The 57,439-nt window shown below is 60.3% G+C and carries 53 protein-coding genes, 3 tRNA genes and 1 pseudogene (2 of these 57 running past the window's edge); 8 read left to right on the forward strand and 49 right to left on the reverse strand.

Annotated elements, in window-relative coordinates; genetic code table 11:
* From BMY73_RS10420 to BMY73_RS10430, 3 genes are all read left to right on the forward strand, one after another.
* On the forward strand, positions 1 to 104 hold the final stretch of the coding sequence (locus BMY73_RS10420; RefSeq protein WP_092406920.1) for an aspartate aminotransferase family protein. Its footprint begins 1,273 nt before the window's first position; the window shows 104 of its 1,377 coding nt (coding positions 1,274-1,377); its start codon lies off the left edge, out of view; the stop codon is at positions 102 to 104.
* A gap of 27 nt (positions 105 to 131) precedes the next feature.
* Positions 132 to 1,586, forward strand: coding sequence for an aldehyde dehydrogenase family protein (locus tag BMY73_RS10425; RefSeq protein ID WP_092406922.1), 1,455 nt, complete (start codon positions 132 to 134; stop codon positions 1,584 to 1,586).
* Positions 1,587 to 1,668: 82 nt separating this feature from the next.
* Positions 1,669 to 2,232 carry a cytochrome b gene (locus BMY73_RS10430; protein ID WP_092406924.1) on the forward strand — a complete coding sequence of 188 codons (564 nt, stop codon included), beginning with the start codon at positions 1,669 to 1,671 and terminating at the stop codon, positions 2,230 to 2,232.
* A 333-nt stretch (positions 2,233 to 2,565) separates the two neighbouring features.
* Here the strand turns inward: BMY73_RS10430 and BMY73_RS10435 are convergent.
* The 17 genes and pseudogenes from BMY73_RS10435 to BMY73_RS10515 form a co-directional block, all read right to left on the reverse strand.
* Positions 2,566 to 2,642, reverse strand: a tRNA-Asp gene (locus BMY73_RS10435).
* Positions 2,643 to 2,769: 127 nt separating this feature from the next.
* Positions 2,770 to 2,846, reverse strand: a tRNA-Asp gene (locus tag BMY73_RS10440).
* An 88-nt stretch (positions 2,847 to 2,934) separates the two neighbouring features.
* Positions 2,935 to 3,010 (reverse strand) — tRNA-Val (locus BMY73_RS10445).
* A gap of 186 nt (positions 3,011 to 3,196) precedes the next feature.
* The gene (locus tag BMY73_RS10450) at positions 3,197 to 3,976 is read right to left on the reverse strand and encodes an SDR family oxidoreductase (protein ID WP_062380550.1); all 780 of its coding nucleotides are present in this window, start codon (positions 3,974 to 3,976) and stop codon (positions 3,197 to 3,199) included.
* Positions 3,973 to 5,184 (reverse strand): O-succinylhomoserine sulfhydrylase, encoded by a 1,212-nt coding sequence (locus BMY73_RS10455; RefSeq protein ID WP_092406926.1) that lies wholly within the window; start codon positions 5,182 to 5,184, stop codon positions 3,973 to 3,975. Before BMY73_RS10455 ends, BMY73_RS10450 begins: the two co-directional genes overlap by 4 nt.
* Positions 5,185 to 5,205: 21 nt before the next feature.
* Positions 5,206 to 6,714, reverse strand: a complete 1,509-nt coding sequence (gene purF, locus BMY73_RS10460; protein WP_062380547.1) for an amidophosphoribosyltransferase — start codon at positions 6,712 to 6,714, stop codon at positions 5,206 to 5,208.
* Positions 6,715 to 6,726: 12 nt separating this feature from the next.
* Complete coding sequence (locus tag BMY73_RS10465; RefSeq protein ID WP_062380545.1) at positions 6,727 to 7,314, reverse strand: CvpA family protein; 588 nt, start codon at positions 7,312 to 7,314, stop codon at positions 6,727 to 6,729.
* Between the two features lie 209 nt (positions 7,315 to 7,523).
* Positions 7,524 to 8,198: an SPOR domain-containing protein gene (locus tag BMY73_RS10470; RefSeq protein ID WP_092406928.1), complete on the reverse strand. Its 675-nt coding sequence runs from the start codon at positions 8,196 to 8,198 to the stop codon at positions 7,524 to 7,526.
* Positions 8,182 to 9,488, reverse strand: a pseudogene (folC, locus tag BMY73_RS10475) (bifunctional tetrahydrofolate synthase/dihydrofolate synthase). Before folC ends, BMY73_RS10470 begins: the two are co-directional and overlap by 17 nt.
* Positions 9,485 to 10,405: an acetyl-CoA carboxylase, carboxyltransferase subunit beta gene (gene accD, locus BMY73_RS10480; RefSeq protein WP_092407060.1), complete on the reverse strand. Its 921-nt coding sequence runs from the start codon at positions 10,403 to 10,405 to the stop codon at positions 9,485 to 9,487. The pseudogene folC and the gene accD overlap by 4 nt, the downstream one beginning before the upstream one ends.
* A 289-nt stretch (positions 10,406 to 10,694) precedes the next feature.
* The gene (locus BMY73_RS10485) at positions 10,695 to 11,315 is read right to left on the reverse strand and encodes a phosphoribosylanthranilate isomerase (RefSeq protein ID WP_092406930.1); all 621 of its coding nucleotides are present in this window, start codon (positions 11,313 to 11,315) and stop codon (positions 10,695 to 10,697) included.
* 59 nt (positions 11,316 to 11,374) lie between these two features.
* A complete protein-coding gene (gene truA / locus BMY73_RS10490) occupies positions 11,375 to 12,199 on the reverse strand; it encodes a tRNA pseudouridine(38-40) synthase TruA (RefSeq protein ID WP_092407062.1) in 825 nt (274 codons plus the stop codon).
* Positions 12,200 to 12,401: 202 nt separating this feature from the next.
* Positions 12,402 to 15,188 (reverse strand): motility hub landmark protein FimV, encoded by a 2,787-nt coding sequence (locus BMY73_RS10495; protein ID WP_092406932.1) that lies wholly within the window; start codon positions 15,186 to 15,188, stop codon positions 12,402 to 12,404.
* 116 nt (positions 15,189 to 15,304) lie between these two features.
* Positions 15,305 to 16,315, reverse strand: coding sequence for an aspartate-semialdehyde dehydrogenase (locus BMY73_RS10500; protein ID WP_092406934.1), 1,011 nt, complete (start codon positions 16,313 to 16,315; stop codon positions 15,305 to 15,307).
* Between the two features lie 96 nt (positions 16,316 to 16,411).
* The gene (locus BMY73_RS10505) at positions 16,412 to 16,975 is read right to left on the reverse strand and encodes a DUF1285 domain-containing protein (protein WP_062380533.1); all 564 of its coding nucleotides are present in this window, start codon (positions 16,973 to 16,975) and stop codon (positions 16,412 to 16,414) included.
* Positions 16,976 to 16,985: 10 nt separating this feature from the next.
* Positions 16,986 to 17,591 carry a DUF4823 domain-containing protein gene (locus tag BMY73_RS10510; RefSeq protein ID WP_092406936.1) on the reverse strand — a complete coding sequence of 202 codons (606 nt, stop codon included), beginning with the start codon at positions 17,589 to 17,591 and terminating at the stop codon, positions 16,986 to 16,988.
* A gap of 180 nt (positions 17,592 to 17,771) precedes the next feature.
* On the reverse strand, positions 17,772 to 18,434 hold the full coding sequence (locus BMY73_RS10515) for a TetR/AcrR family transcriptional regulator (protein WP_062380529.1): 663 nt from the start codon (positions 18,432 to 18,434) through the stop codon (positions 17,772 to 17,774).
* A 76-nt stretch (positions 18,435 to 18,510) separates the two neighbouring features.
* Here BMY73_RS10515 and BMY73_RS10520 point away from each other — a divergent pair, with 76 nt between their 5' ends.
* Positions 18,511 to 19,644, forward strand: coding sequence for an aminotransferase class V-fold PLP-dependent enzyme (locus BMY73_RS10520; protein WP_092406938.1), 1,134 nt, complete (start codon positions 18,511 to 18,513; stop codon positions 19,642 to 19,644).
* Between the two features lie 271 nt (positions 19,645 to 19,915).
* Here the strand turns inward: BMY73_RS10520 and BMY73_RS10525 are convergent, their stop codons facing one another.
* The 13 genes from BMY73_RS10525 to BMY73_RS10585 all read right to left on the reverse strand — a co-directional run bounded on the left by BMY73_RS10525 (position 19,916) and on the right by BMY73_RS10585 (position 30,156).
* Positions 19,916 to 20,707, reverse strand: coding sequence for a TatD family hydrolase (locus BMY73_RS10525; protein WP_092406940.1), 792 nt, complete (start codon positions 20,705 to 20,707; stop codon positions 19,916 to 19,918).
* A gap of 14 nt (positions 20,708 to 20,721) precedes the next feature.
* A complete protein-coding gene (locus BMY73_RS10530; protein ID WP_062380523.1) occupies positions 20,722 to 21,078 on the reverse strand; it encodes a PilZ domain-containing protein in 357 nt (118 codons plus the stop codon).
* Between the two features lie 43 nt (positions 21,079 to 21,121).
* Positions 21,122 to 22,108, reverse strand: coding sequence for a DNA polymerase III subunit delta' (locus BMY73_RS10535; protein WP_092406942.1), 987 nt, complete (start codon positions 22,106 to 22,108; stop codon positions 21,122 to 21,124).
* Entirely contained in the window at positions 22,101 to 22,745 is a 645-nt protein-coding gene (gene tmk, locus BMY73_RS10540) for a dTMP kinase (RefSeq protein WP_092406944.1), read from the reverse strand. The genes BMY73_RS10535 and tmk overlap by 8 nt, the downstream gene beginning before the upstream one ends.
* A 19-nt stretch (positions 22,746 to 22,764) precedes the next feature.
* Positions 22,765 to 24,006: an endolytic transglycosylase MltG gene (gene mltG / locus BMY73_RS10545; protein ID WP_092406946.1), complete on the reverse strand. Its 1,242-nt coding sequence runs from the start codon at positions 24,004 to 24,006 to the stop codon at positions 22,765 to 22,767.
* Positions 24,007 to 24,009: 3 nt separating this feature from the next.
* Positions 24,010 to 24,828 (reverse strand): aminodeoxychorismate lyase, encoded by an 819-nt coding sequence (gene pabC, locus BMY73_RS10550; RefSeq protein WP_092406948.1) that lies wholly within the window; start codon positions 24,826 to 24,828, stop codon positions 24,010 to 24,012.
* A complete protein-coding gene (fabF, locus tag BMY73_RS10555; protein WP_062380515.1) occupies positions 24,825 to 26,069 on the reverse strand; it encodes a beta-ketoacyl-ACP synthase II in 1,245 nt (414 codons plus the stop codon). The genes pabC and fabF overlap by 4 nt, the downstream gene beginning before the upstream one ends.
* 107 nt (positions 26,070 to 26,176) lie before the next feature.
* Positions 26,177 to 26,413: an acyl carrier protein gene (gene acpP / locus BMY73_RS10560; RefSeq protein ID WP_007253394.1), complete on the reverse strand. Its 237-nt coding sequence runs from the start codon at positions 26,411 to 26,413 to the stop codon at positions 26,177 to 26,179.
* Between the two features lie 186 nt (positions 26,414 to 26,599).
* Complete coding sequence (gene fabG, locus BMY73_RS10565; protein WP_092406950.1) at positions 26,600 to 27,337, reverse strand: 3-oxoacyl-ACP reductase FabG; 738 nt, start codon at positions 27,335 to 27,337, stop codon at positions 26,600 to 26,602.
* 14 nt (positions 27,338 to 27,351) lie between these two features.
* A complete protein-coding gene (fabD, locus tag BMY73_RS10570; protein WP_092406952.1) occupies positions 27,352 to 28,290 on the reverse strand; it encodes an ACP S-malonyltransferase in 939 nt (312 codons plus the stop codon).
* 130 nt (positions 28,291 to 28,420) lie between these two features.
* On the reverse strand, positions 28,421 to 29,428 hold the full coding sequence (plsX, locus tag BMY73_RS10575) for a phosphate acyltransferase PlsX (RefSeq protein ID WP_092406954.1): 1,008 nt from the start codon (positions 29,426 to 29,428) through the stop codon (positions 28,421 to 28,423).
* Positions 29,429 to 29,432: 4 nt separating this feature from the next.
* Positions 29,433 to 29,615: a 50S ribosomal protein L32 gene (rpmF, locus tag BMY73_RS10580; RefSeq protein ID WP_003179396.1), complete on the reverse strand. Its 183-nt coding sequence runs from the start codon at positions 29,613 to 29,615 to the stop codon at positions 29,433 to 29,435.
* A gap of 13 nt (positions 29,616 to 29,628) precedes the next feature.
* Positions 29,629 to 30,156, reverse strand: coding sequence for a YceD family protein (locus BMY73_RS10585; RefSeq protein WP_062380508.1), 528 nt, complete (start codon positions 30,154 to 30,156; stop codon positions 29,629 to 29,631).
* A gap of 106 nt (positions 30,157 to 30,262) precedes the next feature.
* Here BMY73_RS10585 and BMY73_RS10590 point away from each other — a divergent pair, with 106 nt between their 5' ends.
* Positions 30,263 to 30,841, forward strand: a complete 579-nt coding sequence (locus BMY73_RS10590; protein ID WP_175500168.1) for a Maf family protein — start codon at positions 30,263 to 30,265, stop codon at positions 30,839 to 30,841.
* A gap of 64 nt (positions 30,842 to 30,905) precedes the next feature.
* Here the strand turns inward: BMY73_RS10590 and BMY73_RS10595 are convergent, their stop codons facing one another.
* Genes BMY73_RS10595 through rluC form a run of 3 tightly spaced genes read right to left on the reverse strand, consistent with a single transcriptional unit; the run spans position 30,906 to position 33,535 of the window.
* Positions 30,906 to 31,901, reverse strand: coding sequence for a S49 family peptidase (locus BMY73_RS10595; protein WP_092406958.1), 996 nt, complete (start codon positions 31,899 to 31,901; stop codon positions 30,906 to 30,908).
* A gap of 7 nt (positions 31,902 to 31,908) precedes the next feature.
* Positions 31,909 to 32,589, reverse strand: a complete 681-nt coding sequence (locus BMY73_RS10600) for an HAD-IA family hydrolase (protein WP_092406960.1) — start codon at positions 32,587 to 32,589, stop codon at positions 31,909 to 31,911.
* Positions 32,579 to 33,535 carry a 23S rRNA pseudouridine(955/2504/2580) synthase RluC gene (rluC, locus tag BMY73_RS10605; RefSeq protein WP_062380500.1) on the reverse strand — a complete coding sequence of 319 codons (957 nt, stop codon included), beginning with the start codon at positions 33,533 to 33,535 and terminating at the stop codon, positions 32,579 to 32,581. Before rluC ends, BMY73_RS10600 begins: the two co-directional genes overlap by 11 nt.
* A 717-nt stretch (positions 33,536 to 34,252) precedes the next feature.
* Here rluC and rne point away from each other — a divergent pair.
* Complete coding sequence (gene rne, locus BMY73_RS10610; RefSeq protein WP_218190151.1) at positions 34,253 to 37,528, forward strand: ribonuclease E; 3,276 nt, start codon at positions 34,253 to 34,255, stop codon at positions 37,526 to 37,528.
* A 102-nt stretch (positions 37,529 to 37,630) separates the two neighbouring features.
* On the opposite strand, the gene BMY73_RS10615 is transcribed toward rne, so the two are convergent.
* The 8 genes from BMY73_RS10615 to BMY73_RS10650 form a co-directional block, all read right to left on the reverse strand.
* A complete protein-coding gene (locus BMY73_RS10615) occupies positions 37,631 to 38,224 on the reverse strand; it encodes a nucleotidyltransferase family protein (RefSeq protein ID WP_092407064.1) in 594 nt (197 codons plus the stop codon).
* Between the two features lie 122 nt (positions 38,225 to 38,346).
* Complete coding sequence (gene murB / locus BMY73_RS10620; RefSeq protein WP_092406964.1) at positions 38,347 to 39,366, reverse strand: UDP-N-acetylmuramate dehydrogenase; 1,020 nt, start codon at positions 39,364 to 39,366, stop codon at positions 38,347 to 38,349.
* A gap of 46 nt (positions 39,367 to 39,412) precedes the next feature.
* On the reverse strand, positions 39,413 to 40,177 hold the full coding sequence (gene kdsB / locus BMY73_RS10625) for a 3-deoxy-manno-octulosonate cytidylyltransferase (protein WP_092406966.1): 765 nt from the start codon (positions 40,175 to 40,177) through the stop codon (positions 39,413 to 39,415).
* Positions 40,174 to 40,359, reverse strand: a complete 186-nt coding sequence (locus tag BMY73_RS10630) for a Trm112 family protein (RefSeq protein WP_003174668.1) — start codon at positions 40,357 to 40,359, stop codon at positions 40,174 to 40,176. Before BMY73_RS10630 ends, kdsB begins: the two co-directional genes overlap by 4 nt.
* A gap of 17 nt (positions 40,360 to 40,376) precedes the next feature.
* Positions 40,377 to 41,372, reverse strand: a complete 996-nt coding sequence (lpxK, locus tag BMY73_RS10635) for a tetraacyldisaccharide 4'-kinase (protein ID WP_092406968.1) — start codon at positions 41,370 to 41,372, stop codon at positions 40,377 to 40,379.
* Positions 41,372 to 41,803 (reverse strand): ExbD/TolR family protein, encoded by a 432-nt coding sequence (locus BMY73_RS10640; protein WP_092406970.1) that lies wholly within the window; start codon positions 41,801 to 41,803, stop codon positions 41,372 to 41,374. Before BMY73_RS10640 ends, lpxK begins: the two co-directional genes overlap by 1 nt.
* Positions 41,800 to 42,474: a MotA/TolQ/ExbB proton channel family protein gene (locus BMY73_RS10645; protein ID WP_062380486.1), complete on the reverse strand. Its 675-nt coding sequence runs from the start codon at positions 42,472 to 42,474 to the stop codon at positions 41,800 to 41,802. The genes BMY73_RS10640 and BMY73_RS10645 overlap by 4 nt, the downstream gene beginning before the upstream one ends.
* Before the next feature lie 83 nt (positions 42,475 to 42,557).
* Positions 42,558 to 44,774 carry a DNA internalization-related competence protein ComEC/Rec2 gene (locus BMY73_RS10650; RefSeq protein WP_092406972.1) on the reverse strand — a complete coding sequence of 739 codons (2,217 nt, stop codon included), beginning with the start codon at positions 44,772 to 44,774 and terminating at the stop codon, positions 42,558 to 42,560.
* A gap of 154 nt (positions 44,775 to 44,928) precedes the next feature.
* On the opposite strand from BMY73_RS10650, the gene BMY73_RS10655 reads away from it, so the two are divergent.
* Positions 44,929 to 45,444, forward strand: a complete 516-nt coding sequence (locus BMY73_RS10655) for a DUF2062 domain-containing protein (protein ID WP_062380482.1) — start codon at positions 44,929 to 44,931, stop codon at positions 45,442 to 45,444.
* Positions 45,445 to 46,247: 803 nt separating this feature from the next.
* On the opposite strand, the gene BMY73_RS10665 is transcribed toward BMY73_RS10655, so the two are convergent.
* The 5 genes from BMY73_RS10665 to BMY73_RS10685 all read right to left on the reverse strand — a co-directional run bounded on the left by BMY73_RS10665 (position 46,248) and on the right by BMY73_RS10685 (position 50,641).
* Positions 46,248 to 47,210 (reverse strand): hypothetical protein, encoded by a 963-nt coding sequence (locus BMY73_RS10665; protein WP_092406974.1) that lies wholly within the window; start codon positions 47,208 to 47,210, stop codon positions 46,248 to 46,250.
* 10 nt (positions 47,211 to 47,220) lie between these two features.
* Entirely contained in the window at positions 47,221 to 47,709 is a 489-nt protein-coding gene (locus tag BMY73_RS10670; RefSeq protein ID WP_062380476.1) for an Hcp family type VI secretion system effector, read from the reverse strand.
* Between the two features lie 395 nt (positions 47,710 to 48,104).
* Positions 48,105 to 48,884 (reverse strand): ABC transporter permease, encoded by a 780-nt coding sequence (locus BMY73_RS10675; RefSeq protein WP_062380474.1) that lies wholly within the window; start codon positions 48,882 to 48,884, stop codon positions 48,105 to 48,107.
* A complete protein-coding gene (locus tag BMY73_RS10680) occupies positions 48,881 to 49,813 on the reverse strand; it encodes an ABC transporter ATP-binding protein (RefSeq protein ID WP_062380472.1) in 933 nt (310 codons plus the stop codon). The genes BMY73_RS10675 and BMY73_RS10680 overlap by 4 nt, the downstream gene beginning before the upstream one ends.
* A gap of 204 nt (positions 49,814 to 50,017) precedes the next feature.
* On the reverse strand, positions 50,018 to 50,641 hold the full coding sequence (locus BMY73_RS10685) for a glutathione S-transferase family protein (protein WP_092406976.1): 624 nt from the start codon (positions 50,639 to 50,641) through the stop codon (positions 50,018 to 50,020).
* A 238-nt stretch (positions 50,642 to 50,879) separates the two neighbouring features.
* Between BMY73_RS10685 and BMY73_RS10690 the strand changes: the two genes are divergently transcribed.
* Positions 50,880 to 53,324, forward strand: coding sequence for an acyl-CoA dehydrogenase (locus BMY73_RS10690; RefSeq protein WP_092406978.1), 2,445 nt, complete (start codon positions 50,880 to 50,882; stop codon positions 53,322 to 53,324).
* Between the two features lie 136 nt (positions 53,325 to 53,460).
* Here BMY73_RS10690 and BMY73_RS28305 read toward each other — a convergent pair whose 3' ends face one another.
* The 3 genes in view from BMY73_RS28305 to BMY73_RS10705 are tightly spaced (at most 21 nt apart) and all read right to left on the reverse strand, a layout consistent with a single transcriptional unit that may run on beyond the window.
* Positions 53,461 to 54,651, reverse strand: a complete 1,191-nt coding sequence (locus BMY73_RS28305) for a DUF6708 domain-containing protein (RefSeq protein ID WP_256571167.1) — start codon at positions 54,649 to 54,651, stop codon at positions 53,461 to 53,463.
* A gap of 21 nt (positions 54,652 to 54,672) precedes the next feature.
* On the reverse strand, positions 54,673 to 55,869 hold the full coding sequence (locus BMY73_RS10700) for a DUF6708 domain-containing protein (RefSeq protein ID WP_256571168.1): 1,197 nt from the start codon (positions 55,867 to 55,869) through the stop codon (positions 54,673 to 54,675).
* Positions 55,859 to 57,439, reverse strand: the 3' portion of a protein-coding gene (locus BMY73_RS10705; protein ID WP_092406980.1) for a toxin VasX. 1,860 nt of this gene lie beyond the right edge of the window; the window shows 1,581 of its 3,441 coding nt (coding positions 1,861-3,441); its start codon lies off the right edge, out of view — the gene reads right to left on this strand; it ends in the stop codon at positions 55,859 to 55,861. The genes BMY73_RS10700 and BMY73_RS10705 overlap by 11 nt, the downstream gene beginning before the upstream one ends.

Raw genomic sequence — 57,439 nt, forward strand, 5'->3', positions numbered from 1 at the left:
ACAGCAACGTGATGCGCGTCATGCCCTCACTGACGATCTCGCGCGAGCTGTTCTTCAAGGCACTGGACATCTTTGGCGACGCCCTGGCTTCGCTCAAAGCATGATCTTGCCCATTACTGGAGGACCGCAAAATGACTGAGCACTTGAATCTTTTCATCGAAGGTGCGTCCTGCGAAGCCTTCGACCGTCGTCGTATAGACCTGGTCAACCCCGTGACTGAACAGGTCTACGGCAGCTCCGCGCGGGGCACTCGCGAGGACGTGGACCGTGCCGTGGCAGCTGCACGCCGGCAACTTGAAGGCGGCGACTGGAGCCAGCTCGACGGCGCCGGACGGGGCCGACTGCTGTCGAAGCTGGCCGACCTGGTCGAACGCGACAGCGAACTGCTGGCCGATATGGATGCCGACGCCATCGGACGCTCGCCGATCGAACCGCGTCGAATGGACCTGCCCAATGTGCTGGCCAACCTGCGCGCCGCCGCCGGCTGGGCCAACCAGCTCGAAGGTCGGACCATTCCGAGCGGCGGTTACTTCGGTACCCGAACCCTGTCGTATACGGTGCGCGAGCCCGTGGGCGTGGTCGGTGCCATCGTGCCCTGGAACTCGCCGCTGATGATCACCGTGTGGAAGCTCGCCGCCCTGCTGGCCGCAGGCTGTACCGTGGTGGTCAAGCCTTCTGAAGAAACCCCGCAATCGGCCCTGCACCTGGCGCGGCTGGCCCAGGAGGCCGGCTTCCCGGACGGTGTGATCAACGTGGTCACCGGCTACGGCAATGAAGTGGGTCGCGCCCTGTGCGAACACCCGGACATTGCCAAGATCAGCTTCACCGGCAGCCCCGAGGCAGGCCGCGAGATCCAGCGCACCGCCGGTGTGTTGTTCAAGCGTGTGGCCCTGGAACTGGGCGGCAAGAGCCCGCAGATTGTGTTCGACGATGCTTCTTTCGAGGACGCCCTGCGCGGCTGTACGCTCGGACTGTTCGCCAACCAGGGCCAGGTGTGTGCGGCCGGTTCGCGAATCCTGGTGCAACGCAGCCTCGCCGAACGGTTCGGCGCCGCGCTGGCCGAGGCGGCACAGGCGGTGAGCGTGGGCAATCCTCGCGAGCCCGGCGTACAGATGGGCCCGGTGGCCAAGAAGGCGCAATTCGATCGCGTCAACCGCTACATCCAGCTGGGCATCGACCAGGGCGCCACCCTGTTGGCCGGCGGCGTCTCGGCGCCCAAGCAGGGCTGGTTCGTGCGTCCGACGATCTTCGCCAACGCCCGCAACGACATGGAAATCGCCCGGGACGAGATCTTCGGTCCCGTCGGCACGCTGATCACGTTCGACAGCGAAGAAGAAGCGATTGCCCTGGCCAACGACAGCAGCTACGGCCTGGCGGCCACGGTCTGGACCCGCGACCTGGTCAGGGCGCACCGTGTCGCGGCGGCGGTGAAAGCCGGCGCCGTGGGTATCAACTGCTGGAGCCCGTTGGACGCCAACCTGCCGTGGGGTGGCGTCAAGACCAGCGGGATCGGGCGTGAAGGTGGGTTCAGTGGCGCACTGGCCTACACCGAGGAGAAAGTCATCACCGTGCTGCTGCCGGTCTGAGCACAGCCCCTGTCCTGACGGCGCCATCCTCCAGCGTGGAGGGTGGCCATTGATCCGTGCATCGCTTCGTGGAGAGCCTGATATGAACCCAATAGATCAACCGACAATCGATCGGTACCCGACCTCCCTGCGCGTGTTGCACTGGGTGCGTGCCGTGCTCGTCCTGGGCCTGCTGTGGGTCGGCTGGCACATGACCGGAATGAATGATGAAGTGGCGAGCAAATACGAACTCTATTACCCGTGGCACAAGTCCTTCGGGATACTGACGTTCCTGGTGGTCCTGACTCAGCTTGCCGTGCGCTTTCGTACCCCCAGGCTGCCGCAGCCGCTGGAAACCCTGGCGGGGTATGAAAGGTTCCTGTCACGCCTGACGCAGCGCGTCATGTATGTGCTGCTGGTGATCGTGCCATTGATGGGCTACTCCATGTCGAGCACCTACACCATGAGCGACGGGGTGTTCTTTTTTGGGGTTAACCTGCCCGAGCTGTTGCCAAAGAATGACGACTGGTTCGCCGTGTTCCAATGGCTGCACAAAGTCCTCGCCTATAGCTTGCTGGTCCTGATCGTGCTGCATGTGGCGGGCGCCCTCAAGCATCGCTTCTACGACCGCGACCCGCGTAACGATGTGTTGCGCCGCATGCTCTGAATGGATGAGGCGTTGACGCAAAACGTCAACGCCTGCCAAGACCCGCCACAACCCTCAATGACGACTCAGCACGTCATCCAGACAATGAACTGCATACATGCGTTGGTCGACGCACCGCCACTCGGCACGACGAGTGATCGGGGATCGATATGGTTGGCCACCAGCGCACGTGCAGCCTCTCTCCGGTGACGAGCTTCCTTGAGAATCACGTCGGAATAAACGCAGAACGCGTGGCGATACGGCGGCTGTACACTTTTTCGCAGGCACAAAAAAAGCGACCTAAGGTCGCTTTCTTTGTCGCTTCAAGGCGTTCAAGGGCCTTGAAACTGTGTATGGCGCAGCGGACGGGACTCGAACCCGCGACCCCCGGCGTGACAGGCCGGTATTCTAACCGACTGAACTACCGCTGCGTGTCGCACAGACTTGCATCTGTTTAACTCTGTTGAAACTGGCTTAAGTAAGCCTGCTTCGTATAACACTGATTGATTGCATTAGCTTTCAATCTCAAACCTGACTCAAGGTCAGATCTGGAAAATATGGCGCAGCGGACGGGACTCGAACCCGCGACCCCCGGCGTGACAGGCCGGTATTCTAACCGACTGAACTACCGCTGCGCAGTGGTGGACTTGCGTCCTGCTGAATCTCAGTAACCTTCAGCGTGTCTTTCAAACGTCGTAGCGTTAGCTACTCAGTGCTCAACGATGGTGGGTGATGACGGGATCGAACCGCCGACATTCTGCTTGTAAGGCAGACGCTCTCCCGGCTGAGCTAATCACCCTTTGCTTCGCTGAGGCCGCGAAATTTACGCAGGTACCGAACCTAAGTCAATAGCCTGCTTGAAGTTTTTTTTCAAAGAGCCGTTTTTCGCTAAAAGCTTCAGGCGGTGAGCCAGGAACGAAAAAGCGAGCACAAGGCTCGCTTTTGATTTCACTTGCAACTCAACGCTTGAAACTTACCGCTGCGCCTAATCCACATAAATCATTTTCTTGCTCATGCCGCCATCGACCACGAACTCCTGCCCGGTGACGAACCCTGCGTTCTTCGACAACAGCCAGGCGACGGTCGCCGCAACATCCTCCACCGTCCCTACCCTGCCCGCCGGATGCTGGGCGTGATCGGCCTCGGACAAGGGTTGCGCACGGCGCTGCGAAGGATCACGGGCATCGATCCAGCCCGGACTGACAGCATTGACCCGCACCTGAGGCGCCAGACTCATTGCCAGCGCGTGCGTGAGGGCCAAAAGCCCGCCCTTGCTCGCCGCGTAAGCCTCGGTGTCAGGCTCGGACTGCCGCGCACGTGTCGAGCTCAGGTTGACGATGCTGCCACCATGCGCCCGCAGATAAGGCGCGCAGTGTTTGGCCAGGAGCATGGGGCCCGTCAGATTGACGGCCAGCACACGGTTCCAGTGCGCCAGATCCAGGCTTTCCAGAACCGTATTGCGAGGATCGGCCACCGCTGCGTTGCACACCAGCGCGTCCAGACGACCGAACATGCCCAGCACTTCGGCCACACCTGCGGCCACCTGCTCTTCGCTGGAAACGTCCATGGCAATGAAAGAGGCATTGTCGCCCAACACACCGGCGACAGCTTGCCCGCGCAGACGATCGACATCGGTCAACACGACCTGCCAGCCTTCGGTAATCAGCCAGGCAGCGATGCCCAATCCGATACCGCGCGCAGCGCCCGTCACCAAGGCGACACGGCCATTGTGCATGCCGGCGGCTTCAACCACTAACTCACTCACAGCGCAGCCAGACCACGCGCCAGATCGGCCTTGAGGTCGGCAACGTCTTCCAGGCCCACGGCAACGCGAATCAGGCTGTCGCGAATCCCGGCCGCCTCACGCTCCTGCGGCGACAGACGACCGTGGGACGTGGTGCCTGGGTGAGTGATGGTGGTTTTGGTATCGCCCAGGTTGGCCGTGATCGAAATCAGACGGGTCGCATCGATGAAGCGCCAGGCGCCGTCTTTGCCGCCCTTGACTTCAAAACTGACGACCGCACCGAATGCTTTCTGCTGACGTTTGGCGAGGTCGTGCTGCGGGTGGCTTTCAAGGCCGGCGTAATGCACTTTTTCGATGCCGTCCTGCTGCTCCAGCCATTGCGCCACTTCCATTGCGCTCTTGCAGTGCGCACGCATACGGATGTTCAGGGTTTCGAGGCCCTTGAGGAACAGCCAGGCGTTGAACGGGCTCAGGCTTGGCCCGGCCGTACGCAGGAAGCCAACGACTTCTTTCATCTGCTCGCTACGCCCCACCACGACGCCACCCATGGCGCGACCCTGACCGTCGATGAACTTGGTCGCGGAGTGGACGACCACATCCGCGCCCATGCGCAACGGTTGCTGCAGCGCCGGGGTGCAGAAGCAGTTGTCGACGACCAGCATCGCACCCTTGGCGTGAGCGATCTCGGCCAGCTTCGCGATGTCCACCAGTTCGGCCAGCGGGTTGGACGGCGACTCGACGAACAGCAACTTGGTGTTGGGTTTGATGGCCGCGTCCCAACCGGACAATTCGGCCAGCGGCACGTAATCGACCTGCACGCCGAAGCGCTTGAAGTACTTCTCGAACAGGCTGATGGTCGAACCAAAGACACTTTTGGACACCAGCACGTGATCGCCTGCGCTGCACAGGCTCATCACCGTGGCCAGGATCGCTGACATGCCCGTGGAGGTCGCGACTGCCTGCTCGCCGCCTTCCAGCGCGGCGATGCGCTCCTCGAAAGCGTGCACCGTCGGGTTGGTGTAGCGCGAATAGACGTTACCCGGCATGTCACCGGCGAACGTGGCGGCCGCATCGGCTGCCGTGCGGAACACGTAGCTCGACGTGAAGAACAATGGATCGCTGTGTTCGCTCTCCGGCGTACGGTGCTGACCAGCGCGAACCGCGAGGGTGTCGAAACCCACGCCTTCCAGATCGCTGTCCAGTCGACCGGCATCCCATTGCTGAGTCATGCCGCCTACTCCTTGTCTGAATTAATTGTTGTACAGATCGATGATCGCACTGACTGCCTGAGTCTTGGCCTTGGAAGCGTCGTTACGCGCCTGCTCGATCCTGTTCAGGTAGTGTTCGTCGATATCACCGGTCACGTACTTGCCGTCGAAGACCGAGCAATCGAAGTTATCGATCTTGATCTTCTTGCTGCCGCTCACCGCTTCGATCAGGTCACTGAGGTCCTGATAGATCAACCAGTCGGCACCGATGAGGTCGGCCACGTCCTGAGTCGAACGGTTGTGAGCAATCAGCTCGTGAGCACTCGGCATGTCGATGCCGTAGACGTTAGGGAAGCGGACCGCAGGCGCTGCGGAGCAGAAATACACGTTCTTGGCGCCGGCTTCGCGGGCCATCTGGATGATCTGCTTGCAGGTGGTGCCGCGCACGATGGAGTCGTCCACCAGCATCACGTTCTTGCCGCGGAACTCAAGCTCGATGGCGTTGAGCTTCTGGCGCACCGACTTCTTGCGTGCTGCCTGCCCCGGCATGATGAAGGTCCGGCCGATGTAACGGTTCTTGACGAAGCCTTCGCGAAACTTGACGCCCAGGTGGTTGGCCAGCTCAAGAGCGGCGGTGCGGCTGGTGTCCGGAATCGGGATGACCACGTCGATGTCGTGGTCGGGACGCTCGCGCAGGATCTTGTCGGCCAGCTTCTCGCCCATGCGCAGACGTGCCTTGTAGACCGAGATGCCGTCGATGATCGAATCCGGGCGCGCCAGATAGACGTGCTCGAAGATGCACGGGGCGTATTTCGGATTTTTCGCGCACTGACGGGTGTGCAGCTTGCCGTCTTCGGTGATGTAAACCGCTTCACCCGGTGCCAGGTCACGGATCAGCGTAAAGCCCAGCACATCGAGCGCGACGCTTTCGGAGGCGATCATGTATTCGACGCCTTCGTCGGTATGACGCTGACCGAACACGATCGGGCGAATGGCATCCGGGTCACGGAAGCCGACGATGCCGTAACCGGTGATCATCGCCACGACGGCGTAGCCACCCCGGCAGCGGTTATGCACGTCGGTCACGGCCGCGAAAATGTCTTCCTCGGTCGGCTGCAGCTTGCCACGCACGGCCAGTTCGTGAGCGAAGACGTTGAGCAACACTTCCGAATCGGAGTTGGTGTTCACATGGCGCAGGTCTGATTCAAAGATCTCCTTGGCCAGTTGCTCGACGTTGGTCAGGTTGCCGTTGTGCGCCAGCGTGATGCCGTATGGCGAGTTGACGTAGAACGGCTGGGCTTCGGCCGAAGTCGAGCTGCCTGCCGTTGGATAGCGTACGTGACCAATGCCCATGTGGCCGACCAGACGCTGCATATGGCGTTGGTGAAACACATCACGGACCAGACCGTTGTCCTTGCGCAGGAACAACCGGCCGTCATGGCTGGTCACGATACCGGCAGCGTCCTGGCCGCGGTGCTGGAGGACGGTGAGCGCGTCATACAGCGCCTGATTGACGTTCGACTTGCCGACGATACCGACGATGCCACACATGCGACACAACCCCTACTTAGTGGAACTGGATTTACCGAGCACTTCCTGCGGCGGTGTAGGCGGCAGGAGGTGATCCTTGAACGGGATATCAACAGGTACGCTGACTCCGCTGGCTAGCCACTTGCTGGACATCCCGAGAATCAGGTTTTTCGACCAGTCAGCGACCGTGACAAATTGTGGAAGCAGCCTGGACTGCTGCCACCATTGATCCTGTTGCACCGGGCCCAGGCTCAACAGCCCGGCCGCGATGACGACCAGCAGGCCTCCGCGCGCCGCGCCGAAGACCATGCCCAGAAAACGATCGGTCCCGGAAAGGCCGGTGACGCGAATCAGTTCCCCGATCAGAAAATTGACCATGGCGCCGACCAGCAGGGTGGCGACGAAAAGAATAGTGCAGCCGGCAATCACGCGGGCCGAGGGTGTTTCGATGTAATTGACCAGATACTGCGAGAGCGATCCGCCGAACATCCAGGCCACCGCACCTGCAATGATCCAGGTCAGCAAGGACAGCGCCTCTTTTACGAAGCCGCGCTTGAGACTGATCAGAGCGGAGATGGCGACAATCGCGATGATCGCCCAGTCAACCGGAGTAAATGCCACGTTGAAGCCTGCAGACCGATAAGGCGGCGCATTTTAGCAGAGCGCTGGCCCGGCGGTAAGCAGGGATTACGGATGGTCGCCAATTAACGCGAACTATTGGACTTTGGCAGGCACCCAGCCAGGAAATCCCGCGTCCCGTCGCCGGGCAAGCCCACCCATCCCGCTGTGGGCGGGCTTGCTCGCGAAGAGGACCTGCAACCGACTGAGGATTACTTCCGCTCAGGCACGAAACGAACGACGATGCCTTTGAGCTTCTGTTGCTTGTCGAGCTGGTCACGCAAGCGATCCGCTTCCGCGCGCTCGATGAGCGGGCCGACAAACACCCGGTTCACGCCGTCAGACGTACGGATGTAGGCGTTGTAGCCCTGAGTGCGCAGGGTCTTCTGCAGGTTGTCGGCATTGGCCCGATTGGACAGGCTGGCGACTTGAACCGCCCAGGTGATCGACAGACCGTTGGCATCGACCCGATTCGGCTCAGCGGCAGGCGCTGCGGTGGCCGGTGCTTGCGCTGGCGCCGATGCCTGTTTTGCCGGAGCCGGCGAAGGTGCCGCCTTCGCGGCCGGCGCAGACGCAACAGGTTTGGCTGGCGCGGGCGCGATGGGCATCGATGGCGGTTGCTGATTGACCGTCGGCTGGCTGGGATGCGCCAGCTCTTCATCGGTCGGCACCGGCTCCTGGGGCAGTGGCTGCTGCTCCGGAACCGGCACCGGCTCAACCTTGACCTGAGAAACGGCAGGGGCTTGCGGGGCCGCCGGGGCGTCCACCTGCACATGGCGTGCTTCATCCTGACGCGAAAACAGCATCGGCAGGAAAATCACCGCGATGGCAATCAGTACCAGCGCGCCCACCATGCGTTGTTTGTACGCCTTATCCAGCAAAGCCATGTGTCACTTCCTCCGTGACGCGCCAGCAAGCCATTCCAGGGCCTCGGCTACGCAATAAAAAGACCCGAACAGGACAATTTCGTCGTCCGCCGTCGCGAGCGCACACTGTGCCTCGAGCGCCTGCGCGACACTGGGGTAGGACGTCACGGTCGCGCCAAGGTTCTGTAACGCCTGAGCAATTTCCTGCTCCGAGCGACTGCGCGCGGTCGGCAACGGCGCCACCGCCCAATGGCTGAAGCAATGCGTCAGCTCGGTCAGCACACCGTTCAGATCCTTGTCATTGAGCAGGCCGAACACCGCCAGGCGCTTGCCCGCGACAGGCCGCTGATCCAGACGCTGCGCCAGAAAGACAGCCGCATGCGGGTTATGCCCGACATCCAGCAACACCTGCAAGCGCTTGCCCTGCCATTCGAACGTCCGACGATCCAGCCGTCCGGTCACACGCGTATCCAGCAAGGCCGCACGTATAGAGGCTTCATTCCACGGCAGCCCCATCAACAGACAGGCCTGCAACGCCAGCGCGGCGTTCTGCATCGGCAGGTCGAGCAACGGAAGGTCACGCAGCTCGACACGTTGCCCCACGGCGTCGGTACCGAACCAAGTCCAGGACGCCGACTCGACGGACAGATCGAAATCGGTGCCGCGCAAGGACAGCGGGCAATTCAGCGCTTGCGCGCGATCCAGCAACGGTTGCGGTGGATCAAGATCGCCACACACCACCGGACGACCTTCACGGAAAATACCGGCCTTTTCGAACGCCACCGACTCGCGGGTGTTGCCCAGCCATTCGGCGTGATCGACCCCGATACTGGTCACCAGCGCCAGGTCGGCATCAATGAGGTTGACCGCATCCAGACGCCCGCCCAGACCGACTTCCAGCACCACCGCATCCAGCGCCGCCTGCTCGAACAGCCAGAAGGCCGCCAGCGTGCCCATTTCGAAGTAGGTCAGGGAAATGTCGCCGCGCGCCTGCTCGATGACCTCAAAGGCCTCGCACAGTTGCTCATCGGTGGCTTCTACGCCCTGCACCTGCACCCGCTCGTTGTAGCGCACCAGATGCGGCGAGCTGTAGACGCCAACCTTCAAGCCCTGCGCTCGCAGTAACGAAGCGACAAAGGCGCAGGTTGAGCCTTTACCGTTGGTACCGGTGACGGTAATGACGCGAGGCGCGGGGCGGCTCAGACCGATGTTCTGCGCTACCTGTTGCGACCGGTCCAGCCCCATGTCAATGGCAGACGGGTGCAGTTGCTCCAGGTAGCTGAGCCAGTCGCTCAGAGAGCGTGCGGTCATATGTTCGCCGGCGCAGGAGGAACCACGATCGGCTCAAGTTTCGGGGCGACGAATTTGGGGGTCGGCAGGCCCATCATCTGCGCGAGCAGATTGCCCAGACGCTGACGCAGGTCCTGACGGTGAACGATCATGTCGATCGCGCCGTGATCCAGCAGGAACTCACTGCGCTGGAAGCCTTCCGGCAGTTTTTCGCGCACAGTCTGTTCAATCACGCGAGGACCGGCAAAGCCGATCAGGGCCTTTGGCTCGGCGACAATCACATCACCCAGCATCGCCAGACTCGCCGAAACACCCCCGTAGACCGGGTCGGTCAGTACGGAAATGAATGGAATACCTTCTTCACGCAGGCGCGCCAGCACCGCCGAGGTCTTGGCCATCTGCATCAGGGAAATCAGTGCTTCCTGCATGCGCGCGCCACCGGACGCGGCGAAGCAGATCATCGGGCAACGATTTTCCAGCGCGTAGTTGGCGGCCTGAACGAAACGCTCACCCACGATCGCCCCCATCGAACCGCCCATGAACGAGAATTCAAAGGCACTGCACACCACGGGCATGCCCAGCAGCGTACCGCTCATGGAAATCAGTGCATCTTTCTCACCGGTCTGTTTCTGCGCAGCGGTCAGGCGATCCTTGTATTTCTTGCTGTCGCGGAATTTCAGGCGATCGACAGGCTCCAGATCAGCACCGATCTCTTGACGACCATCGGTGTCGAGGAAAATGTTCAGACGCGCGCGGGCGTCGATGCGCATGTGGTGGTTGCACTTGGGGCAAACGTCCAGGGTCTTTTCCAGCTCTGGCCGGTAAAGCACCGCCTCACAGGACGGGCACTTGTGCCAAAGACCTTCAGGTACCGAGCTTTTCTTGACCTCGGAACGCATGATCGAAGGGATCAGTTTGTCTACCAACCAGTTGCTCATGCTTTCTTTCTCCAGTACCGGTGGCCGAAACGCGACGGCGATCAATGCCACGCGCATGCCTAATCAAATTTCGTCTGCGGTCTGGCAAACCGTCGCGCAACGATCGGCGCCCTGGCCTGACCTGCTGCAACGACACATTCGTCCATGACCGCGTTCAACTGCTTACTGCGAGACGCCCGGGCGTCTTCGCCTGTTCAATCTGGTCGCCCACAATCCGTGGTCGCAGGCTAGTGGACGGCGACCGTTGGTCTTCCGTCACATCAACGGGCCGCACCGTCGGAAAAAACGCTCATGCGCCGTGTACGGCACTCATGAAAGCGCGGATCTTGTCGTGATCCTTGATGCCTTTGACCTTTTCCACACCGCCGCTGACGTCCACCGCATAAGGCCGGACCTGCGCAATGGCTTGAGAGACATTAGCCGACGTCAGGCCACCGGCCAGAATGATCGGCTTGCTCAGTTGTTTTGGAATCAATGCCCAATCGAAAGTTTCGCCCGTGCCGCCGGGTACACCTGCGACGTAGGTGTCCAGCAGAATGCCGCTCGCCTTCTCATACAACGCGCAACTGGCCGCGATGTCGTCACCGGCCTGCACACGCAACGCCTTGATGTAAGGGCGATGGTAGCCGTCGCATTGCGCCGGGGTTTCATCGCCGTGAAACTGGATCAGGTCCAGTGGCACCTCGTTCAGCAACGCCTTCAGCGCTTCCCGCTCGGCGTTGACGAACAACCCGACGGTGCTCACGAACGGTGGCAGTTGGGCAATGATCGCCTGAGCCTGCTCGACGGTAACGGCACGCGGGCTCTTGGGATAAAACACGAAGCCGATGGCGTCCGCCCCCGCTTCGACAGCGGCCAACGCATCTTCTATGCGGGTAATCCCGCAGATCTTGCTGCGAACGGCAGACATGTAGTGAAGACCTCAAGCCTTGCGAAAGTCCCGGATGGTAGCAAATGCTGTTCCGGGCGTCAGCCTTCCAGTTCGGTGAAGCCGGTAAGGAAGTGCGGACCGACATAACGCTCCGGCAACGGGAACTCGTCCCGGTATTCGACCTGAACCAGATAAAGGCCAAAAGGATGCGCAGTCACGCCGCCTGTACGCCGCACGCGACTTTCAAGCACTTCACCGGCCCACTCGATCGGTCGCTCCCCTGCCCCGATGGTCATCAGCACACCGGCGATGTTGCGCACCATGTGGTGGAGGAAGGCGTTGGCGCGAATATCGATGACGATCATCTTGCCGTGCCGGGTGACACGCAGGTGATGAATCTGCTTGATGGGCGATTTGGCCTGGCATTGCCCGGCACGGAACGCACTGAAGTCGTGAGTCCCCACCAGACAGTCAGCCGCCAGCGCCATGCGTTCGACGTCCAGCGGGCGGTGATTCCAGGTGATTTCCTGCCCCAGATGCGCCGGACGGATCTGGTCGTTATAGATGACATAACGATAGCGACGGGCAATCGCCTTGAAGCGCGCATGAAAATGCGCCGGCATCTCTTTCGCCCAGGTCACGCTGATGTCATGAGGCAGGTTGATGTTGGCGCCCATGGTCCACGCCTTCATCGTGCGCACGGCCTGGGTATCGAAATGCACGACCTGCCCACAGGCATGCACGCCCGCATCGGTGCGACCGGCGCACATCAGCGAGACGGGCGAATCGGCCACTCTGGACAAGGCGTTTTCCAGCGTTTCCTGAACCGTCAGCACGCCAGTCGATTGCCGCTGCCAGCCGCTGTAACGCGAGCCTTTGTATTCCACACCCAGTGCGATTCTGGAAAAACCTTCGGCGGCCATTTCGGTTGCCGCGGTTTCTGCCTCTGTGTCTGTCGTTGCCAAGAGCTTGAAGCCTTTCGAGATGCGCAAGGGCGGCCATTATACGGATGCCGGGAAAAGACGCCATTGGCAATGGTCGCCCCACCGGATGACTGCCACCGTTTCGTGCCCCAAACAAAAACGACCGCCGAGGCGGTCGTTTTCGATGAGAGACATGTCCGGATCAGGCGAGTCGCGACAACATCTCGCGGGCCTCGGTTTTCTGCCCGTCATCCCCTTCCGCCACAACCTCATCAAGAATGTCACGAGCGCCGTCGGCGTCGCCCATTTCGATGTACGCACGGGCCAGATCCAGCTTGGTCGCCGCTTCATCGGTGCCCGAGAGGAAATCAAACTCAGGCTCGTCATCGGCCAGCAGCGCGTCGTCTTCCGTGAAGGTCGGCGTATTGTCGAACGGCTTGGCGATGGCAGGCTGCTCCAGGCTCTGCGACAAACGCTCAAGCTCGGCATTCACATCATCGATCTCGGATGCAAACGCTTGCGAAGCCTGTTCGCTCTCCATTTCGTCGGCCAACGACAGATCGAAATCGGCCGGCAATTCAAGGTCGTCTTCGGAGGCAGGTTTGCTGGCACCCAGATCCGCCGTTTCGTCGAATGCCGGCAGACCGTGTAAATCATCTTCTCTACCCAGCAGGTAATCATCCTCGGCCTTCAGACCAGGCTGATCTTCCGACAGGTCCAGGTCGAAGTCCGCCAGATCGGCCGGCTCGGCATTTTTCGCTTCCGTCTGTTCCCGCAGGATCGAATCGAAATCCAGGTCGTCCGCAGTCGACCCGCCGAACGGTGCATCCAGGTCCAGATCATCGTGCGTGCTATCGGCGACGTGTTCAGACTGATCTTTAGCCGCGGCAGGCGAAGTGGGCTCCAGGTCGTCCAGGCTCAAATCGAACGCGGTGTCGAAATCATCGGACGTTTGCGCGACAGGCTGGGGCGCCGGGTCAGTGTCCACGACCGGCGCAGGCTCGTCCTTGTCGCTCAGCAGATCTTCTACGTACTTCGCATCCATTTCAGCCGCCAAAGCCGCCGCTGCCGCAACACCCGCCGCCGCTGCAGCAGCAGCTGCCATGGCGGGATAACGGGTTTTGAGCTGTTCGACTTCAGCGTGGTTCTTTCCCGTGGCAATCAGTTGCCGCTCCTGGGCAACAAATCCTGCCTGGTTATTCTGCTCGGCGTAGATCTCCATGAGCTTGAGGCGCAGATCGCTACGCAGAGGCTCTTCTTTGATGGCTTCCTCCAGCAAGGCAACGGCCTGATTGACGCGGCCATAAGCGATGTGAATTTCGGCTTGCACCAATACATCAGCGGGGCGTTCGCGGGTCGGCTCGACGATCACGGCCGCCAGCGGTGCCATCTTTACATTGGGCGGAGGTACCTCCAGGCCCTCGAAACTGCTTTCAGGCATGTCCAGGTCAGACGCGAAGTCAGACTCTTCCGACAAGGCACGAGCCATTTGTCGATGTTTCTCAGCCTCGATCAACGCATTGCGACGGCGGGCCAACAGCAACAGAAGCAACAGCAGCACCAGCAACGCGCCACCTCCGATCAGCCCCATGAGCATCGGACTGGCCAGAATCTTGTCGAGGGCGCTCTGGTTGTCAGCATCGGTCGCGGCAGGGGTCTGCGGTGCAACCGATGGCTGATCAGGTGTGGCGCCGGTAACCGTGGCGCCCTCGACCGGCAGCGCGTCTTCCGGCGCAATTTCATTCGGTGGCTTGCCTGCGGCATCCGGCGCTGCAGGCGGGGGAACGATTTGCGCAGGCATTGCCGGGTTGGCGGCGTTGTTAGGGTTGGTCACGCTGTTGGGGCTGACGGTGCTGTTCGCGTCGGCGGCAGGCGGCGGAACCGCCGCGCCAGCGGCCTGCATCTTGGCCAACTGATCATTTTTGAGCTGGATCAGGCGGTTCAGCTTGTCCACCTGGCTTTGCAAGTCGCTCATGCGGCTTTTCAGCTCGGCATTGTCGCGACGGGTGCTGTCCAGGCTTTCCTGGGTCACCGCCAGTTTGTTGCTGAGCTCGGCGGCATCGCCGGCCGCCCCTTTTGCACCCGGTTTGGCATTGGCCGCCACCAGGCTCAGGTTGTCCTTGGCTTCAATCTGGGCAGGTGTCGCGTCGGTACGATCGCGACGGGTCGCGTCGACCTGGCGCGCGCCGGTCGGCATGCGGCGGCCTTCACGCCACGCGCGATTCTGCTCGGCAACTTCAGCGATGGCTCGCGGCTGCGGTGTCGCGCTGACCTCCTGCGGCGAAGGCAGGCGCAACACCTGGCCTTTCTTCAGACGGTTGATGTTGCCCGCGATGAACGCGTCCGGATTGAGTGCCTGAATCGCAAGCATGGTTTGCTGAACGGTCCCGCCGTTTCGCACACGCTCGGCAATTTCCCACAACGTGTCGTTGTTGGCCGTGGTGTATTCGCTGTATTTCGGCGATGCCGGTGCAGCCGGTGGCTGAGCAGGCGCCTCCACCGGTGCTTGTGCGGTCGGTGCCTGCGCCGGCGCAGTGCCAGGCGCAATCGAAGGCAACTGCGCAGCGGCAGCCGGCGCCTGAGGCGATAACTTCGGCGGATCGAGCAACAGGCTGTATTCGCGGAGCACACGGCCATTGGGCCAGAGCACTTGCACGAGGAATTTCACATAGGGGTCGCGGACCGGTTTGGTTGAGGTAATCCGCAGCACGCTCTTGCCGCCGGGATTGACCACCGGGGTAAAGGTCAGATCATCGAGGATCGGCGTACGGCCAACGCCCGCTTGCGCGAACTCGGCAGAGGTGGCCAGACTCGGCACGACTTGCGCCGCGTTGAGGTCCTGGACCTGTGTGAGTTCGATTTCGGCCACCAGCGGCTGATTCAGGGTCGACTTGACGGTCAGACCGCCGAGGCCGAGCGCCTGGGCCGTACCGGATGACAGCGCCGAAGCCGCAGCGATTGCTAAAACCAGTTTACGAACCTGAACCATAGCCCATCCCTTGTTTAGAATTTCCCCGGCGACCGAGAAGATAAAGCCTGCTAGGGCGTAGGGCGTTTCGACACGCCGCAGCTAGAATGATTCTTTGAATTGTTGGCAAGTATCTTTTACACAACGTCTTTTATCAACAATTCGGCCACCTGCACAGCGTTCAGCGACGCGCCTTTGCGCACATTGTCCGACGTGACCCAGAAATTGAGTTCACAAGGATCGTCGATACCACCGCGCAGGCGTCCTACATAGACAGCATCCTGGCCAACGGCATCGCCGACCGGCGTCGGATAATCCCCCGCGTCGACCAGGTCAATTCCTTCTGCCACATCGAGCGCCGCAGCGACCGCTGCCATGTCCACGGGCGCCGAGGTCTGCACCGACACGCTCAGGCTATCGCCAAAAAACACCGGCACTTGAATGCAGGTCACACCGACCTTGATTAAAGGCAGCGACAGCAACTCTCGCAACTCGGCGACCAAACGTTTTTCCAGCGGAACATGACCTTGCGCGTCAGGCGTACCGACTTGCGCCAATACGTTGAACGCCATCTGCCGGTCGAACACCTTGGGTTCCAGCGGTCGCACATTCAGCAACTCAGCAGTTTGCCGCGCGAGTTCGGTCACACCCTCGCGCCCCAAGATCGACACCGCCATGCACGCGGTGACGCTGATTCGCTGGACGTCGACGAGTGCGCGCAGTGGCGCCAGAACGACCGACAAGGCCGCTGCCGCAGGGCTCGGGCAGGCGATCTGATAAGGCTTCGCCAGACGGGTAAGCAACGCGGCATTGACCTCAGGCACAACGTTTGGCGCCTGCTCGACCGGCAAACCGCCAGACAAATCGATCACTGCACAACCTGCTGCCGTCGCACGCGCGGCGTAACTGCGGGTCACGGCAGGACCGGCGGCGAAGAAAGCGACTTTCACTTTGTTGAAGTCGAACCCGTCGACCTCACGCACGCGCAGGTTCTTGCCACGGTACGCGACCGAGCTGCCCGCCGATTCAGCACTGGCCAGGACGTGCAACTCGCCCACCGGGAAATCGCGCTCCTCAAGGATCTGGACGATGGCTTCGCCGACAGTACCGGTGGCGCCGATCACGGCGAGATCAATGGACTGGCTCATGCAAACACCTCAGAGAAATCGGGGGGCGGCACTTTAACCGCGCCAGAGGTGCCAGGCAAATGACCTGGCAGAACAGGCTGCAGCACGGTCGATCCGTCAGGGCTCAAGCCCGATCCGGAAGAACTCGCCCTGACTCCAGACGCCCATCCAGCGTTGACCGTCGATCTCGCGGGTGACCGCCAGATCAACCAGTTGATAGAAGACATTCCGATGAATCAACGCCTCAAGATTGCTGCGCACGTGAAGATAAGGCGCAGGTTCCTGGGTGGCCGGGTCGAGCGCAACGCGCAACGGGTGCTCGGCGCCCGCTTCTACGACGTCCTCAACGTTGGTGGTGAAACGCAACACCTGCGATTCGCCCTCGCCCTGCACGTCCAGCAGCACGGCAACGAAGGGTGCATCATCGACCGTGATCCCGACCTTCTCGACCGGCGTGATCAGGAAATAGTCGTCGCCGTCACGACGAATGATGGTGGAAAAGAGGCGGACCATGGGTTTGCGACCAATCGGCGTTCCCAGATAAAACCAGGTCCCGTCACGGGCGATCCGCATGTCGATATCGCCACAGAAATCCGGATTCCACAGGTGTACCGGTGGCAAGCCTTTGCCGCTCTTGGGGATCTGCGCCAGCAAGTCGTTGGCCTTGCCCGGATCGCTCATACGCTACTCCTCAGCGGGCTTCGACGCCCAACAGACTGCGAGCGTAATCCTCCATCGGGGGACCTAGCAAATCTTCGGGCTTGGTGTCGTGCAACGTCAGCAAGCCGCCACGGCTGTGAATACGCGCCGAATCGATGAGATAGCGGGTGTTGGTTTCGATCAGCATCAGCTGAATTACACCGCTGTCGATGCCCAGACGGTCCAGCGCTTCCTGGTCGGACCATTCGTCGAAATTGCCAATACGGTCGTCCGCTCTGGCGAAACGGGTGTAGAGCAGATAATGCGCGCCAGCGGCACGCGCTTCGTTCATCGCCTCATCCAGACCTTCCGGTGCGCGCGCTCGGCGAACCATGGGGAAATATTCGATAAAACCGTTGAAGGCTTCTTCGGCCACCACGTTAGGACGCGGATAAGCGCCACCCGGCGGCGCGAATGCGCCCTGAGCGATATAAATGAAGGAGTCCGGCTGCAGGCGGAAATTATTGATTCGACGCGTTGAGCTATGGTCCAGCAGCCCCGCATCGCTGAGCTCGTCGTGGGCGCCTTGTGCCAGATCGCTGACGTGCATGCAGCCACTCAATGCCAAGAACGTCAGCAGTAAAATCAGGCTCCGCATTATTTCCTCCAAAGTCCGGCGACAGAAAACCGGCGAATGGCCGGATAATGCAGCTTTTGCGCCATGTCTGGACGAGATGAAGCGAACCGTTGAGATTTTTCCTGGCAACCGCGACGCCTGGCGCGCAGCAGGGAACGGCATCGGCAGGCCAGTTGAGCGGACCTGCTGATGCCGCTTGGATCAGCTCCCGGAGATTTCCGGCTTGAGGTCATGACCGGTTTCGGGGTCGCGCTTGCGCTTGTTCCCCATGCGCACCCCGATGTCCATCAGGAACTGAAAGAAACCTTCCTGATCTTCCAGGACATTGCTCCAGAACGGCGAGTGGTACAGCGCCACCGCACCGTGCACCAACGCCCATGCTGCGCAATAGTGGAAGTAAGGCGGCACGTCTTCGAGCTTGCCTTCGGAGATCCGGCCTTTGATGAGCAACGTCAGGTGCTCGAAGTTGGAGGCACGGATCTTGTGCAACTGCTCGACCATCTCCGGGACCTGGTTGCCCTTGACCACCTTCTCTTCCAGACGGTCGAACAGGCGGTACCGCTGCGGATCTCGCATGCGGAATTCAAAGTAGGCGCGCGAGAGCGCCTCCTTGTCCTTGTCGACATCGGCCGAGTGAAGCAACTCGTTCAAATCGCGCTCGTAGTCGAGCATAAGGCGCAGATAGATCTCCGCCTTGGACTTGAAATGCTTATAGATGGTGCCTTTGCCAATACCCACGGCATCAGCAATCATCTCGACAGTGACACTGTCTTCACCCTGTTCGAGAAACAGCTTGAGCGCGGTATCGAGAATTTCTTGCTCACGGCGCCGAAACTCACGGACCTTACGAGGTTCTTTCTGCATAGGAAGAGGCTGTGGGTTCAAAATCGAAGCCGCACATTATGCCTAACTTGCAGCAAATTGCACGGATCATCCGACCATGTCGACGTTTCATGACGAATTCGCCCAAGCCCCCGATTTGCGATATCTCAACCACGCGGCGGTCGGCCCCTGGCCAAAACGCACGGCCGCCGCAGTCCATCGATTCGCGCAAGAGAACGTTTTACTGGGCGCGCGCGACTATCCGGACTGGATGAAGGTCGAACGTCGCCTTCGTGAACGACTCGCCAGGTTGCTGAACGCACCGTCGACCGAAGACATCGCCTTGGTCAAAAACACCTCGGAAGCCCTGTCTTTTGTCGCTTTTGGCCTTGACTGGAAGGCGGGCGACAACGTGGTCATCAGCGACGAAGAATTCCCGTCCAACCGTGTCGTCTGGGAAGCCCTCAAACCGCAGGGCGTCGACGTGGTTTACGTCAGTTTGAAAGGCCGGGATCCCGAAGGGGCATTACTGGCGGCGTGCGGGCCGCGGACACGCCTGCTTTCCATCAGCTCAGTGCAATTCGCGACGGGAACGCGCCTGAATCTCGAACGCCTGGGCCACGGCCTGAAGCAACGCGGCGTGCTGTTCTGCATCGACGCCATTCAACAGATCGGTGCCCTGCCGTTCGATGTCCAGGCCAGCCAGTGTGATTTTGCAATGGCGGACGGTCACAAATGGATGTGCAGCCCGGAAGGACTCGGCGTCTTCTACTGTAGCGCCGCGCTAAGGCCCCAATTGAAGCTGCATGAGTTCGGCTGGCACATGCTCGAACACTCGGGCGACTATGGGCGTGAAGAATGGCAGCCCGCCGCCAGCGCTCAGCGCTTCGAGTGCGGCAGCCCGAATACACTCGGCGCCATGGCGCTGGACGCGAGCCTGTCATTGCTTGAAGAAATCGGAATGGAACAGGTCGGGCACGCCGTTCTGGAACGCGTGAAATGGCTTGAAGAAGGACTGAGCGCGGTCAGCAGTGTGGTGCTGCATTCATCCCGCGACGCCGAGCGCCGCTCCGGCATCCTCACGTTCAGCATGGATGGCCTGCAGGCAAATACCGTCTGGCAGCAGTTGATGCATAACCAGGTGGTGTGCCTGCCCAGAGGACCTGGCATCCGGTTTTCGCCGCATTTCTATACCCAATCACGGGTGATCGAGGAGACATTGGCCATTGTGCGCCGTATCGCCTCGCAATGAGGTATCAGCAGCGGTCTGATATTCCAAAACTGTTTAAAAAACGTACAGCCTGGCGCTGGACGCCACGGGATTATGACCAATACTTACATTCGCTGATGCGACATCTCCCCCAAGTGTCGGCATCGGTAAAGGCACCGACGGATAGCGTGTCTTTGTTTTACTCCTAATGGTCTTAACCCGGATTCACCCCCCAGAACCCGGGTTTTTTTTGCCTGCGATTCAGCACGCCAGCGCTTGGCGTGTCAGCAGCTGCAGCCCGGAACCAGGCGCCTTAGGCGGCCTGCCTGACCCGAGCCTGCGCGAACAGGCGCTTGAAGTTATCAGTGGTCTGTTCGGCAAAACGCTCGTAGCTGACGCCTCGCAGCATCGCCAGAAACTCTGCCACTTCACGTACGTACTGCGGCAGGTTCGGCTTTCCACGGTAGGGAATCGGCGCGAGATAAGGCGAGTCGGTCTCGACCAGCAAACGGTCGGCAGGCACCTTGCTCGCCACGTCGCGCAGGGCGTCGGCATTGCGGAAGGTAACGATGCCGGAGAGCGAGATGTAAAACCCCAGGTCCAATGCGGCTTTGGCCATGTCCCAGTCTTCCGTGAAGCAGTGCAGCACGCCCGCCTGGGGCAAGGCGGCGTCACGCAGCAGGGTCAGCGTGTCCTCGCGAGCGCCCCGGGTATGCACGATCACTGGCTTGCCTGTGACGCTGGCCGCCTGTAAATGCAACCGGAACGACGCCTGCTGCAGTTCGGCGGCTTCTGGTTCGTAGTGATAATCCAGCCCCGTCTCACCGATGGCCACCACACGCGGATGGTTGAGTTCGTTGAGCAACCACTCCATTGCAGGCGTCTCGCCCGGCTTGAGGTCCAGCGGATGAATGCCGACCGAGCAATCGACGTCATCGTAGCGCTCTGCCAGCGCCTTGACCGCGCCGGCATTGTCGGCGCTGACGCCGATGCACAGGAAATGACCGACGCCACGGCCACGCGCTGCCTCGAGGGCGTTATCCAGTGAGCCGGCATGTTGAGTGAGATCGAGACGATCCAGGTGGCAATGGGAATCTACAAGCATGGGATCGCAGCTACTTACATCGTATGGGTCGGACGGTCGGACTTCAGAGCCCCGGCCAGGTAGGTTTCAATCATGTTGCGCGCGGTGTTGTCGCCGTCATTGAACTGCACGCCGACACCCGCGGCGCGGTTGCCCTGGGCGCCTTTTGGTGTGATCCAGGTCACTTTGCCCGCGACCGGAATTTTCTCCGGCTCGTCCATCAGGTTGAGCAGCATGAACACCTCATCGCCCAGTTTGTAGCTCTTGCTGGTCGGAATGAACAGTCCGCCGTTTTTGATGAAGGGCATGTAGGCCGCGTACAGGACCGACTTGTCCTTGATCGTCAGGGACAGGATGCCGTTACGTGGACCCGGGCTCAGTGGCACGTTCATCTCAACTTCCTCGAACAATACTGATGTGATGCAGACGGCCAGTCTAACCCTGTCCGGTCAAGGATGCCCACTGCACCAATAAGGCTTCGAGCAACAAAACGCGATTCAAGTTCGCTTTCGACAACACCTTTTGACGCTGCAACAGCACCCAGTCCTGCATGGCCAGCACGCTGGACTGACGCGACTTTTGCGCCAGGTACTGCAGCACCTTGCGCATATCAGCCAACCCAAGGCCGCTTTCGTCCTCGGTCAACTGGTACCGCAGCACCAGATTCGACCAGTCGCAGAACCAGTCGAACAGCAACAACAGCGGGATGTCTTTCCAGCCTTCGGCGAGTTGCGTCGGTGATTGCTGACCTTTCAGCAGTTTCTTCACCCCGTCCACCACTTGGGCGCGCTGCTCTCGCACGCCTTGTGCCTGAAGACTGACCGCCGCCAGTGGAGAACCGGCGGCGAGGGTCAGCAGCTCGACGCGCTCCTCCTCGGTGCATTCCGGCAAGGCCTCCGCCAGCCACGCCACACTCGTGGCTTCGCTGGGCAGCGGACAGGCCTGCTGCACGCAACGGCTTTTGATGGTGGGCAACAGACGGCTGGGCTGGTGACTGACGAGCAGGAGCACGGTGTCCCCGGACGGCTCTTCGAGACTTTTCAGCAGGGCGTTGGCGGCGTTGATGTTCATCGACTCCACCGGCTCGATGAGCACCACCTTGCGCCCGCCCATCTGCGCGGTCTGAACCACGAAACTGACGAGATCACGCACCTGGTCGACCTTGATCGCCTTGTCCGCTTCTTCCGGTTCCAGCACGTAATTGTCGGGATGACTGCCTGCGGCCAGCAACGAACAGGACTTGCAGTGACCGCAGGCTTCCAGCCCTTGGGGCTGCTGGCACAACAACAAATGCATCAAACGCTCGGCGAGCGCCCGCTTGCCGATGCCCGCCGGGCCGTGCAGCAAGTAGGCATGCGCGTGCTGGCGACGGCCGGCCAGTTGCTGCCAGAGCGCGTGTTGCCAAGGGTAGGCCTCAGCCATGTCGGCGTGCCGCCAGCAGGTTCAGCAGATCGGGCAGCAGCGCATCAAGGGATGCTTGCACCTGATCCAGCGGCAGCGCGGCATCTACTCGCCGGTAACGCTCAGGCGCAGCTGCAGCACGATTCAGGTAAGTCGTGCGCACGGCCTCGAAGAACGCGCGGCCTTCCTGTTCAAAGCGATCCAGACGACCCCGCGCCGCCGCACGCGACAGGCCGATTTCCACTGGCAGATCGAACACCAGCGTCAGATCCGGCCGCAGATCGCCCTGAACGAAGTCTTCCAGTGCGGCGATACGCTCGACCGACAGGCCTCGGCCGCCACCTTGATATGCGTAGGTCGCGTCGGTGAAACGATCGCAAAGTACCACCGCACCGCGCGCCAAGGCCGGCCGAATCACGCCCGCCAGGTGCTGTGCACGGGCCGCGAACACCAGCAGCAGTTCGGTGTCGGCGTCCATCGTTTCGTCGCTGGGCGCCAGCAGCAGTTCGCGAATGCGTTCGGCCAACGGCGTGCCTCCGGGTTCACGGGTCAGCACGACATCGACGCCGTGGCTGCGCAGGCGCTCGGCCAGGTACTCGCGGTTGGTGCTCTTGCCCGCACCTTCGGGACCTTCCAGCGTAATAAACAAACCGGTCACAGGCAGTCCTTAATCAGATTCATTGCGGGCTCTGCTCGCCCTTCTTCTCAATCTTGTCACTTGAGTCGGTCGGTGCATTGGCGGGTTCGGCCGCTTCAGGCTCCGGCGCCTTCTGTTCAACCGGTGGCATCTCAGACGACTGTGGCTCAGCCGACTCAGGCACTGGCGCCGTGTCGGTCGCAGGCTTCTCGGTCGCCGGTGCAGCCTCGACGGCAGGCGTCGGCGCAACAGGCGCAGGGCTGGAGCGGTAGTCGGCGCGACGCTTGAGCTGAAATGCCTTCACCGCCGCATTGTGGGCGTCCAGATCGTCCGAGAACACGTGGCTGCCGTCACCTCGCGCAACAAAGTACAGACTGCTGCCTGCCACGGGGTGCATGGCCGCATGAATGGCTTCACGGCCGACCATGGCGATGGGTGTCGGTGGCAGACCGGAGATGACATACGTGTTGTAAGGCGTGGCTTCCTTCAGAAAAGCACGGGTGATCTTGCCGTTATAGCGCTCGCCGAGTCCGTAGATGACGGTTGGATCGGTCTGCAACAACATGCCCTTCTGCAGCCGTCGCACGAAAACCCCCGCGATCTCCCCGCGCTCCTGCGGCACGCCCGTCTCTTTCTCCACCAGCGACGCCATGATCAACGCCTGATAGGGATCGGCATAAGGCACATCCGCCGCTCGCTTGTCCCATTCTTCCTGAAGCACCGCATCGAGTCGGTTATACGCCTGCTTGAGCAATTCGGCATCGGTCATGCCGCGAACGTAGCGATAAGTGTCCGGGAAGAAGCGACCTTCGGGGAAAACGTTGGGGTGACCCAGTTTGGCCATCACCTCACTGTCACTGAGGTTGCTGAGGGTCTGTTCGAGCTTTGGCTGCTTGCCGAGTGCCGCGCGAACCTGACGGAACGTCCAGCCTTCCACCAGCGTCAGGCTGTACTGCACGACCTCGCCCTTTTCCCACAGCGTCAGCAACGACTTCGCCGTCATGCCCGGCGTCATGCGGTATTCACCGCTGTGCAGCGGCTGACCGGACAGATTGAAGCGCCAATATAGGCGCAACAGGAATGCATCCTTGATGACGCCGTCGGCCTCCAGGCGGTTGAGCACGCCTGTCGGGGACGAACCTAAGGGCACATCGAGCAATTGCTCTTGTGTCAGTTTCAAGGGTTGCTGCAGCGCGCTGTTCTGCTGCCAGAAAGCCAGACCCAGTAACAGCCCCGCCAGAATCACACCGGTTTCCAGCAAGACAAATAATTTTCGGATCACGAATCAGATATCCAGAAGCCCGCGAACGAGGTTTTGCAGTTTACGGGTGACCGTTCCAACCGGCCAGTTCAGTTGCTCGAACGCGCGGACAGGCCAGATACCGTAGACGCTGTTACAGACAAAAACCTCATCGGCCTTCTGCAGGTCGGACATGTGCAGATCAAGCGCGCGAGCCGGCATGTTTTCCTGCTCGGCCAGGGTCAGCAATTCGGCCCGCATCACGCCCGCGACCCCGCATCGCGTCAGGTCCGGTGTCAGCAGCACGCCACCCTTGACCATGAACAGGTTGCTGTAGACCCCTTCGACAACCCGGCCCGCGGTATCACGCATCAGGCCCTCGGCATGCTCTGCGTCGCTCCATTCTGCGCGCGCAATGACTTGCTCCAGGCGATTGAGGTGCTTGAGCCCTGCCAGCAGTGGCTGTTCGGCCAGTCGGGTTTTGCAGGGAAAAAGACGAACACCCTGTTCGGCATTCGCCTGGGGGTAGAGAGCCAGCGGGCTGCTCTGCAGGATGCGCCGAGGCTGGGCGTCGACAGCGGGCGCATAACCGCGCACGCCATCGCCCCGGGTGACGATCAACTTCATCACGCCTTCGTTCATCTGCACCGCAAATGCCCGACACTCTTGCTCTATCAGCGCCAGATCGAGGTTAAGCGCCAGACGCCGCCCGCCCAGCGCCAGACGCTGCAGGTGACGTTCGAACAGCAATGGCTGGCCCGCCCTGACCAGCAGGGTCTCGAACAGGCCATCGCCGTAGGCCAACCCCCGGTCCTTTACGGGCAGAGCGTCGGCTGGCGCGCCATCGATCCAGCACGCGGTCATTCGGCGTACCGGCGAAACACCAGCGAGCCATTCGTGCCGCCAAACCCGAACGAGTTGGAGACGACAACGTCGATGGGCATGTTGCGCGGTTCATGGGGCACAAAATCCAGATCGCAGCCTTCGCCCGGCTCATCGAGGTTGATGGTCGGTGGCGCCACCTGGCCATTGATTGCCAGCACACTGAAGATCGCTTCGATGGCGCCTGCCGCTCCCAGCAAGTGCCCGGTCATGGACTTGGTGGAACTGACCGCCAGCTTGTAGGCGTGATCGCCGAAGACCGACTTGATCGCGTTAACCTCTGCCAGATCGCCCGCTGGCGTCGATGTACCGTGAGCGTTGATGTACTGGACCTGATCCGGCGTGACTTTCGCATCGCGTAACGCATTGGTGATGCAACGAGCCGCACCCGCGCCATCTTCCGGTGGCGAAGTCATATGGAACGCATCGCCGCTCATGCCGAAACCGATCAACTCGGCGTAGATCGTCGCACCACGGGCCCGGGCATGTTCCAGTTCTTCAAGGACCAGTGCGCCTGCGCCGTCGGACAGCACGAAGCCATCACGGCCTTTGTCCCAAGGGCGACTGGCGCGCGCAGGTTCGTCGTTTCGGGTCGACAAGGCACGAGAGGCACCAAAGCCGCCCATGCCCAGACCACAGGCGGCCATCTCGGCACCACCCGCAATCATCACATCCGCCTCGTCGTACGCGATGTTGCGCGCGGCCATGCCGATGCAGTGCGTGCTCGTGGTGCAGGCCGTCGCGATGGCGTAGTTCGGCCCCTGTGCGCCCAGATGGATCGACAGGAATCCGGAAATCATGTTGATGATCGACCCGGGCACGAAGAACGGGGAGATCTTGCCAGGGCCTTGCTCATGCAGCAGGCGACTGGTGTTTTCAATATTGGTCAGCCCCCCGATACCGGAGCCCATCGCCACTCCAATCCGCTCACGGTTGGCGTCGGTGATTTCGATACCCGCATTGCGTACCGCCTGAAAGCTGGCAGCCAGGCCGTACTGAATGAAGAGATCGAGACGGCGCGCCTCTTTGGGCGACAGATACTCCTCGACCTTGAATCCTTTGACCGAACCGCCGAAGCGGGTCGTGTAAGCCGAAAGGTCCGTGTGTTCGATTAGGCCAATGCCACTCTGGCCAGCCAGAATGCCTTGCCAGGTACTGGGCACATCGTTGCCCAATGGCGTCAGCATACCCATACCGGTGACCACGACGCGTCTACGCGACACAGGACTCTCCTTTTTTCTATTGACGAAACACTGCCCTGCTTAAAGAAAAAACCGCACGCCTGGGGCAGTGCGGTTTTTCCATGACAGCGCGCTACGATTACAAAATCTTACGCCTGATGGGCAGTAACGTAGTCGATAGCAGCTTGAACAGTGGTGATCTTCTCGGCTTCTTCGTCAGGGATTTCGGTCTCGAATTCCTCTTCCAGAGCCATTACCAGCTCAACGGTGTCAAGGGAGTCGGCACCCAGGTCTTCAACGAACGAAGCGGTGTTGACCACTTCCTCTTGTTTGACGCCAAGTTGCTCGGCAACGATTTTCTTGACGCGTTCTTCGATGGTGCTCATACCGTGTGTTAACTCCTAGTGGACAAATTCAGGCAGCTGGCCGACGGGTAAGTGTATAGAAGAGGTTTTGCGTATTTCAAGCTCAACGCAATTCCCGCTACGCCCATCGCCCCTCAACCCATTAATAGATTTCAGCTTTATAACGGATTTTAGACAGCCCGTATGACATTTTTTCGATACGGGGAGTCACATGTACATGCCGCCGTTCACGGGGATTGTAGCCCCGGTAACGTAGCCTGCACCTTCCGAGGCAAGAAAAGCGACCACGTGCGCGATCTCTTCTGCCTGCCCCAGTCGACCCAGAGGAATCTGGCTCGTCAGTGAATCACGTTGTGCCTCTGGCAGCTCGCGGGTCATGTCGGTGTCGATAAACCCTGGGGTTACCGAGTTGACAGTCACTGCTCGCGAGCCGACTTCACGCGCCAGCGCGCGACTGAAACCTTCCAGCCCCGCTTTCGCGGCGGCGTAGTTTACTTGACCTGCGTTGCCCATGGCACCCACTACGGAGCCAATGCTGATGATGCGGCCCCAACGGGCCTTGGTCATGCCACGCAAAACGCCTTTGGTCAGGCGGTACAGGCTGGTCAGGTTGGTATTGATGACGTCATGCCATTCGTCGTCCTTCATGCGCATCATCAGGTTGTCACGGGTGATGCCGGCGTTATTGACCAGGATCAACGGCGCGCCAACGCGCTCCTGAATCTGCGCCAGAACCGCACTGACCGACTCGTCGCTCCCGACATCGAGTGCGATGCCGAAGCCTTCGATGCCGTTTTCCTTGAAGTAGGCAGTGATCTTCTCGGCACCGGACTCGGTCGTGGCAGTCCCCACCACCGTGGCGCCGTTACGGCCCAGTTCCAGGGCGATCGCCCGACCAATGCCACGGCTCGCACCGGTGACCAGTGCAACTTTACCCTGACTCATGCAGGTTCTCCTTATCAGGCCAGCGCCGCGAGAGTGGCGGCGAAGGCATCCGGGGTATTGAGGTTGTGGGTGTTCACGCCATCGGCGCAACGTTTGTTAAGACCCGCCAGGACTTTGCCCGGGCCGCACTCCACCAACTGCAGTGCACCATTGGCGGCCAGCGCCTGAATCGACTCGACCCAACGAACCGGCTTGTACAGCTGTTGCAGCAAATCGGTTTTCAGCGTCTCCAGGTCCGAAACCACGCTGGCGCTGACGTTCTGTACCAGAGGGATTTGCGGCGCTTGCCAGTCGATGGCAGCGACGGACTCGGCAAAACGCTCGGCAGCAGGACGCATCAGCTCACAGTGCGACGGCACGCTGACCGGCAATGGCAGCGCGCGCTTGGCACCTTTGGCCTTGCAGGCTTCAATCGCGCGGTCGACGGCCGCTTTGGCACCGGCGATCACCACCTGACCCGGCGAGTTGAAATTCACGGCACTGACGACGTCGCCCTGAGCCGCTTCGGCGCATGCTGCAATCACATCGGCATCGGTCAGACCGAGAATGGCGGCCATGCCACCCTGCCCGGCCGGAACAGCCTCTTGCATCAGTTGACCACGACGTTCCACCAGCTTGACGGCATCCGCCAGCGACAGGCTGCCAGCCGCTACCAGCGCGCTGTATTCACCCAGGCTGTGGCCGGCGACGAACGCGGGACGCACGCCGCCTTCTGCCAGCCACAAACGCCACAAGGCGATCGAAGCCGTCAGAATGGCCGGCTGGGTTTTGTCGGTTTGATTGAGGTTTTCTTCCGGGCCCTGCTGGGTCAGCGCCCAGAGGTCATAACCCAAAGCGTCGGAGGCTTCTTTAAACGTGTCCAGGATCACCGGGTACTGCGCGCCCAGCTCGGCAAGCATGCCGAGGGACTGCGAGCCCTGACCTGGAAAGACGAATGCGACGGAAGCAGACATTAACAAGCCCCTGATTATTGTCGTCGAAAAGAACGTCCGGACGGACCGAACGCAAGGTAATTCAAAGTGTTGCAACTGGCCAATTGGATGACCCATCAGTCACAAGGGTCACATTCTAGCGCAAGACGCGCTACAGCAACGCCTCCAGACGCCCATGCAGACGCTCGGGCAGATTCTCCTGGATTTCGATCAGGGCCCGCTGAATCGCGCTTTGAAAGCCCTGAGCACCTGCAGAGCCATGGCTCTTCACCACAATGCCCTGCAACCCCAAAAAGCTTGCGCCGTTGTGACGCGCAGGCGCCAGATCAGCCTTGAGGCGGTTGAGCAGCGGCATCGCCAGCACGCCGACGGCCCTGGACAGCACATTCTGCCGGAACAACCCTTCGATCCGCTCGCCGATCATGGTGGCCAGGCCTTCGCTGGATTTAAGCAGGATATTCCCGACAAACCCGTCACACACCACCACATCAGCCTCGCCGCGATACAGACCGTCGCCTTCAACGAACCCGACGTAGTTGAGGCCCGGCGCGGCCTGCAACAAACTGGCTGCCAACTTGACCTGCTGGTTGCCCTTGATGTCTTCGGTGCCGACATTGAGCAGCGCAACCTTGGGCCGCGCCACGCCGAGCGCTTCGGCCGCGACGGCTCCCATGACGGCGAACTGATAAAGGTTCTCGGCACTGCAATCGACGTTCGCGCCCAGGTCCAGTAACTGACAGTAGCCACGCTGGGTCGGAATCGCCGCGACCATGGCGGGCCGGTCGATGCCTGGCAGGGTCTTGAGCACGAACCGCGAGAGCGCCATCAACGCACCGGTATTTCCGGCACTGACACACGCCTGCGCCTTACCGTCCGCCAACAGACGCAACGCTACACGCATCGACGAATCCGGCTTGCCGCGCAGCGCAAGCGAGGGCCGATCGTCCATGGTGATGACTTCAGTGGCATTGACGACGAGCAGGCGCGACCGATCAACACCGGCATGGTGTGCGATGAGCTCTTCAAGAAGGGAGGCTTGACCGACGAGGGTCAGATGAAGCGAGGGCGTAGCGAGCAGGCAGGCAATGCTGGCCTGAACAATGCTGCGGGGACCGAAGTCCCCGCCCATTGCGTCGATCGCGATGACCGGAGCGGACAAGAAATTACTCGTCAGCGCCCTTGTCGATCACTTTACGGCCACGGTATACGCCTTCTGGCGATACGTGGTGACGCAGGTGAACTTCACCGGTGGTTTTTTCTACAGACAGAGTGCTAGCCTCGAGAGCGTCGTGCGAACGGCGCATGTCACGGGCAGAGCGGGATTTTTTGTTCTGCTGAACAGCCATAATTGATTAACTCCTAAACGTTTGGGTCACGCTTTAACTGCGCCAATACACTGAACGGGTTGGACCGCGTTACCTCGTCCACGCTCGGCTCGGGCTCATCGAGGCCCGCCGGCTGCTGGCATTCTTTCGGATCATGAGTTGGCACAATGGGCAAGGCGAGCAAAAGCTCATCCTCGATCAACGCCAGCAAATCCAATGGATCTTCGCCGAGTTCCAGCACGTCATAGCCTTTCGGCAACGACTGGGTATTTGCACCCTCCTTCACCACGGCATAACTGCATTCGCTGTGGATCGGCAGGGTGACCAGCTCAAGACAACGCTGGCAAACCATTTTGACTTCAACGTCAATCTCACTGTGGATAACCACAGCGCGCTGTTCGTCTCGTTCAAAAACGAATTTCGCCTGCACTGTACCGAGATTGTCAGCAAGCGGGTCGCAGAGTCTCTCCAAATCAGCCAGCGGCATCTCTCCCTGAAGAGTGGTGCCACGATCAGCTAATTTGCGCGGGTCAACGTGAGGTGGAATCGGGTCATTCAACATAGGCGCAGCATTCTAGGGACGAGGTCCTCGACTGTCAAAGGAAATTCAGGGCTGTTCGCAACCTGACCCGCTGATTACACTCGACTTTCATGTTTTGGAGAACCTCATGCTGCCTCTGCTCCTTGCTTCCAGCTCGCCTTATCGCCGGGAATTGCTCGAACGACTGCGTTTACCGTTCGTCTGCGCCTCCCCCGACATCGATGAACGTCATCACCCTGGGGAGTCCGCGACGGCGCTGGTAAAACGTCTGGCACAAGAAAAGGCAATCGCGCTGGCCGCGCACTTTCCTAAGCACCTGATCATTGGCTCGGATCAGGTAGCGGTGCTGGGCGAGCAGATTCTTGGCAAGCCGCACACCTTTGAGCGCGCGCTGGAGCAGCTCAGCGCGAGCAGCGGGAAAAGCGTGAGCTTCCTGACCGGCCTGGCCCTGTACAACAGCCAGACGGGGCATTGCCAGGTCGACTGCGTGCCGTTCACTGTCCACATGCGCGAACTCAGCGCGCCGCGCATCAGCCGCTACCTGCACGCCGAGCAGCCGTACGACTGCGCAGGCAGCTTCAAGGCTGAAGGCCTGGGCGTCAGCCTATTTCACAGCACAGAAGGCCCGGACGCGACCAGCCTGATCGGCCTGCCTTTAATAAGGCTGGTCGACATGCTCGCCGCAGAAGGTGTTGAAATCCCCTGACCAAGCGGATTAGCCGTTACAAAAAACCCGACCAGCGGCCGGGTTTTCTGCTTTCAGAGGCCTGCTAGCGCAGCGTAGGACCTTTGAATCCGGCCCACATGGCAATCTGCTCGGCCACGCTGGAACCCAGCTTCTTCGAGAAGCGATCGAACGGCGACTCCTGAACGGTGTAGTCGACCATTTCCTTCTCACCGATCACGTCACGCGCGACATAACTGGCGCTGCCCAAACCGTCCACCAACCCCAAAGCGACCGCCTGCTCGCCCGTCCACACCAGGCCGGAGAACAACTCTGGATGGTCCTTGTCCTTCAAGCGGTCACCGCGCCCCGCTTTCACGCTGGCGATGAACTGCTTGTGCGTCGTGTCCAGCACGCCCTGCCAGAAAGCCGTCTCGTCAGGCTTGGGTGGCTGAAATGGATCGAGAAAGGCTTTGTGCTCACCCGAGGTGTAGGTGCGGCGATCCACCCCCAGCTTTTCCATGGTGCCGACAAAACCGAAACCGGCCGCCGTGACGCCAATGGAACCCACCAGACTCGCTTTGTCGGCGTAGATCTGGTCGGCAGCGCTGGCGATGTAGTACGCGCCCGAGGCGCCGAGGTCGGTGATCACCGCATAGACTTTGATGTTCGGCTTCTGCGCGCGCAGGCGACGAATCTCGTCATAGATGTAGCCCGACTGCACCGGGCTACCGCCCGGACTGTTGATGCGCAGGATCACGCCTTTGGTTTTTTCGTCCTCAAAGGCGGCCCGCAGACTGCCCACAATGTTGTCGGCACTGGCAGCCTCGGTATCGGCGATCATGCCCTTCACGTCGATCAGAGCGGTGTGACTGTCCCTGCGCGACGCGCCTTTTTCGAAATCCATCAGCGGCGAAAACATTGCGAGCATCACAAACAGATAAGCAAACGTCAGGAGCTTGAAAAAAATGCCCCAGCGCCGGGCACGACGCTGCTCCTGCACGCTGGCCAGCAGGGTCTTTTCCAGAAGCTGCCAGCTTTTCGCATCGGCCTTGCGCTCGCCGTCATCCTGCGCAGACGGCGCTTTCCATTCATCCGACATAGATCAATTACCCCAACAACGAAGATTCGGCATTCCGCACACCCAACCAGGCGCGCAACTCGGAAAAATGCTTGATCGCCAGACGCGGCTCGTACTGCAGCAGAGAATCCAGCGCCTGGGCACCGTAACCCACCGCCACCGAATCCATGCCAGCATTGCGTGCCATCAGTAGATCGAACGACGCATCGCCAATCATCAGCGCCTTTTCAGGCCTCACGCCACAATGCCGCAGAATTTCATTGAGCATCAGCGGATCAGGCTTGCTCGCCGTCTCATCGGCAGCACGCGTCGCATCGAAGTAATCGTGCCAGCCATGGGCCTTGAGCACACGGTCCAGACCGCGACGCGCCTTGCCCGTCGCCACCGCCAGACGATAGCCCTGGGAGCGGAACGCCTCCAGCGACTCATGCACACCGTCGAACAACTTCGAAGGCTCGACATCCATGGCCATGTAGCTGTCTGCGTAGCGCTGACGGAAATCGATCAGGTCATTGGCGGTGATGTCGGGGTACAGCGTACGGATGGCTTCCGGCAACCCCAGGCCGATGATGCCCTTGATTGCCAGATCATCTCGTACCGGCCGGCCGGACAACTCGGCAGCAGCGCGCATGGCCTCGACAATGCGACCGATGGAGTCGGACAGGGTGCCGTCCCAGTCAAATATCAGCAGCTCGTAATCAGGGCGCACTCAATCGCTCCACGGTCTTGGCCCACATGTCGTCGACAGGCGCCTCCAGCTTCAACTCGCCGCCATCGGGCAGCGGCACGGTCAGCGCGTAGGCGTGGAGGAATAACCGTTTGCCGCCCAGATCACGAATTTCGCGGGTGAAATCCTCATCGCCATATTTACTGTCGCCAGCGATGCAGTGCCCGGCATGCAGGGTATGCACGCGGATCTGGTGGGTACGGCCCGTGATTGGACGGGCCTCCACCATCGTCGCGAAGTCGCCGAAGCGGCGCAGCACCTTGAACATCGTCAGCGCCTCCTTGCCCTCTTCGTTCACCTCGACCATGCGCTCGCCCGAGCGCAGGTTGCTCTTGAGCAAGGGCGCACGCACCTGCTTCTGCGACGTCGGCCAGTTCCCGCGAACCAGCGCCATGTACCGCTTGTCGACGCCATCACCGCGCAACTGCTCATGCAGGTGACGCAACATGCTGCGTTTCTTGGCGATCATGAGCAGACCCGACGTGTCGCGGTCCAGGCGGTGGACCAGTTCCAGCTCCTTGGCATCGGGGCGCAACTGACGAAAGGCTTCGATGACACCGAAACTCAGGCCGCTGCCGCCGTGAACCGCGATGCCAGCAGGCTTGTTAAGGACAATGAGGCCTTTGTCTTCAAAAACGATCGCCGCTTCAAGGCGTTGCAACAGACCTTGTGCCACAGGCACAGGCTCGTCACGTTCAGGCACGCGAACGGGTGGAACGCGCACGATGTCGCCCGCCTGAAGCTTGTACTCGGGCTTGATCCGGCCTTTGTTCACTCGCACTTCGCCCTTGCGCAATATGCGGTAAATCAAGGTCTTGGGAACGCCCTTGAGGTACGTGATCAGAAAATTATCGATGCGTTGACCGGCAAGTTCCGGCGCAACCTCTACCAGCTGAACGCCGGGGGTTGGGGGGGTGATATTCGTCATGGCGCAAATCATAACAATTTTTTATGGATTTGAAGCACTTAATGATTGCTGCTATAGTCGCGAACGCCGCCAAAAGCGGCCTGGACAGCGGACAAACGGTATGACAGCCGGCCCTGCCCAACGCAATTCACGAGGGCGCGAGGCCGCCCTACGGGGCTTTCGGTGACAACGGAGCGTCAGCAAGCGTAACGAGCGCAGGTGACATGAGGCCTGAAACAAGCCCGATCGCAGAGTGAGTCACTCGCCATCGAGGCCCATGTTCATGGCCAGTTCACAAAGTGCAGTCGCTGGCAGACACACCGGGCGAATGCTTCGGAAACCGAAGCCTTAATTTGAGCCATGACGCGTGAACTTCCCATCGAAGATCGCGTAAATGCAAACCCGCTGCGGATTCAGCGCGCGGCAGCACCCGAATTATCAGGGATACGTGTGGGGTGGAGACGCACAACCGTCGGACTGTGTAGCACAAGGCTTTATTCAAGACGCTTCATATCGTCCGCTACCGATGGTTGATTCCTCCTCCTGACAAAGCTTTTGCTGACAGGGTGTCATTTGTCACCACAGCAAGCAGGAAACGTCGTCGCGACTACGGCCCCGCTGGCCGGATATCGCTAGACACTGGAGTGTCCAAGCACTCCTGACGCGCCCTGACACCGACCGTGAGAAGTCGTGTGTGCCGAACGCCGTTTCCGGCAGCCCGGAAACCGACGGTACTACATGAAAAGAATGCTGATTAACGCAACTCAACCCGAAGAGTTGCGTGTTGCGCTGGTAGACGGCCAGCGCCTATACGACCTGGACATCGAATCCGGGGCCCGCGAACAGAAGAAGGCCAACATCTATAAAGGCCGGATCACGCGTATCGAACCCAGCCTTGAAGCCGCGTTCGTCGACTTCGGCTCCGAGCGTCACGGCTTTCTGCCGCTAAAAGAAATCTCCCGCGAATACTTCAAGAAGTCCCCGGAAGGTCGCGTCAACATCAAGGACGTCCTGAGCGAAGGCCAGGAAGTCATCGTGCAGGTCGAGAAAGAAGAGCGTGGCAACAAGGGCGCCGCCCTGACCACGTTCATCAGCCTGGCCGGTCGTTACCTGGTGCTGATGCCGAACAACCCGCGTGCCGGTGGCATCTCCCGCCGCATCGAAGGCGAAGAGCGCAACGAACTGCGCGAAGCGCTGAACGGCCTGATCGCCCCTGCCGACATGGGCCTGATCGTGCGCACCGCCGGCCTTGGCCGCAGCAGCGAGGAAATGCAGTGGGACCTCGATTACCTGCTGCAACTGTGGACCGCCATCAAGGAAGCGTCCCAGGATCGCGCCGCACCGTTCCTGATCTACCAGGAAAGCAACGTCATCATCCGCGCGATTCGCGACTACCTGCGCCAGGACATCGGTGAAGTCCTGATCGACAGCGTCGAAGCTCAGGAAGAAGCCCTGACCTTCATCCGCCAGGTCATGCCGCAGTACGCCAGCAAGATCAAGCTGTACGAAGATAGCGTTCCGCTGTTCAACCGTTTCCAGATCGAAAGCCAGATCGAAACCGCCTTCCAGCGCGTCGTCGAACTGCCTTCCGGTGGCTCCATCGTCATCGATCCGACTGAAGCGCTGGTGTCCATCGACATCAACTCGGCGCGCGCCACAAAAGGCAGCGACATCGAAGAAACCGCCCTGCAGACCAACCTTGAAGCGGCTGAAGAAATCGCCCGTCAACTGCGTCTGCGAGACATCGGCGGCCTGATCGTCATCGACTTCATCGACATGACGCCGGCCAAGAACCAGCGCGCCGTGGAAGAAAAAGTCCGCGAAAGCCTGGAAGCCGACCGCGCCCGCGTTCAGGTCGGTCGTATCTCGCGCTTCGGCCTGCTGGAAATGTCCCGTCAGCGCCTGCGCCCATCGCTGGGCGAAAGCAGCGGCATCGTCTGCCCGCGTTGCAACGGCACCGGCATCATCCGTGACGTCGAGTCCCTGTCGCTGGCGATCCTGCGCCTGATCGAAGAAGAAGCCCTGAAAGACCGTACCGCCGAAGTCCGCGCTCAGGTGCCGATCCCGGTCGCTGCGTTCCTGCTCAACGAAAAACGCAACTCGATCACCAAGATCGAACTGCGCACCCGCGCACGCATCATCATCCTGCCGAACGATCACCTCGAAACGCCGCATTTCGAAGTTCAGCGCCTGCGTGATGACAGCCCGGAAGCCCACAGCCTGCAGTCCAGCTACGAAATCGCTGCGGCCGCCGCCGAAGTGGAAGAAGTCCAGCCAGCGGCAGCGACCCGCACCCTGGTTCGCCAGGAAGCCGCGGTCAAGACCGCACCGGCACGCGCCAACGCTCCGGTGCCTGCCGAAGTCGCCGCACCGGCAGCGCCAGCACCTGTTGCCCACGAGCCAAGCCTGTTCAAAGGTCTGGTGAAATCGCTGGTCAGCCTGTTCGCCACCAAGGAAGAGCCAGTCGCACCGGCGGCCGTGGTTGAAAAACCGGCTGCCGAGCGTCCGGCCCGTAACGAAGAGCGTCGCAACGGTCGTCAGCAGAGCCGCAGCCGTAATGGCCGTCGCGACGAAGAGCGCAAGCCTCGCGAAGAACGCGCTCCTCGTGCAGAGCGTGAAGAACGCGCGCCACGCGAAGAGCGTGCGCCGCGTGAAGAACGTGCCCCTCGTGAAGAGCGCGCACCGCGCGAGCCACGTGAGACCCGTGACGAAACAGCAACTCCACGTGAAGAACGTCCGGCACGCGCACCGCGTGAAGAGCGTCAGCCGCGTGCTCAGCGGGAAGACCGCAAGCCGCGTGAAGAGCGCGTGCGTGAACTGCGCGAGCCACTGGATGCCGCACCAGCCGTCAACGTGCCGCGCGAAGAACGCCCTGAGCGCGCACCGCGCGAAGAGCGTCAGCCACGTGCGCCGCGTGAGGAGCGTCAACCGCGTGCCGAGCAGGCCGCAGCAGCCGTTGAAGACGAAGCACTGTTGAACAACCAAGAGCAGCAGGACGAAAACGGCCAGGAACACGCCGAAGGCGACCGCCCTCGCCGCCGCTCCCGTGGCCAGCGTCGTCGCAGCAACCGTCGTGAGCGTCAGCGTGACGCCAACGGTGATGTGATCGAAGGCAGCGAAGAGCATCAGGCCGAAGCCGGTCAAGACACTGTTCGCAGCGAAGGCAACAGCACTGAAATCGCCGCGGGTCTGGCCGTCACCGCCGCCGTTGCAGAAAGCGTGATCAGTGCCCCGGCTGAAGCCGACGCTCACCGTCAGGCTGAGCGTGCAACCGCCTCTGTCGAGGCGCCCGCTGCTGAAGCCGCACCTGTCGAGAAAGCCGAAGCGCCTGTCGTCGAAGCGCCCGCCGTCGAAACACCGGCTGTACCCGCCAAACGTTCGATCATGCCGGAAGTGGAAGTCGCGCAATTCGACGCTTCTCTGAGCCCGTTCGAGCGTCAGGTGAAAGCCGCCGCTCAGGCTGAGCTGTTCGAAACCCCGGCTGAAGTTGAAGCACCTGCCGTTGCTGAAGCGCCTGCTCCAGCACCGGTCGTTGAGGCACCTGCTGCGCCTGTTGCACCGGTCGAAGCGCCGAAAGCCGCTGAACCCGTGGTTGAGACGCCCGTCGTCAAGAAGCCAATGGTTGCCGAGCCTGTGGTTGCACCGGCTGAACTGGCCGCTCCGGAAATCGTTGCGGCCCCAGTGGCTGTCGAACCAGCGCCTGCGCCTGCTCCTGCGCCTGCGCCAGTTGCGACTGAAAAGCCAGCACTGCCGATGGCCAGCACCGGCCGCGCGCCGAACGATCCTCGTGAAGTTCGCCGTCGTCGCCTGGAAGCTGAACGCCTGCAGAAGGAAGCTGAAGCGGCCGCAAGCGCTGCGCCACAAGCACCAGCGGCTGCAGAGCCAGCACCTGTTGCCGTCGAAGCCGCTGCGAGCCCTGCCCCGAGTGTTGACGACCACGTCAACACGAAGGAAGTGGTGACCGAGCACGGTGAAGAGCTGGAAGAAAGCAAAGAGCCCAAGCCGCTCGCGTAATCTTCAGTGAATGAAAAGCCCCGCCTGTTGCGAAACAGGCGGGGCTTTTTTATGGGCGCGGATAGAGCCGGTTAGGGTCGGCAGATCCTGATCCCGCGCCTTCTACGATCTGAAATCCAGCGCCGCCGGCACATCCACATCCCAAAGAACCCCGGGGTCTTCAACCGGTAACTCAATGACCCTGGCCCCCTGAAACAGCCGCTTGGCCCCCTTCTCGCCCGCCAGAGACCGCAGGGCGGAACCAAACCCTCGACCGAAACCGACAGGATGGCCAGACGCGCCGTCGTAAACAGGCACACTGATAGCGTCATCCTCCAGCGAATTGACCACCCGCTCGAGGGTATCCGAATGGATGAAAGGCATGTCCCCGAGCACAATCAGCCAACCGCGATGATCTGGCTCCGCCGCCACGGCGGCGGCAATGCTGTCACCCATGCCTGGGGACTCCAGCACCACAACCTCACAACCCTGCTGCAACCCCAGTTCGGTGACACTGCAATAATGAGGACGGGTCAGGAGCACAATCTTGTCGACAACGGGCCTCAGCCCGACGAGCACATGCTCAAGCACCGAGCGCTCGATACCGTCACGCCCCGTGCATTGCGCCAGTAACTTGTTGCGATGGGCCCCGGCGATCTGCCGGTAACGGCTGCCAAGCCCTGCTGCCAGGACGACGGCGCACACGGTGTCACTCATGCCCAACCTCGGTTTGAAGATGTCTCGCATTGGAAATGCAAAGGCCGCGCCATCCCTTCAGCCTCGTGAAAGGCTGAAGTGTAATGGGTTTTGAACAGACGAGCGTGGACGCGAGACACACCTCAATAGAGGTTAGGCTCCATCTCCAGCGTCACACCGAAACGTTCGAGGATGTCGGCTTGAATCCGCTGCGCAAGGGTTAGCAGGTCGCGCCCGGTGGCCGAACCGTAGTTGACCAGCACCAGCGACTGCAACGCATGAACACCCGCATCGCCTTCCCGAAAACCTTTCCAGCCTGCCTGCTCGATGAGCCAGCCTGCCGCAAGTTTCACCTGGCCGCCAGGGTGTGGATACGCCACAAGGCCCGGATGCGTCTGCTTGATGCGCTCGGCGAGCTCAACGGGGACAACCGGATTCTTGAAGAAGCTGCCTGCATTGCCCAACACGGCAGGATCAGGCAGTTTCTCACTGCGGATCTCACAGATCGCCCGACTGACATGCATCGGCGTTGGCTGGTGAATGCCCTGATCCTGAAGGCGCTGGCGCACCGGGCCGTAATCCAGATGCAACCTGGCGGCGAAACTCAGTTTGAAGCGCACCCGAAGAATCAACCAGCGACCGGTCTGGTGCTTGAACACGCTGTCGCGGTAACCGAACGCGCAGTCAGCCAGGGAAAACTCGCGCAATTCGCCGTTTTCCCGATCCAGCGCCACCAGACTATGGAACACGTCTTTCAGCTCAACGCCATAGGCGCCGATATTCTGCATCGGTGCTGCACCGACCGTACCCGGAATGAGGCTGAGGTTTTCCACGCCCGACAGACCGCGCGCCAGCATTTCCTGGACGAACGGGTGCCAGGGCTCTCCTGCCTCAGCCTCGACGATCGCATCGCCGCAGTCTTCGTGGAGGATGCGAATGCCCCGACTGGCCATGCGCAGCACCAACGCGTCAAGATCCTTACTCAACAGCAGGTTGCTGCCGCCGCCGATGACCAGCAGTTCAACCTTGTGCGCCGCCGAGTACGCCAGCGCCTCGCGGACATCACTGTCGTTGTGCGCCTCGGCAAACAGCCGGGCACGCACATCGACACCAAAGGTGTTGAACGGCTTGAGTGAAACGTTGGATTGAATCTGCAGGCTCATGCAAGCACCTGCCTGAAGACCACCTGAGCATGACACCCCATCACCGTTAAACCTCCATTAAACGCCGGACGCGTTCCAGGTCTTCGGCGGTGTCGACACCGGCGGGCGGCGCTTCCACTGCATCGGCGACGTGAATCCGCACGCCGTGCCACAGGGCTCGCAGTTGTTCGAGGTTTTCGGTGTTTTCCAGCCAGCAAGGGCCCCAACTGACGAAGTCATGCAGGAAACCGGCGCGATAGGCGTAGATGCCAATATGTCGACGGTACGGAACGCCTTCCGGCAGTTCGTCACGGGTTTTGGCCAACGCATCTCGCGCCCAGGGCAGCGGCGCGCGGCTGAACGTCAGCGCCAGGCCATTGAGGTCGGCACAGACTTTGACCACGTTCGGGTTGAACAGCGCTGTTACGTCGTCGATCGGCTCGGCCAGCGTCGACATACGTGCTTCAGGGTGTGCGGCGAGGTTATCGGCGACCTGATCGATCACGGCGGGAGGGATCATCGGCTCGTCGCCCTGAACGTTCACCACGATGGCGTCGTTGGCGAGCCCGAGCAGCGACGCCACTTCGGCCAGCCGGTCGGTGCCCGAATTGTGATCGTCGCGGGTCATCAACACTTCAGCGCCGAACGCCAGGCATGCGTCGACGATGCGCTGATCGTCAGTGGCAACCACGATACGCTCCGCGCTGCTTTTGCAGGCCTGCTCCCAGACGTGCTGGATCATCGGCTTGCCAGCAATGGTTTTCAGCGGCTTCCCGGGAAAACGGCTCGAACCATAACGCGCAGGGATAACAACGGTAAACGCTGCGGTCATTTGTCCAGACGCTCATCGGTGGTCAGGGTGCGCGCTTCGCTTTCCAGCATCACGGGGATGCCGTCACGGATCGGGTAAGCCAGACCGGCGCCCTTGCTGATCAGCTCGGTTTTGTCGGCGCTGAGCTTGAGCGGACCCTTGCAGATCGGGCAGGCGAGGATGTCGAGCAATTTGGTGTCCATAAGAAATCCTGAGCGTGTCATGGCAAAAGCCGGGTTAACTGCGAATCGAACCAACGGATGAAGGCCGGAGAAGGCACGGCTTCAACGGCGAGGTACCACCAGTCGGGGGCCGCGAAAGCCGCACATTTCACGGCATCTTTTTCGGTCATGACCAAGGGCAGGACCGGCGTGAACGCCAGCGCCTGTGCACTGAACACGGCATGATCGGCGAACGCATGCGGAACAGGCCGCCAGTGTAGTCCTTCGAGGGTGTTGAAGAAACGTTGCGGGTTACCGATCCCCGCCACTGCGTGCAGCGCTTGTCCGGCCGGAAAGTAATCCACGGGGCGGCGCTCGCCGCTCAGCAGGTTGACCAGCGCGGTGGGTTGCAATCTGAACGCGTAACCGTCGTCGCGATCTTCGCTGGCGCCGTTGTACAGCAAGGCGTCGACGCTCTGCAGACGCTCGACCGGCTCACGCAGAGGACCGGCCGGCAGGCAGCGGCGATTGCCCAGCCCGCGCGCGGCGTCGATCAGGACCAGCTCTAGGTCCCGGGCGAGCCGGTAATGCTGCAGGCCGTCGTCGGACAGGATCAGATCGAGCGGTTCTTCTGCGAGCAGTCCGCGCACGGCCTGCGAACGATCAGGGTCGATCATCAGCGGCACGCCGGTGCGTTTGACGATCAGCAGGGGCTCATCCCCCGCCTGATCGGCACTCTGCTCAGCGGTGACACGCCACGGAAAGCTCGGCGGTCTGGCGCCATAACCTCGGCTGACCACACCCACGCGCAGCCCCCGACGACGACAGTCATCGATCATCCAGAGAATCAGCGGGGTCTTGCCGGTGCCGCCCACCGTAATGTTACCCACCACGATCACCGGCACGGGCGCTGTGTAGATGTCGCCCTGCCCGGCCACGAAACGCGCGCGTTTGTTATTGACGACGCGACGGTACAAGGCTTCAAGCGGACGCAGCAGCGTCAGCGCCGGATGGCCTTCGTACCATGCGTCCAGCAAGCGATCAGTGAGTGCCATCAGTTAGCCGAGGCGGCCTCGACGGTGGTCATGCGCAAGTGAGCGAAACCGAGCTTGCCTGCGGCGTCCATCGCGGTGATGACCGACTGGTGAGGGGTCTTGCCGTCAGCGCTGATGGACAACGGCAAGCTGGTGTCCCCGCCCGATTCCTTCTGCAAGGCATCGATCAGGGTTTCCAGTTTGCTGTCGGCCAACAGCGTGTTGTTCACCGAGTAGGCACCTTCGGCGTTGATCGTGATATCGACGTGCTTTTTCTCGACATCGTCGGCCGACGCGCCGGTGACCGACTGCGGCAGATCCACGCGCATCTGGGTTTCGCGGGTAAAGGTCGTGGTGACCACAAAGAACAGCAGCAGAATGAACACCACGTCGATCAGCGACACCAGGTTGATGTCGATGGTCTCCCGAGGTTTGCGGCGGCGGAATTTCACTTCTTGCGGCCCTCGCCGCGGGCGGCAGCCTTGAGATCAGGCTTGGCATCGGTCAGGTCCACGTCACGGTCGCCCTGCACCACTTCCACCAGTTTGATCGCTTCCTGCTCCATGCCGACCACCAGTTCGTCGACGCGGCTTTGCAGGTAGCGATGAAAGAAGATGGCCGGGATCGCGACCGTCAAGCCGGACGCCGTACAGATCAGCGCCTTGGCGATACCGCCGGCCAACATGCCCGCGTTACCGGTCATGCCGGTGCTGGTGAACGAACTGAAGATGTCGATCATGCCCAGCACGGTACCGAGCAGGCCCAGCAACGGCGCCATGGCGGCGATGGTCCCGAGGGTGGCGAGATAGCGTTCCAGCTCGTGAATCACCCGCGCAGCGGCTTCCTCGATGCACTCCTTCATGATCTCGCGACCGTGACGGGAGTTGGCCAGACCGGCCGCCAGAATCTCACCCAGCGGCGAATCGGCGCGCAGTTCCTTGAGCTTGTCGCTGCTCAGTTGCTTGTCCTGGATCCAGCGCCACACCTGGCCGAGCAGGTGCGGTGGCGTAATACGGCTGGCACGCAGGGTCCACAGACGTTCGATGATGATTCCGACGGCGGCAATGGAACTCAAAATGATCGGTAGCATCATCCAGCCACCCGATTTGACCAGCTCCCACACAGCGACCACCCCCTGAAAAAAAGTGGCGCCACTCTAACATAGGGCGGTCGGCTCGCCGAACCCGTCGACGAATATCCGACCATTCACTCACGCCAGAAGCGTCTTTCCCTGCGTTCGGCCTCAATGCCCTTGAAGCTGCCCAATCGCAAAGTGATGGCACCTAGTTCTGCACTGTCGTAGGTTTCAACGCCGAACCAGCGATAGCGGGACATCACCAGCGGATGCGGGTGACCAAAGGCATTGTTTCGGCCTCGGGAGATGAGCACGCCTTTCGGCGACACCGCCTGCAACAGCGCTTTGGACGATGAGCTTCGGCTGCCGTGGTGAGGGGCTTGCAACCAGTCTGCGCGAACGTCAAAACCCTGCTCCAACATCGCCCGCTCGGCGGGCACGTCGATGTCTCCCGTCAACAACAGGCGCTCGCCCTGCGCGTCGACACTCAGCACACACGATGCCTGGTTGCCCTGGGCCGCGTGTTCCCAGATCCAGGTGGAAAACGTCACCTCGTCCCAGGTCCAGGTTTCACCATTGCGGCAGGACTCGACAGGCAACTCAGCCGGCATCCGGGCAGCGTCGCCCGCCAGGACCCTGCCCACAGGCAACGCCTGATGAATCGCCGGCGCGCCCCCCGCATGATCGGCATCGGCGTGACTGAGCAACATCATGTCCAGACGCCCTATTCCTGCACGACGAATCGCAGGCAAGACCACACGCTCGCCGATGTCGAACTCGCCAAAGCGCGGTCCGGCGTCATAGAGCAAGGTGTGTTCACGTGTGCGTAGCAAAATCGCCAGCCCCTGCCCCACGTCGAGTTGCAGCACTTCAACTTCGCCTTGGGGAATGCGCTTCTGCGGCACAAACACGCAGAGCAGCAACAGGGGCCAACCCAACGCGCGCAATGGCACGCCGTTGGGTAATAGAAGCAGCAGCGCTCCCAGCAGGCTCAACGGCCACACCCAGAACGGCGTCGCCGAGCCGATCCATGCCGGTGCGGCCTCGGCGGCGAACGCGAGAACGAGGAACAACGCGTTCATCGAACCGCCGGCCAGCCAGAGCAGGCTTTCGCCTACCCACGGAACGGCCAGAAAGAACGTGCCGAAGAGCGCCAGAGGCAGGATAAAAATACTGACCCATGGCACCGCCAGCAGATTGACCAAAGGGCCGCTGACACTGACCGGCAGGTTCAGCGCCAGCAAGACCGGCAAGAGCCCGAGGGCGATCAGCCATTGCGCCCGCGACCAGCTTTGTAGCCAGCGCCAGGCGCCCAGCCGTCCGCCAAAGATCACCATCAGAATGCCAACGGCCACGAACGACAGCCAGAAGCCCGGACGAAGGCTGATCAAAGGCTCGACGATCAGCACCAGATTCAACGCGATCAGCATCGGCCAGATCACCCCCAAGTGCCGAAAGCGTAACCGCCACAGCAACACCAGCCCAAGCATGACGCAGGCTCGCTGCACCGGGACGTCGAAACCGGCAAGGAAGCCATAGAACACGGCGCCACTCAACGCAAGCAGGCACGCCGACGGCAACCAGGGGAGAAAACGCGGCCATAACCCCCAACGCGCAAGCCCGGCCACCAGCCCATATAACAATCCGGCCAGCAAACCGATGTGCGTGCCGGAAATCACCAACAGATGGACTGTCCCGGTGTCCTGCAACACTTGCCAGTCGGCGGGACTCAACCCCGAGTCGTCACCGAGCACCAACGCAGCCAGACCGCCTTGCCTTCCTTGAGCGTCGACGGCCAGCAGGCGTTGACGAATCGTGTCGCGCCACGAATGGGTCGTCGCCCTGATTAACTCGCCGTCGACCACGGTGCCTGTCGCCCCGATGCGCTGCGCCAACAGCCACGCTTGATAGTCGAACGCGCCGGGATTGGCTAGACCGCCCGGGCGCTTGAGTTTCACCGCGAGCCGCCAGTGCTCGCCACTTTGCACGACGGGGCCGTCGTACCAGGCAATGCGCAGTTGCCCGGGCAGCCGGGTTCGGCGGGACACCGGGTCTTGCAACTGAAAACGGACCACCCCGTCGACGGTATGCGGCAAGCCGACGACCTGACCTTCCAGCCAGAGCGTCTGGCCATCCAGACGCTCTGGGAGCCGATCATCCAGCGCCGACTTGGCCGACACACAGGCCCACGTCACCCCGAAGAGAAAGAACGCGACTGGATACGTGCGAAATGGCAACAGCATCAGGGCGACAACGGGCATCGCCAGCATCAACCAGACCGGCGGTAATGCCGGTAAAAAACGCAGGACGAGCAGTCCCAGTGCAAGCGCCAGCATCCCTGTGCGCATAAGGCTTTCCTTGTCGACAGATGAAATTCACCCTCAATGACTTAGCGCACTGACGAAGGCGCGCATTTATTAATTGTCACAATGTCTGAATTTCCATCCGTCACTATCCATGCATACTTGCCCGAGTTTGCCCGCCCAACCCCCGGAATCCCGTATGCCACGCCACCTGATCAAGCGGTACATGCCCGATCCGAACAGCATCCGGGAACATAAATCCTTACGTTTTCTTGGCCGTTTGCTGCATGACCCCAACCTTTGGCACCTGAACAGGCACTCCGTCGCGAGGGCCATGGGGGTCGGGTTGTTTGCCGCATTGATGCCGATGCCCCTGCAGATGCTACTGGCCGCGGTCCTGGCAATTCGCGTGCGCGCCAACCTGCCGATTGCCGTCAGCCTGTGCTGGCTCACCAACCCGCTGACGATGCCGCCGGTGTTCTACTGCACGTACAAGATCGGCGCCCTGCTGATGGGGTTGCCGCCCCGCCATTTTCCGGACGAGATGAGCTGGGACTGGATCAGCGGGCAGCTCTCGACGTTGTGGCAGCCCTTTCTGCTGGGATCGTTGGTGGCGGGCGTGGTGCTGGGCGTGGCGGGGTATTTCGGGACGATGGCGTATTGGCGCTGGTGGGTCGGACGGCAGTGGAAGCGGCGTAGGGCGAAGCGCGGATAGCGCGAACACTGGAAACACCTGTGGGATTAAGCCCTCCGGGTAAATCTGAACGTTTCATGGCAATTCATTCACCCGCTTGCCAGTAGTCGTGCGTTGCAGCGATCTCCCGATATACATTTACAGTCTTTGAGACACCCTCCGAGCAATTCAATGTTCGATAGAAAAATGACCCTGCTAGTAACAATCAAGGACAGGCAGAATAAAACAGAAAGTGATAGAAAACCTGACTGGACTGTGCCATTGGGATGCTCACTCCTTCAGTCGCTGCTCTGAAATACCATTTGATTCATCTCAACACCGTCAATCAGCACCGTCCGCTGCCTATTTTGTATCGTCGGCAGATGAAACCCAGTAAAGCAAGGGCAACAGCTCTCGAATGGTGAACTGGAAAATCTTATTCACCTCTTTCTTTTTTTGACTTGACATTTATTTTGGTTAGGTCGTTTCTATCACATACCCCAAAATCATCAACACTAATAGATTCAAGGATAGATGCGTGTAGAGAATCCATAGTCGAAGCTTAAAATGATAGGGGACTCTGAAGTTATCATTTTCCCTTATATAACCTCGGCGACACATGGCAGAAGGAAACGTTACGGCTAAAAAGATCATATTTATGCGCATATGCCTTCCTATTACCCCGTCTCCCCATATCCCTTTAGTTAGCGCGATACAAGGGCTGCTTGATAGACAACCCTCCAAAAAATTGAGGTTTTTTAATGCAAATATCACGAACATGACAATGTTGAACCATAAGCTCAGTAAAAGTGCCAGCCCAACCGCCCCGGTCGCAGTGGCAGGCATCAAGGCCTCCACTCATAAACGAATTCGCCGACGTCTGCACCCACGACCTCACCTTTCACACCGCCTGCGTATCCACCTATTAATCCACCCACCAGGCCGCAACCGAGCACCGAAAGCCCTCCCGAAGGCACTGAAAAGACGACCATACATATCGTCGTGGTAACGGCCACACCAAAACCACTACCTGCTGCGCCACCCGCAATACCAACACCTAATTTGAAGCCCTCAATATAATGGGCTTTCCTGCATACGTCGCCTCTTCCAGTGGAGCAAGCCTCTTTAACTTCCAGAGCACTGGACAAAATATTCATCCCTATGCCGACAGCTGTACCTTGTTTAAGCACGTTGACCGCTTTCGCGATTCCTCCGATTTTCCTCGCATACCCTTGTATCTCACCTGTATGCAAATAACTCTTTGTCGAAATCCCAAGCATCTTTTTAATCGATCCTTTCTTTTTCAGCTTCGTGCCCCAGCGGGCAATGCCTTCCAGCTGGGTATCGAGTTTGGCGAAGAGGACCTTTCGCTGATTGAGGAATTCCTGGCGAGCGATGGGAGTACCTCGGGTGAGCGACAATTTGTACAACCGCTCGATATCAGCCAGTGTGTTCTGAACGCCTTTCAGGTGGGCACTCCAGCTTCCTACTGCTGCACCCAGCCCCAACGACCCATACCCGAGCATCTGCTGCAGAAGATCGTAGTTCTTGATGACCTGTCTGTCGGCGCGGGCCTGATGCTGGCTCAGTTGTCTGCGGACGTTTTTGGCGTAGTTCATCAGCTCGACTTCTTCGCCGGTCAAGGTGCGCGTGGTGAGATCGCCCATGATCACTATCTGGCCGGGCATGACCACGACATTCCGAATGTGCTCGTTGAGCACGTCGAACTTTGCGTTGCCCCCGACACGGTTTTTCAGCGTGGCGTAGGATTGCATTTGCCCGTTGATGAAGACGTACGGTTTGGTCATGTTCGCCGTCTCAGCTAAAGCGTTTGTTGGCGATCCGATCCCAGCCGCCGGAGATGTTGCCTGCGGCTCCGCCATCACTGCGTTTCTGCTGGGTGTAAACGATGTTGATGCGACCAAAGTTGATCTGAACTTCTTCCAGCGGTTCGCCGCTTTCGCCATTTTGCGAGAAGTCCGAGATGATGACTTCTTCGAGGCGTACTTCGTAATATTTGAGTTTTTCACCACCGGCGCGGTAAAGGCACAAAATCAGCTCTTTAATGTGCTCACCCGAGCAGCTGGCTTCAAAGAGCCGAGCGCTGGATTTGTCCAGGCGCTTGGTAAAACTGAAGTCGGTCAAGCTGGCCCGACCCGAGCCCGCGCCCCCATTTGAACTGGCACTTGCCGACGTACTCTGGTTGACGCCGAAGTTATAGGCAACGATTTCTATCCAGTCTTTGTGCCGTTGATCCAGCGACTCGCCCGCGATGCCGTCCAGTTTGATAAATCCATCAAATGCCATGTCGCTGATTCCTCGCAGAATGAAGTGCTGGCAAGGATAGGGGCAAGTCATTCGGCCGAAGAAGGAAGGCGATGCAGCAAGTTCGCAGTTTCAGAACGGTCCTACGCGAGGAGCATTGTGTGCCTTACGGAGGGTTCCGAAATCCAGCGAGGACTGGATCAGCGGGCAGCTCTCGTCGTTGTGGCAGCGCTTTCTGCTGGATCGTAGTGGAAGCGGCGTAGGGCGAAGCGCCGCTAGCATAAATGCAGGGAAAACTACTGTGGGAGCGAGCTTGCTCGCGAAAGCGGATTGGCGGGGTACCGTTAATGTGACAGATGTACCGGCCTCTTGATCGAAACGCCGCTCAGACCAGGCTCGCTCCCACAGGAGCGAGCCTGCCCGGCAACACCATTGGTTTACTGGCGCATCCCGCGACCACTCACCAGCAACCGCGCGCAACCCAGATACAGGACGATGGTCGCCACGACCATGAACGTCAGGGCGATGCTGATCTTGATGTCGGACACACCCAGGATGCCGAAACGGAACGCGTTGACCATGTGCAGCACCGGGTTGGCCAGCGAAACGGTCTGCCAGAACGGCGGTAACAGGTTGATCGAGTAGAACACCCCGCCCAGGTAGGTCAGCGGTGTCAGCACGAAGGTCGGGATGATCGAGATGTCGTCGAAGTTGCGGGCGAAGACGGCGTTGATGAAACCCAGCAGCGAGAAAATCGTCGCTGTCAGTACGACCACCACAATCGTCACGCCCAGGTGATGCACCTGCAGGTCGGTGAAGAACATCGACAGGATGGTCACGATGACGCCCACCATCAGGCCCCGCAGCATGCCGCCCAGGGTGAAACCGATCAGGATGGTGTGCGGCGAAACCGGCGACACCATCAATTCCTCAATCGAACGCTGGAACTTCGCGCCAAAGAAGCTGGAGACGACGTTGCCGTAGGAGTTGGTGATCACCGACATCATGATCAGGCCCGGCACGATGTACTGCATGTAGGTGAACCCACCCATGTCGCCAATCTGGCGACCGATGAGGTTACCGAAGATCACGAAGTACAGGACCATGGTGATGGCCGGCGGCAGAAGCGTCTGCGGCCAGATGCGCATGAAGCGGCGGACTTCGCGATAGACGATGGTGTTCATCGCGATCAGGTTGGGACGTAGCTCCGAACTCATACGGCCACCTTCGACAGGTTTTTTTCGACCAGACCCACGAACAGCTCCTCGAGGCGGTTGGTTTTATTGCGCAGGCTCAGCACCTGCACGTTTTGCAACGCCAGTTGACCGAACAGCGCCGTGATGCCGACGGTTTTATCGACCTGCACTTCGAGCGTGTGACTGTCCACCAGCCGCGACGGATAACCGGCCAGTTGCGGCGCAGTCTGCATCGGGTCCTTGAGGTCCAGCAGGAAGGTTTCGACGTGCAGCTTGTTCAGCAATGTTTTCATGCCGGTGTTTTCGATGATGGTGCCGTGGTCGATGATGCCGATGTTGCGGCACAACTGCTCAGCCTCTTCCAGGTAATGCGTGGTGAGAATGATGGTGATGCCTTTCTCGTTCAGCTCGGTGAGAAAGGTCCACATCGAACGGCGCAGCTCGATGTCGACACCCGCCGTCGGTTCGTCGAGGATCAACAGGCGCGGTTCGTGAATCAGTGCGCGGGCGATCATCAAGCGGCGCTTCATGCCGCCCGACAACGAACGCGACGGTACGCTGCGTTTGTCCCAAAGCCCTAACTGGGTCAGGTATTGCTCGGCGCGCTCCTTGGCGATCTTCGGCGGGATACCGTAGTACCCGGCCTGGGTCACTACGATGTCGAAGGTCTTTTCAAACTGGTTGAAATTGAATTCCTGCGGAACCACCCCGATCGAGCGCTTGAGTTGCGCGGGGTTACGATCCAGGTCGTTGCCGAAGATGTTCACTGTCCCCGTGGTCTTGTTGACCAGGGTAGAGATGATGCCGATGGTGGTGGATTTGCCGGCTCCGTTAGGGCCAAGCAACGCGAAGAAATCACCCTCGGCGACGTCCAGATCGATGCCCTTCAGGGCCTGGAAACCGTTGCCGTAGGTCTTGGTTAGCTGCCGGATGGACAGAGCTGAACTCATGACTGAAAACACACCCATAAAAAGGAATAAAGAAGGAAGAACCGAATACAAAAGCGTGACCGCCACACCGCTCTCGGTGCCAGGCAACGTCTAGCCTTGAAACAAGATGTTGCAAACGCGGCGCACAAAGCAATGTTGCTTGCCGACGCCGCGCAAGTACAGCGAAGTCTATCGATAGTACTTATTACTCTAACGCTTGCGGCTTCAGGTCAGTGCGGTCATCACCGCAGCCCGATAGGCCGGTCGCTGCTGTAAACGCTCGTACCAGGCTTTGAGGTGAGGCAAGTCCGTGCGTTCAATCGGCATTTCGAACCAGGCGTAGATAAAGCTGCCAAGGGGAATGTCTCCCGCCCCGAATGACTCGCCCGACAGATAGGGCTGTACCGCCAGCGTTCGCTCAACGATGCGCAACAGCCCCTCTATCGTGGCCTTCGCCGCATTGATCTGGGCCCAGTCCTGCTGCTCGGCTGGCGTGCGCAACACACCCCAGAATACGGTTTTGAAAGGCGCAGCGAACGTCGACGTGGTCCAGTCCATCCATTTGTCTTGCTGAGCGCGCGCTTTAGGGCTGGCCGGGCAAAGGGCAGAATCCGGCGCATATTGAGCCACCAGATAACGGACGATGGCATTGGACTCCCACAGCACGAAGTCGCCGTCTTCAATCATCGGCACCACGCCGTTGGGATTTTTCGCCAGGTACTCAGGCTGATTGTTGAGACCGAACGCACCGCCTGCGTTGATCGCCTCGTATTCGAGGCCCAACTCTTCTGCGGCCCATAACGCTTTGCGGACGTTGGACGAATTCTTGCGGCCCCAGATCTTCAACATGGTGCGGATTCTCCTGTGCGGTGCGCGACGCGCTGGTCATGGATCAACGGGATTAGTGGCATATGCCTGTGGGTCGCCAGTCTACCCCGAGAAGCGGGCGTTCGAGCCACAACTTCACGCACATCGGCCAGCCCTCGAACTCCCATGACAGCGCGGGGTCACTATCGATGCGCGGGCCAGAGCGATTGCCCGGCTTTTCGATGGCGTTCACCTTCGCCATCTTCATGGAGGGCTGTTTATGCTGTTGTTGTGGATCGTGGTTCTGGTGATCGGCGTGGCCTGGCTGGCCCATCGGCGTGTCGCCCCCTTCCCTGCCCTGGGCATCGTGGCGGTGTATCTGTTGGCGATGGGCGTGTTCAGTCATGCTCATGGCTGGATGATCATCCCGTGGGTCCTTTGGTTGGCCGTGGCCGTGCCATTGGCCCTGCCTGACCTGCGTCGCAAATATTTCAGTGCGCCGATGTTCGCCTGGTTTCAAAAAGTTCTGCCGCCCATGTCCGACACCGAGCGCGACGCCATCGACGCCGGGACTGTGTGGTGGGATGGCGAGTTGTTCAGCGGCCGCCCGAACTGGAACACCCTGCTAAGCTACCCGAAAAGCCAGTTGGCCGAAGAAGAACAGGCCTTCATCGACGGTCCAACGGAACAGCTTTGCGCCATGGTCAGCGACTGGGAAATCGGTCAGGCCATGGACCTGCCGCCTGAGGCCTGGGCGCACATCAAGGAACACGGTTTCTTCGCCCTGATCATTCCGAAGGAGTACGGCGGCAAAGGTTTCTCAGCCTATGCGCACTCGCAAGTCGCGATGAAACTGGCGACCCGCAGCGGCGACCTGGCCTCCACGGTCATGGTGCCCAATTCGCTGGGTCCTGCCGAACTGCTGCTGCATTACGGCACCGACGAACAACGCAACCATTACCTGCCGCGCCTGGCCCGCGGCGATGACATTCCCTGCTTCGCGCTGACCGGTCCTTTGGCGGGTTCGGACGCGGGCGCGATGCCCGACACCGGGATCATCTGCAAGGGCGAGTGGAAAGGTCAGGAAGTCATCGGTCTGCGCCTGAACTGGGAAAAGCGTTACATCACGCTGGGACCGGTTGCCACCCTGCTCGGTCTGGCCTTCAAGGCGTACGACCCTGAGCATTTGCTGGGCGAAGAAGAGGATCTGGGGATCAGCCTCGCGTTGATTCCTACCGACACCCCGGGCGTGGAAATCGGTCGGCGCCACCTGCCGCTGGGCGCGGCTTTCATGAATGGTCCGAATTCGGGCAAGGACGTGTTCATCCCGCTGGAGTACCTGATCGGTGGGCAGGACATGCTCGGCAAGGGCTGGATGATGCTGATGAACTGCCTGTCGGTGGGCCGTTCGATTTCCCTTCCGGCGGTGGGCACCGGTGCCGCGAAATACACCAGCCTGGTGACCGGTCAATACACGCAGATCCGCGAGCAATTCAACGTGCCACTGGCCGCGTTCGAAGGCATTCAGGAGTCTCTGGCGCGCATCGGCGGTAACGCTTGGCTGATGGACAGTGCGCGCATGTTGACCGCCAACGCCGTGGACCTCGGGGAAAAACCGTCTGTGCTCTCGGCCATCCTCAAGTATCACCTCACCGAACGAGGCCGCGAGTGCATCACGCACGCCATGGACGTCCATGGTGGCAAGGGCATCATCATGGGCCCTAACAACTACCTGGGGCGTTCATGGCAAGGCGCGCCGATCTTCATCACCGTGGAAGGCGCGAACATTCTGTCGCGCAACCTGATGATTTTCGGTCAGGGCGCGATCCGCTGCCATCCATTCGTGCTCAAGGAAATGGCCCTCGCCGGACGTGAAGACAAAGAGCGCGCGGTCGTCGAATTCGATGATCTGCTGCTGCAGCACATCGGCTTCGCCGTGCGCAACGCGGCCAGCACGCTGGTGCTCAACCTGGGCTTCGGTCACTTCGAACAGATGCCCGGCGATCGCCTGAGCCAAGGGTATTTCCGCGCCCTTAATCGTCAGGCCGCCGCGTTCGCGATGCTCGCCGATTTGAGCATGATGCTCCTGGGTGGCGAACTGAAAAGACGCGAGCGTCTGTCAGCGCGCCTGGGCGATGTACTGAGCCACCTGTACCTGGCGTCCGCCGCGCTCAAGCGTTATCACGACCTGGATTATCCGGAATCGCTGGTTCCGCTGTTTCGCTGGTCCATGGAAGAAGCCCTGGGCGAATCGGAGCGCGCGCTGGACGAACTGCTCAGTAACTTCCCGAACCGGGTGCTTGGTGGTCTGCTGCGCGTGATCGTATTCCCGCTGGGTCGCCGCCACAAAGGCCCGTCGGACGCACTGGATGCTGAAGTCGCCGGGATCCTGGGCCGTGGCAAAGGGGATCCGGCGCTGGAATCGGTGCTCGCCGGTTGCTACCGCCCGACGTCGGCAAGCGACCCGGTGGGCGCGTTGCAACATGCAGCGGACCTGCTGACCGGCGCGAAAACGCTGCACGGCAAGCTGCATCATGGGGTCAAGAGCGGTCAGGTCAAGGCAGCGGGCGGCGAGCACGTCATCGATGCGGCGTTGAACGCAGGCGTACTGCAACCCGCCGAAGCCGAAAAACTGCGCGCAGCGGAAGCGGCGCGACGCAAGGTGATCGACGTGGATGATTTTGATAAGGAAGAACTGAAGGCGGCGGAAGGCAAAATCCGCTAAATATTCCGTTTACTTAAGCGGCCAGTGCCTCTGAGCTGTTTCGGGTTCTGGCCGTTGGCCTTGGGAGCACTGCTTTAAGGCGATCTTCCAGGAATGTGAAAGGAATGCTGAACATCACAGGCTACCCCGTTCGGATTCATCGGTGCAGCCCCGCTGCCTTGCAGGCCTGCGCAAAGGTCATGCCTTTTTTACCCATGGCGTCTTTCATCACCGCGTTGGCTTTCTGCAACGCGGCACTGGGCTTGACCCATTGCTCGGGCGGAATTGGCCGGGACCAGGCCTGCACCTGCTCGGGCATCTCGGGCCGGCCTTTGCGGTGGGACCACTCGGCGAACAGATAAGGGAGTTTCCAGAAGGTCAGGATGCGGCGCAGGTACCAGAGGCGCAGGGGCCAGCGGTTGGGTTTGGAATAGCCGAAGCGTTCTCGCTCCGCGCGGGTCAAGCCAACTGCACCGCTGTCCAAGCCACCCATGAAACGGGCACTCCGCCGCTCGATATCGAACGTATGCAGCCCCTCATAGGGTTTGAGTTCATCTTCGCCCAGCGTCAAACCCAGCAGTTTGATCCACGGACTGGGGGTATCCACCCACTCTCCTTCTTCCATGTAATTGCGGATCGCTGTCCACATGCCCAATGCATGCGCATCACTGGGCTGGGCAAGCAGGAGAAACTGCACCGTGTCCTGCTCTTCGTCCTCCAGGCCCATGCCAAAGGTGTAGTCGCGCAGGGCGCCGTAGCTGCTGACACCCTGAATGTTGACCACCCAGGCCACCACGTTTTCCCACGGAACGATCAAGACACGTTGAGTTTGATCATTGACGTAACAGACCTCTCGGCGCTGGCGATTGAAACGCACCGGATAACTTCGGGCGGCAATGCGCACGTTGCGCAGCATGCCGTAGACGTAGCCGCCAAGCGGGAAAACACTTAAAAGTGCGTAAGTGGAAAAAACCTGGATCCCCAGCCACAAGTCTTTGAGAGGCGTTGGGAAGTTCTGCGGGTAGACGATCACTCCGTACAGCACGATAAGGCCAGGAACAACAAACGCCAGGAGCAACATAAGCAAAACGCCAAATGCCAACCTCTTTGCCACATCAACCGTGCCAACGTTACTGCCTCCCAACTCCAGGAAGGTGTCATTCATTTGCGAGAAATTGCGGCGACCCATCTGCACCTGCCCGGTGAACACCGGCAACGGCGACAGGAACAGGGTTTCGTTCAGCCCCCTCTTGCGGATCTCTCCGGCGCGGGGGCGCTGACTGCGAATATCCTCACCCGACTGTTCAGGCGGCGTTTCGTGCTTGCGTTTGAAGAGGTTTTTAAACATCGCAGGCTGCCCCGTGCAGATTCATCGGTGCAGCCCCGCTGCCTTGCAGGCCTGTACGAAGGTCATGCCTTTTTTTCCCATGGCGTCTTTCATCACCGCGTTGGCTTTTTTTAACGCGGCGCTGGGTTTGGCCCATTGCTCGGGTGGGATCGGCCGGGACCAGGCTTTCACCTGCTCGGGCATCTCGGGTCGGCCTTTGCGGTGGGACCACTCTGCGAAGATGTAAGGGAGTTTCCAGAAGGTCAGGATGCGGCGCAGGTACCAGAGGCGCAGGGGCCAGCGGTTGGGTTTGGAGTAGCCGAAGCGTTCTCGCTCCGCGCGGGTCAAGCCAACTGCACCGCTGTCCAAGCCACCCATGAAACGGGCACTCCGCCGTTCGATATCGAACGTATGCAGCCCCTCATAGGGTTTGAGTTCATCTTCGCTCAGCGTCAACCCCAGCAGTTTGATCCACGGACTGGGGGTATCCACCCACTCCCCTTCCTCCATGTAATTGCGGATCGCCGTCCACATGCCCAATGCATGCGCATCACTGGGTTGGGCAAGCAGGAGAAACTGCACCGTGTCCTGCTCTTCGTCCTCCAGGCCCATGCCAAAGGTGTAGTCGCGCAGGGCGCCGTAACTGCTGACACCCTGACTGTTGGCCACCCAGGCCACCACGTTTTCCCACGGTACGATCAAGACGCGTTGAGTCTCGTCATTGACGTAACAGACCTCTCGGCGCTGGCGATTGAAGCGCACCGGATAACTTCGGGCGGCAATGCGCACGTTGCGCAGCATGCCGTAGACATAGCCGCCAAGCGGAATGATCGACAGAAGAGAACCCAATGCGAACACACTTGTAATATCACCAAGCGTATTGAAGAACTGTCGCTCAATCCCTGACGAACTAAAAAATACAAACTTTAAAGAAATGAGCAGGGGAACAACAAAAGCGGTACACAACATGAGCAACACACCAAACGCCAACCTCTTTGCCACATCAACCGTGCCAACGTTACTGCCTCCCAACTCCAGGAAAGTGTCATTCATTTGCGAGAAATTGCGGCGACCCATCTGCACCTGCCCGGTGAACACCGGCAACGGCGACAGGAACAGGGTTTCGTTCAGCCCCCGCCTGCGGATCTCTCCGGCGCGAGGGCGCTGACTGCGAATATCCTCGACAGACTGCTCAGGGGACGTGTCGTGCTTGCGTTTGAAGAGGTTGTTAAACAGCATCGTCAAGGGCCATTTCATCGCGGGTGAAGTGCCAGAACGCATCGGTGTCCTCGCCACAGGGCAGGGTGTCGACCGCATCGATTTCAAATGTGCCGATTGTCGGGATGCGTGCGTATTGCACCGTCGCGATACGCAGATCGTCCAACACAAAGCTGGTGCGGTGGAACAACTCGCGGTGCGCCTCCAGTTGATAGGCGACGGTAAAGGCCAGGGCGAAATCCGAGGTCTGCAGCGCTTTGGGGATGGGCAGATGCAGGGTCAAGGCGTGCTCATCCGTGCTGGCCACCAAGGCGCAAGCCGCCCAGGCCGCACTGCTTTCCCGCCAATACCGGGGTGGCAGACGCGGGTTATAAGGGCCGGTCTGATAGCGGTCGCGGGTTTGCTGGTACACCCGTAAACCCAGCCGGCGCCGATCCATTTCCAGCGTGCGAACGCCTGGCAGCACCAGCTTGAGGTACGTGCGCTGGGCATCACGAATCAGGGTGCAGGTCGGCTTTTGCACCACACTGGCCAGGCGACTCCAGTCGTCCTGCAAGGTACCCGGCTGGGCATTCGTGCCCCAGGCACTGGTGTGCAGCCACTGTTGCAGTTCGTCCAGATTGAAATAGTTGTAAAGCCCCTCACCCAGCAATTGCAGGGCGGTGCCGATCAGCCCGATCACGTTGGCGCGGGCCGCAATGCTCAACAGGCGAGGACTGGCTTCGGCCCAGGCCAGGGCGCGCAGTTCAACAGGATTTTTCAGGACCGAGCTGATAATCGAACTGGTGTGTACGAAACCCCAGGTGTTGGTGCCCAGCAGGATGCCATCACCGGCGATCTGGAGGCTGGCGGCGCCCAAGCCCTTGTAGTCACCTTGGGCAAAGGCCCGGCCCCATTGCCGGGAATGCTTGCCCCCATCAATGGCGGCCGCCAGCCCCCCGAACAGGAAAGCGCCAAACCCTGAATAGGCGGCCCAGCGTCCAAGACGGCTCATGCTGTTGAGCTTGCCGGCCGCACTTTCCATCCGCTCGATATGGGCCTGAAAGATCGTCACCGAGAGGCCCTGTATTGCTGCGAAGCCAGCGGATGACATAACGATAAAGTTTTCAAAAAGCGACCAGTGTTCGGACGATTTGCTGGCTTTCCTGTCAAGGGTTGTGAACACCTCAACAAACTTCTGCGCATGAAACAAAAACAACACCAACGCCAGTCCGTCTCCGGCGGACTTGAATGCGCTGTTGAACGGCTGTCTGAACGTCCCGGTGGCGCGGTAGTCACGTACGGTCTTTTGCATTTCGTCGCGCAGTTGCGAGGACAAACCCTCGACCACCGTGCCTATCTGCCCTGGCCCGGTACTTCCTACCGTCAAGGCGCGGGTGAGGGTTTCCTCAATAGGCTCCAGCGCGGTCTTGAGTTGATTGATCCGTTTGTTATGCGCAACTTCGCTGCCTTGGGGTTCCAGGCCATAGATTTGCCCTAACAGCGCATTGGAGCGTAATTTGTAGGCCGCTTTGAGCTGGGTGCGCAGATAGAGCGCGTTGTCACGCGCGTGGGTGAATGCCTCTATCTCCTGCGCCGAAGCAGCACGCAA

Source organism: Pseudomonas sp. NFACC02, assembly GCF_900110765.1.
Classification (GTDB): Bacteria; Pseudomonadota; Gammaproteobacteria; order Pseudomonadales; family Pseudomonadaceae; genus Aquipseudomonas.

Coding starts and splice junctions, on each gene's coding strand:
- BMY73_RS10495 (WP_092406932.1), bottom strand. CDS start 15,188: ATGGTTCAGGTTCGTAAACTGGTTTTAGCAATCGCTGCGGCTTCGGCG.
- BMY73_RS10655 (WP_062380482.1), top strand. CDS start 44,929: ATGCCACGCCACCTGATCAAGCGGTACATGCCCGATCCGAACAGCATC.
- BMY73_RS10510 (WP_092406936.1), bottom strand. CDS start 17,591: ATGCGGAGCCTGATTTTACTGCTGACGTTCTTGGCATTGAGTGGCTGC.
- BMY73_RS10675 (WP_062380474.1), bottom strand. CDS start 48,884: ATGAGTTCGGAGCTACGTCCCAACCTGATCGCGATGAACACCATCGTC.
- BMY73_RS10425 (WP_092406922.1), top strand. CDS start 132: ATGACTGAGCACTTGAATCTTTTCATCGAAGGTGCGTCCTGCGAAGCC.
- accD (WP_092407060.1), bottom strand. CDS start 10,405: ATGAGCAACTGGTTGGTAGACAAACTGATCCCTTCGATCATGCGTTCC.
- BMY73_RS10535 (WP_092406942.1), bottom strand. CDS start 22,108: ATGGCTGAGGCCTACCCTTGGCAACACGCGCTCTGGCAGCAACTGGCC.
- BMY73_RS10520 (WP_092406938.1), top strand. CDS start 18,511: ATGTCGACGTTTCATGACGAATTCGCCCAAGCCCCCGATTTGCGATAT.
- BMY73_RS10665 (WP_092406974.1), bottom strand. CDS start 47,210: ATGACCAAACCGTACGTCTTCATCAACGGGCAAATGCAATCCTACGCC.
- fabD (WP_092406952.1), bottom strand. CDS start 28,290: ATGTCTGCTTCCGTCGCATTCGTCTTTCCAGGTCAGGGCTCGCAGTCC.
- lpxK (WP_092406968.1), bottom strand. CDS start 41,372: ATGGCACTCACTGATCGCTTGCTGGACGCATGGTACGAAGGCCATCCG.
- BMY73_RS10455 (WP_092406926.1), bottom strand. CDS start 5,184: ATGACTCAGCAATGGGATGCCGGTCGACTGGACAGCGATCTGGAAGGC.
- BMY73_RS10505 (WP_062380533.1), bottom strand. CDS start 16,975: ATGAGCGATCCGGGCAAGGCCAACGACTTGCTGGCGCAGATCCCCAAG.
- fabG (WP_092406950.1), bottom strand. CDS start 27,337: ATGAGTCAGGGTAAAGTTGCACTGGTCACCGGTGCGAGCCGTGGCATT.
- truA (WP_092407062.1), bottom strand. CDS start 12,199: ATGGCCGCCGAAGGTTTTTCCAGAATCGCACTGGGTGTGGAATACAAA.
- BMY73_RS10485 (WP_092406930.1), bottom strand. CDS start 11,315: ATGTCTGCCGTTCGCAGCAAGATCTGCGGGATTACCCGCATAGAAGAT.
- BMY73_RS10650 (WP_092406972.1), bottom strand. CDS start 44,774: ATGCGCACAGGGATGCTGGCGCTTGCACTGGGACTGCTCGTCCTGCGT.
- rpmF (WP_003179396.1), bottom strand. CDS start 29,615: ATGGCTGTTCAGCAGAACAAAAAATCCCGCTCTGCCCGTGACATGCGC.
- BMY73_RS10585 (WP_062380508.1), bottom strand. CDS start 30,156: ATGTTGAATGACCCGATTCCACCTCACGTTGACCCGCGCAAATTAGCT.
- BMY73_RS10690 (WP_092406978.1), top strand. CDS start 50,880: ATGCTGTTGTTGTGGATCGTGGTTCTGGTGATCGGCGTGGCCTGGCTG.
- rne (WP_218190151.1), top strand. CDS start 34,253: ATGAAAAGAATGCTGATTAACGCAACTCAACCCGAAGAGTTGCGTGTT.
- BMY73_RS28305 (WP_256571167.1), bottom strand. CDS start 54,651: ATGTTTAAAAACCTCTTCAAACGCAAGCACGAAACGCCGCCTGAACAG.
- BMY73_RS10470 (WP_092406928.1), bottom strand. CDS start 8,198: ATGGCTTTGCTGGATAAGGCGTACAAACAACGCATGGTGGGCGCGCTG.
- BMY73_RS10700 (WP_256571168.1), bottom strand. CDS start 55,869: ATGCTGTTTAACAACCTCTTCAAACGCAAGCACGACACGTCCCCTGAG.
- BMY73_RS10670 (WP_062380476.1), bottom strand. CDS start 47,709: ATGGCATTTGATGGATTTATCAAACTGGACGGCATCGCGGGCGAGTCG.
- murB (WP_092406964.1), bottom strand. CDS start 39,366: ATGAGCCTGCAGATTCAATCCAACGTTTCACTCAAGCCGTTCAACACC.
- pabC (WP_092406948.1), bottom strand. CDS start 24,828: ATGACCGCGTGCTGGATCGATGGCGCGCCAGCCGACGCTCTGCCCGTA.
- BMY73_RS10630 (WP_003174668.1), bottom strand. CDS start 40,359: ATGGACACCAAATTGCTCGACATCCTCGCCTGCCCGATCTGCAAGGGT.
- BMY73_RS10530 (WP_062380523.1), bottom strand. CDS start 21,078: ATGAACGTGCCACTGAGCCCGGGTCCACGTAACGGCATCCTGTCCCTG.
- BMY73_RS10685 (WP_092406976.1), bottom strand. CDS start 50,641: ATGTTGAAGATCTGGGGCCGCAAGAATTCGTCCAACGTCCGCAAAGCG.
- BMY73_RS10680 (WP_062380472.1), bottom strand. CDS start 49,813: ATGAGTTCAGCTCTGTCCATCCGGCAGCTAACCAAGACCTACGGCAAC.
- BMY73_RS10615 (WP_092407064.1), bottom strand. CDS start 38,224: ATGAGTGACACCGTGTGCGCCGTCGTCCTGGCAGCAGGGCTTGGCAGC.
- BMY73_RS10500 (WP_092406934.1), bottom strand. CDS start 16,315: ATGAGCCAGTCCATTGATCTCGCCGTGATCGGCGCCACCGGTACTGTC.
- BMY73_RS10430 (WP_092406924.1), top strand. CDS start 1,669: ATGAACCCAATAGATCAACCGACAATCGATCGGTACCCGACCTCCCTG.
- acpP (WP_007253394.1), bottom strand. CDS start 26,413: ATGAGCACCATCGAAGAACGCGTCAAGAAAATCGTTGCCGAGCAACTT.
- kdsB (WP_092406966.1), bottom strand. CDS start 40,177: ATGACCGCAGCGTTTACCGTTGTTATCCCTGCGCGTTATGGTTCGAGC.
- rluC (WP_062380500.1), bottom strand. CDS start 33,535: ATGACGAATATCACCCCCCCAACCCCCGGCGTTCAGCTGGTAGAGGTT.
- BMY73_RS10595 (WP_092406958.1), bottom strand. CDS start 31,901: ATGTCGGATGAATGGAAAGCGCCGTCTGCGCAGGATGACGGCGAGCGC.
- BMY73_RS10525 (WP_092406940.1), bottom strand. CDS start 20,707: ATGCTTGTAGATTCCCATTGCCACCTGGATCGTCTCGATCTCACTCAA.
- BMY73_RS10515 (WP_062380529.1), bottom strand. CDS start 18,434: ATGCAGAAAGAACCTCGTAAGGTCCGTGAGTTTCGGCGCCGTGAGCAA.
- purF (WP_062380547.1), bottom strand. CDS start 6,714: ATGTGTGGCATCGTCGGTATCGTCGGCAAGTCGAACGTCAATCAGGCG.
- BMY73_RS10590 (WP_175500168.1), top strand. CDS start 30,263: ATGCTGCCTCTGCTCCTTGCTTCCAGCTCGCCTTATCGCCGGGAATTG.